At 70.3% G+C, this 57,671-nt stretch carries 51 protein-coding genes, 3 tRNA genes and 2 pseudogenes (1 of these 56 cut by a window edge); 31 read left to right on the forward strand and 25 right to left on the reverse strand.

Features of this window, described 5'->3' with window-relative positions; all coding sequences use genetic code 11:
- The 4 genes from sigM to trxA all read left to right on the forward strand — a co-directional run.
- Positions 1 to 717, forward strand: the 3' portion of a protein-coding gene (gene sigM / locus ACZ404_RS23855) for an RNA polymerase sigma factor SigM (protein ID WP_468443031.1). Its footprint begins 9 nt before the window's first position; only the last 717 of its 726 coding nucleotides appear in the window; its start codon lies off the left edge, out of view; its stop codon occupies positions 715 to 717.
- On the forward strand, positions 714 to 1,592 hold the full coding sequence (locus ACZ404_RS23860; protein ID WP_468443033.1) for an anti-sigma factor family protein: 879 nt from the start codon (positions 714 to 716) through the stop codon (positions 1,590 to 1,592). Before sigM ends, ACZ404_RS23860 begins: the two co-directional genes overlap by 4 nt.
- Positions 1,593 to 1,727: 135 nt before the next feature.
- A complete protein-coding gene (trxB, locus tag ACZ404_RS23865) occupies positions 1,728 to 2,699 on the forward strand; it encodes a thioredoxin-disulfide reductase (protein ID WP_468443035.1) in 972 nt (323 codons plus the stop codon).
- A gap of 47 nt (positions 2,700 to 2,746) precedes the next feature.
- The gene (trxA, locus tag ACZ404_RS23870) at positions 2,747 to 3,079 is read left to right on the forward strand and encodes a thioredoxin (RefSeq protein WP_468443037.1); all 333 of its coding nucleotides are present in this window, start codon (positions 2,747 to 2,749) and stop codon (positions 3,077 to 3,079) included.
- Between the two features lie 106 nt (positions 3,080 to 3,185).
- On the opposite strand, the gene ACZ404_RS23875 is transcribed toward trxA, so the two are convergent.
- The 9 genes and pseudogenes from ACZ404_RS23875 to rpmH form a co-directional block, all read right to left on the reverse strand.
- Positions 3,186 to 3,803 (reverse strand): GNAT family N-acetyltransferase, encoded by a 618-nt coding sequence (locus ACZ404_RS23875; RefSeq protein ID WP_468443039.1) that lies wholly within the window; start codon positions 3,801 to 3,803, stop codon positions 3,186 to 3,188.
- Between the two features lie 320 nt (positions 3,804 to 4,123).
- Positions 4,124 to 5,224, reverse strand: coding sequence for a ParB/RepB/Spo0J family partition protein (locus ACZ404_RS23880; protein ID WP_468443041.1), 1,101 nt, complete (start codon positions 5,222 to 5,224; stop codon positions 4,124 to 4,126).
- A pseudogene (locus ACZ404_RS23885) lies at positions 5,221 to 6,293 on the reverse strand (ParA family protein). The gene ACZ404_RS23880 and the pseudogene ACZ404_RS23885 overlap by 4 nt, the downstream one beginning before the upstream one ends.
- A 322-nt stretch (positions 6,294 to 6,615) precedes the next feature.
- On the reverse strand, positions 6,616 to 7,332 hold the full coding sequence (gene rsmG / locus ACZ404_RS23890; RefSeq protein WP_468443043.1) for a 16S rRNA (guanine(527)-N(7))-methyltransferase RsmG: 717 nt from the start codon (positions 7,330 to 7,332) through the stop codon (positions 6,616 to 6,618).
- 117 nt (positions 7,333 to 7,449) lie between these two features.
- Entirely contained in the window at positions 7,450 to 7,962 is a 513-nt protein-coding gene (locus ACZ404_RS23895; RefSeq protein WP_468443045.1) for a Jag family protein, read from the reverse strand.
- 15 nt (positions 7,963 to 7,977) lie between these two features.
- Positions 7,978 to 9,258 carry a membrane protein insertase YidC gene (yidC, locus tag ACZ404_RS23900; RefSeq protein ID WP_468443047.1) on the reverse strand — a complete coding sequence of 427 codons (1,281 nt, stop codon included), beginning with the start codon at positions 9,256 to 9,258 and terminating at the stop codon, positions 7,978 to 7,980.
- Between the two features lie 3 nt (positions 9,259 to 9,261).
- Positions 9,262 to 9,627 carry a membrane protein insertion efficiency factor YidD gene (yidD, locus tag ACZ404_RS23905; RefSeq protein WP_468443049.1) on the reverse strand — a complete coding sequence of 122 codons (366 nt, stop codon included), beginning with the start codon at positions 9,625 to 9,627 and terminating at the stop codon, positions 9,262 to 9,264.
- Entirely contained in the window at positions 9,624 to 9,995 is a 372-nt protein-coding gene (gene rnpA, locus ACZ404_RS23910) for a ribonuclease P protein component (protein WP_468443051.1), read from the reverse strand. Before rnpA ends, yidD begins: the two co-directional genes overlap by 4 nt.
- 21 nt (positions 9,996 to 10,016) lie before the next feature.
- On the reverse strand, positions 10,017 to 10,154 hold the full coding sequence (rpmH, locus tag ACZ404_RS23915) for a 50S ribosomal protein L34 (RefSeq protein ID WP_003956500.1): 138 nt from the start codon (positions 10,152 to 10,154) through the stop codon (positions 10,017 to 10,019).
- A 394-nt stretch (positions 10,155 to 10,548) separates the two neighbouring features.
- Here rpmH and dnaA point away from each other — a divergent pair, with 394 nt between their 5' ends.
- From dnaA to ACZ404_RS23975, 12 genes and pseudogenes are all read left to right on the forward strand, one after another.
- Entirely contained in the window at positions 10,549 to 12,561 is a 2,013-nt protein-coding gene (gene dnaA, locus ACZ404_RS23920) for a chromosomal replication initiator protein DnaA (RefSeq protein WP_468443053.1), read from the forward strand.
- An 892-nt stretch (positions 12,562 to 13,453) separates the two neighbouring features.
- The gene (dnaN, locus tag ACZ404_RS23925) at positions 13,454 to 14,584 is read left to right on the forward strand and encodes a DNA polymerase III subunit beta (protein WP_468443055.1); all 1,131 of its coding nucleotides are present in this window, start codon (positions 13,454 to 13,456) and stop codon (positions 14,582 to 14,584) included.
- Positions 14,585 to 14,785: 201 nt separating this feature from the next.
- Entirely contained in the window at positions 14,786 to 15,664 is an 879-nt protein-coding gene (gene gnd, locus ACZ404_RS23930) for a phosphogluconate dehydrogenase (NAD(+)-dependent, decarboxylating) (protein ID WP_468443057.1), read from the forward strand.
- A gap of 82 nt (positions 15,665 to 15,746) precedes the next feature.
- Positions 15,747 to 16,904, forward strand: a complete 1,158-nt coding sequence (gene recF / locus ACZ404_RS23935) for a DNA replication/repair protein RecF (protein ID WP_468443059.1) — start codon at positions 15,747 to 15,749, stop codon at positions 16,902 to 16,904.
- Positions 16,901 to 17,464 carry a DciA family protein gene (locus tag ACZ404_RS23940; RefSeq protein ID WP_468443061.1) on the forward strand — a complete coding sequence of 188 codons (564 nt, stop codon included), beginning with the start codon at positions 16,901 to 16,903 and terminating at the stop codon, positions 17,462 to 17,464. The genes recF and ACZ404_RS23940 overlap by 4 nt, the downstream gene beginning before the upstream one ends.
- A 385-nt stretch (positions 17,465 to 17,849) precedes the next feature.
- Positions 17,850 to 19,931 (forward strand): DNA topoisomerase (ATP-hydrolyzing) subunit B, encoded by a 2,082-nt coding sequence (gene gyrB / locus ACZ404_RS23945; RefSeq protein ID WP_468443063.1) that lies wholly within the window; start codon positions 17,850 to 17,852, stop codon positions 19,929 to 19,931.
- A 42-nt stretch (positions 19,932 to 19,973) separates the two neighbouring features.
- Positions 19,974 to 22,571: a DNA gyrase subunit A gene (gene gyrA / locus ACZ404_RS23950; RefSeq protein ID WP_468443065.1), complete on the forward strand. Its 2,598-nt coding sequence runs from the start codon at positions 19,974 to 19,976 to the stop codon at positions 22,569 to 22,571.
- An 18-nt stretch (positions 22,572 to 22,589) separates the two neighbouring features.
- Complete coding sequence (locus ACZ404_RS23955; protein WP_468443067.1) at positions 22,590 to 23,339, forward strand: DUF3566 domain-containing protein; 750 nt, start codon at positions 22,590 to 22,592, stop codon at positions 23,337 to 23,339.
- A gap of 109 nt (positions 23,340 to 23,448) precedes the next feature.
- Positions 23,449 to 23,525: transfer RNA gene (locus ACZ404_RS23960), tRNA-Ile, on the forward strand.
- A gap of 125 nt (positions 23,526 to 23,650) precedes the next feature.
- A pseudogene (locus tag ACZ404_RS23965) lies at positions 23,651 to 23,947 on the forward strand (UTRA domain-containing protein); the annotation flags it as partial.
- A 938-nt stretch (positions 23,948 to 24,885) separates the two neighbouring features.
- The gene (locus ACZ404_RS23970) at positions 24,886 to 25,170 is read left to right on the forward strand and encodes a hypothetical protein (RefSeq protein WP_468443069.1); all 285 of its coding nucleotides are present in this window, start codon (positions 24,886 to 24,888) and stop codon (positions 25,168 to 25,170) included.
- Between the two features lie 434 nt (positions 25,171 to 25,604).
- Entirely contained in the window at positions 25,605 to 26,246 is a 642-nt protein-coding gene (locus ACZ404_RS23975; RefSeq protein ID WP_468443071.1) for an SIMPL domain-containing protein, read from the forward strand.
- A gap of 300 nt (positions 26,247 to 26,546) precedes the next feature.
- Here the strand turns inward: ACZ404_RS23975 and ACZ404_RS23980 are convergent, their stop codons facing one another.
- The 3 genes from ACZ404_RS23980 to ACZ404_RS23990 form a co-directional block, all read right to left on the reverse strand.
- Complete coding sequence (locus tag ACZ404_RS23980; RefSeq protein WP_468443073.1) at positions 26,547 to 26,795, reverse strand: SCO4226 family nickel-binding protein; 249 nt, start codon at positions 26,793 to 26,795, stop codon at positions 26,547 to 26,549.
- Between the two features lie 296 nt (positions 26,796 to 27,091).
- The gene (locus tag ACZ404_RS23985; protein WP_468443075.1) at positions 27,092 to 31,213 is read right to left on the reverse strand and encodes an nSTAND1 domain-containing NTPase; all 4,122 of its coding nucleotides are present in this window, start codon (positions 31,211 to 31,213) and stop codon (positions 27,092 to 27,094) included.
- Positions 31,214 to 31,708: 495 nt separating this feature from the next.
- A complete protein-coding gene (locus ACZ404_RS23990) occupies positions 31,709 to 32,212 on the reverse strand; it encodes a hypothetical protein (RefSeq protein ID WP_468443077.1) in 504 nt (167 codons plus the stop codon).
- 174 nt (positions 32,213 to 32,386) lie between these two features.
- On the opposite strand from ACZ404_RS23990, the gene ACZ404_RS23995 reads away from it, so the two are divergent.
- On the forward strand, positions 32,387 to 32,863 hold the full coding sequence (locus tag ACZ404_RS23995; RefSeq protein ID WP_468443079.1) for a hypothetical protein: 477 nt from the start codon (positions 32,387 to 32,389) through the stop codon (positions 32,861 to 32,863).
- Between the two features lie 86 nt (positions 32,864 to 32,949).
- Positions 32,950 to 33,138, forward strand: a complete 189-nt coding sequence (locus tag ACZ404_RS24000) for a ferredoxin (RefSeq protein ID WP_468443081.1) — start codon at positions 32,950 to 32,952, stop codon at positions 33,136 to 33,138.
- A 19-nt stretch (positions 33,139 to 33,157) separates the two neighbouring features.
- On the opposite strand, the gene ACZ404_RS24005 is transcribed toward ACZ404_RS24000, so the two are convergent.
- Positions 33,158 to 33,916, reverse strand: coding sequence for a glycosyltransferase family 2 protein (locus tag ACZ404_RS24005; RefSeq protein ID WP_468443083.1), 759 nt, complete (start codon positions 33,914 to 33,916; stop codon positions 33,158 to 33,160).
- A gap of 177 nt (positions 33,917 to 34,093) precedes the next feature.
- Positions 34,094 to 34,462 (reverse strand): DUF6344 domain-containing protein, encoded by a 369-nt coding sequence (locus ACZ404_RS24010; protein ID WP_468443085.1) that lies wholly within the window; start codon positions 34,460 to 34,462, stop codon positions 34,094 to 34,096.
- Between the two features lie 348 nt (positions 34,463 to 34,810).
- Here ACZ404_RS24010 and ACZ404_RS24015 point away from each other — a divergent pair, with 348 nt between their 5' ends.
- Both ACZ404_RS24015 and ACZ404_RS24020 read left to right on the forward strand, forming a co-directional pair.
- Positions 34,811 to 34,939, forward strand: coding sequence for a DLW-39 family protein (locus tag ACZ404_RS24015; protein WP_003999697.1), 129 nt, complete (start codon positions 34,811 to 34,813; stop codon positions 34,937 to 34,939).
- 269 nt (positions 34,940 to 35,208) lie between these two features.
- Complete coding sequence (locus tag ACZ404_RS24020; RefSeq protein ID WP_468443087.1) at positions 35,209 to 36,615, forward strand: hypothetical protein; 1,407 nt, start codon at positions 35,209 to 35,211, stop codon at positions 36,613 to 36,615.
- Here the strand turns inward: ACZ404_RS24020 and ACZ404_RS24025 are convergent.
- Together ACZ404_RS24025 and ACZ404_RS24030 are read right to left on the reverse strand one after the other, a co-directional pair.
- A complete protein-coding gene (locus ACZ404_RS24025) occupies positions 36,579 to 38,051 on the reverse strand; it encodes a serine/threonine-protein kinase (protein WP_468443089.1) in 1,473 nt (490 codons plus the stop codon). The genes ACZ404_RS24020 and ACZ404_RS24025 overlap by 37 nt on opposite strands.
- Before the next feature lie 144 nt (positions 38,052 to 38,195).
- Positions 38,196 to 38,744 carry a helix-turn-helix domain-containing protein gene (locus tag ACZ404_RS24030; RefSeq protein ID WP_468443091.1) on the reverse strand — a complete coding sequence of 183 codons (549 nt, stop codon included), beginning with the start codon at positions 38,742 to 38,744 and terminating at the stop codon, positions 38,196 to 38,198.
- Between the two features lie 183 nt (positions 38,745 to 38,927).
- Here ACZ404_RS24030 and ACZ404_RS24035 point away from each other — a divergent pair.
- Positions 38,928 to 39,000, forward strand: a tRNA-Ala gene (locus tag ACZ404_RS24035).
- A 171-nt stretch (positions 39,001 to 39,171) separates the two neighbouring features.
- Here the strand turns inward: ACZ404_RS24035 and ACZ404_RS24040 are convergent.
- Positions 39,172 to 39,873 carry a DUF5324 family protein gene (locus ACZ404_RS24040; protein WP_468443093.1) on the reverse strand — a complete coding sequence of 234 codons (702 nt, stop codon included), beginning with the start codon at positions 39,871 to 39,873 and terminating at the stop codon, positions 39,172 to 39,174.
- 242 nt (positions 39,874 to 40,115) lie between these two features.
- Between ACZ404_RS24040 and ACZ404_RS24045 the strand changes: the two genes are divergently transcribed.
- Entirely contained in the window at positions 40,116 to 40,676 is a 561-nt protein-coding gene (locus tag ACZ404_RS24045; RefSeq protein WP_468443095.1) for a peptidylprolyl isomerase, read from the forward strand.
- 112 nt (positions 40,677 to 40,788) lie between these two features.
- Complete coding sequence (locus ACZ404_RS24050; protein WP_468443097.1) at positions 40,789 to 41,679, forward strand: rhomboid family intramembrane serine protease; 891 nt, start codon at positions 40,789 to 40,791, stop codon at positions 41,677 to 41,679.
- 248 nt (positions 41,680 to 41,927) lie between these two features.
- Here the strand turns inward: ACZ404_RS24050 and crgA are convergent, their stop codons facing one another.
- On the reverse strand, positions 41,928 to 42,182 hold the full coding sequence (gene crgA, locus ACZ404_RS24055) for a cell division protein CrgA (RefSeq protein WP_061922326.1): 255 nt from the start codon (positions 42,180 to 42,182) through the stop codon (positions 41,928 to 41,930).
- Positions 42,183 to 42,334: 152 nt separating this feature from the next.
- On the opposite strand from crgA, the gene ACZ404_RS24060 reads away from it, so the two are divergent.
- Genes ACZ404_RS24060 through ACZ404_RS24085 form a run of 6 tightly spaced genes read left to right on the forward strand, consistent with a single transcriptional unit; the run spans position 42,335 to position 46,531 of the window.
- Positions 42,335 to 43,123 carry a DUF881 domain-containing protein gene (locus ACZ404_RS24060; RefSeq protein WP_468443099.1) on the forward strand — a complete coding sequence of 263 codons (789 nt, stop codon included), beginning with the start codon at positions 42,335 to 42,337 and terminating at the stop codon, positions 43,121 to 43,123.
- Positions 43,124 to 43,144: 21 nt separating this feature from the next.
- A complete protein-coding gene (locus tag ACZ404_RS24065) occupies positions 43,145 to 43,834 on the forward strand; it encodes a class E sortase (RefSeq protein WP_468443101.1) in 690 nt (229 codons plus the stop codon).
- 54 nt (positions 43,835 to 43,888) lie between these two features.
- Positions 43,889 to 44,050, forward strand: a complete 162-nt coding sequence (locus tag ACZ404_RS24070; protein WP_468443103.1) for a hypothetical protein — start codon at positions 43,889 to 43,891, stop codon at positions 44,048 to 44,050.
- Complete coding sequence (locus tag ACZ404_RS24075; RefSeq protein ID WP_468443105.1) at positions 44,047 to 44,685, forward strand: aminodeoxychorismate/anthranilate synthase component II; 639 nt, start codon at positions 44,047 to 44,049, stop codon at positions 44,683 to 44,685. The genes ACZ404_RS24070 and ACZ404_RS24075 overlap by 4 nt, the downstream gene beginning before the upstream one ends.
- On the forward strand, positions 44,682 to 45,761 hold the full coding sequence (locus tag ACZ404_RS24080; protein WP_468443107.1) for a class E sortase: 1,080 nt from the start codon (positions 44,682 to 44,684) through the stop codon (positions 45,759 to 45,761). Before ACZ404_RS24075 ends, ACZ404_RS24080 begins: the two co-directional genes overlap by 4 nt.
- Positions 45,762 to 45,775: 14 nt before the next feature.
- Complete coding sequence (locus ACZ404_RS24085) at positions 45,776 to 46,531, forward strand: class E sortase (RefSeq protein WP_468443109.1); 756 nt, start codon at positions 45,776 to 45,778, stop codon at positions 46,529 to 46,531.
- 58 nt (positions 46,532 to 46,589) lie between these two features.
- On the opposite strand, the gene pknB is transcribed toward ACZ404_RS24085, so the two are convergent.
- The 6 genes from pknB to ACZ404_RS24115 form a co-directional block, all read right to left on the reverse strand.
- Entirely contained in the window at positions 46,590 to 48,587 is a 1,998-nt protein-coding gene (gene pknB / locus ACZ404_RS24090) for a Stk1 family PASTA domain-containing Ser/Thr kinase (RefSeq protein ID WP_468443111.1), read from the reverse strand.
- 174 nt (positions 48,588 to 48,761) lie between these two features.
- Entirely contained in the window at positions 48,762 to 50,234 is a 1,473-nt protein-coding gene (locus ACZ404_RS24095; protein ID WP_468443113.1) for a peptidoglycan D,D-transpeptidase FtsI family protein, read from the reverse strand.
- Positions 50,231 to 51,682 (reverse strand): FtsW/RodA/SpoVE family cell cycle protein, encoded by a 1,452-nt coding sequence (locus ACZ404_RS24100; RefSeq protein ID WP_468443115.1) that lies wholly within the window; start codon positions 51,680 to 51,682, stop codon positions 50,231 to 50,233. Before ACZ404_RS24100 ends, ACZ404_RS24095 begins: the two co-directional genes overlap by 4 nt.
- Positions 51,683 to 51,709: 27 nt before the next feature.
- Positions 51,710 to 53,263, reverse strand: coding sequence for a Stp1/IreP family PP2C-type Ser/Thr phosphatase (locus tag ACZ404_RS24105; protein WP_468443117.1), 1,554 nt, complete (start codon positions 53,261 to 53,263; stop codon positions 51,710 to 51,712).
- Between the two features lie 140 nt (positions 53,264 to 53,403).
- Complete coding sequence (locus ACZ404_RS24110; RefSeq protein ID WP_468443119.1) at positions 53,404 to 53,922, reverse strand: FHA domain-containing protein FhaB/FipA; 519 nt, start codon at positions 53,920 to 53,922, stop codon at positions 53,404 to 53,406.
- A gap of 10 nt (positions 53,923 to 53,932) precedes the next feature.
- Complete coding sequence (locus ACZ404_RS24115) at positions 53,933 to 54,793, reverse strand: FhaA domain-containing protein (RefSeq protein ID WP_468443120.1); 861 nt, start codon at positions 54,791 to 54,793, stop codon at positions 53,933 to 53,935.
- Between the two features lie 466 nt (positions 54,794 to 55,259).
- On the opposite strand from ACZ404_RS24115, the gene ACZ404_RS24120 reads away from it, so the two are divergent.
- Positions 55,260 to 55,343 (forward strand) — tRNA-Leu (locus tag ACZ404_RS24120).
- A gap of 238 nt (positions 55,344 to 55,581) precedes the next feature.
- Here the strand turns inward: ACZ404_RS24120 and ACZ404_RS24125 are convergent.
- The gene (locus ACZ404_RS24125) at positions 55,582 to 56,634 is read right to left on the reverse strand and encodes a serine hydrolase domain-containing protein (protein ID WP_468443121.1); all 1,053 of its coding nucleotides are present in this window, start codon (positions 56,632 to 56,634) and stop codon (positions 55,582 to 55,584) included.
- A 279-nt stretch (positions 56,635 to 56,913) separates the two neighbouring features.
- On the opposite strand from ACZ404_RS24125, the gene ACZ404_RS24130 reads away from it, so the two are divergent.
- Positions 56,914 to 57,582, forward strand: coding sequence for a response regulator (locus tag ACZ404_RS24130; protein WP_468443123.1), 669 nt, complete (start codon positions 56,914 to 56,916; stop codon positions 57,580 to 57,582).
- The last annotated feature ends 89 nt before the right edge of the window (positions 57,583 to 57,671 follow it).

A 57,671-nucleotide genomic window follows, 5' to 3' on the forward strand; every position in this document is an offset into this window, starting at 1 on the left:
GGTGCCGGATACGGCGGGGCAAGTGATCAGGAGTTGCTTGCCCGTCATGTGGAGGGCGATCCCGATGCCTTCGGTGAGATCGTGCGGCGGCATCGGGACCGGCTGTGGGCCGTGGCGCTGCGGACGCTGGGGGACCGGGAGGAGGCCGCTGACGCGGTGCAGGACGCCCTGGTGTCCGCCTACCGGGCCGCGCACACCTTCCGCGGGCAGTCGGCCGTCACCACCTGGCTGCACCGCATCACCGTGAACGCCTGCCTGGACCGCGCCCGCAAGGCGGCTTCCCGGAAGACGGCCCCGGTCGACGACACCGAGCGCCTGGAGCAGCTGCTGGAGCCGCACGAGTCGGCCTCCGCTCCCGCCGAGCGCAACGACGTGTACCGGCAGCTGCTGGAAGCCCTCGGCACCCTCCCCCAGGAGCAGCGCGCGGCCCTGGTCCTCGTGGACATGCAGGGATACCCGGTCGCGGAGGCTGCCCGGATCCTCGATGTACCCACGGGGACGGTGAAGAGTCGGTGCGCTCGGGGCAGAGCCAGGCTTCTCCCCCTGCTCACCCATCTCCGGCCGGGCAGCGGAGAGGACGAAAAAGAACCCGGGGCGGGACGGAACCGGGTGGAGGGGACATCCGTCCCACCGGCGAAGGGCGCTCGGGATGCAGCTCCCGGGGACACAGGGCCGAGCGATTCAGCCGTAGTGAAGGGCGGAGGTGGGCGAGCGTGACTTCCACGCCAGACACGGCCGGGCACCCGGACGTCGCGGAGATCTCCGACCTCACCGAAGGCCTGCTCCCGCCGGACCGCAGCATCGACGTGCGGCTTCATCTGGACGCATGCGAGCCGTGCGCGGGCGTCTACGCCTCGCTGGAGGAGATCCGTGGGCTGCTGGGCTCCGTACCGGCACCTGTGCACATGCCCGCCGATGTGGCCGGGCGGATCGACGCCGCCCTCGCTGCCGAAGCACTGCGCGCCGAGGACCATGAGGGTCATGTTTCACGTGAAACGTCGCTCCCTTCCGACCGGCCCGCGGGGCGCCCCCAGGCCGCGACCGGTCCGGGACGCAAGGGACGCGATCGCGGGCGGCGCCGGAGGCGTGTGGTCCTGGGAACAGTCCTCACGGCCGCCGTCCTGGGAGCAGGGACCCTGGTCCTGCAGTCGTTCAGCGGCAACACCTCCGACACCACGGCCCAGACCAAGCCGACGCTCGCCGTGAGCCCCTTCTCCGGCGCCAGCGTTCAGAGCCAGGTGAAGGATCTGCTCGCCACCAAGAAGGGCACGCAGCCCGGCTCCGACAGCCGGCGGCCGCGCTCTGGCGAGGATTCCCAGCAGAACAGCCCCGGATCGACCCAGAGCGCCAACACCCTCATCCAGACCCAGCCCCCGGTCCCCGACTGTATCCGCCAGGCGATCAACAGCACTGGGACTGTCCTCGGCTCCAAGCCGGGCAGCTATGCGGGCAAGAGCGCCTACCTCGTCGTGCTGCCCGACGCGCAGGACAGCACCCGGGTCACGGCATACGTCGTCGAGGCGGCCTGCATCGGTCAGCAGCCCCCCTCCACCGGCAAGGTACTGCTGAAGCAGTCCTACCCTCGTCCCTGAGCCCCTCCGTCTCGATCCGCGTGTGCCCGGACACAGCGGGAATGCGCGCCCCTTAGGATCCGTTGGGTGGGGTGAGAGTTCTGAAAGGGGCTCCCACCGGTCGACTGACGCAGACCAGAGACGAGGAAACAAGCCGTGAGCGACGTCCGTAACGTGATCATCATCGGCTCCGGGCCCGCAGGCTACACGGCGGCGCTCTACACCGCGCGCGCGTCGCTGAAGCCCCTGGTGTTCGAGGGGGCCGTCACCGCTGGTGGCGCGCTGATGAACACCACCGAGGTGGAGAACTTCCCGGGCTTCCGCGACGGCATCATGGGCCCCGAGCTGATGGACAACATGCGGGCGCAGGCCGAGCGCTTCGGCGCCGAGCTGATCCCGGACGACGTCGTCTCCGTCGACCTCACAGGTGAGATCAAGACCGTCACCGACACCGCGGGCACAGTCCACCAGGCGAAGGCCGTGATCGTGACCACCGGCTCCCAGCACCGCAAGCTGGGCCTGCCGAACGAGGACGCCCTCTCCGGCCGCGGTGTCTCCTGGTGCGCGACCTGTGACGGGTTCTTCTTCAAGGACCAGGACATCGCCGTGATCGGTGGCGGCGACACCGCGATGGAGGAGGCCACCTTCCTCTCCCGGTTCGCCAAGTCCGTGACGATCGTCCACCGCCGTGACACCCTGCGCGCCTCCAAGGCAATGCAGGAGCGCGCCTTCGGTGACCCGAAGATCAAGTTCGTCTGGGACAGCGAGGTCGCCGAGGTACAGGGCCAGCAGAAGCTCTCCGGTCTGAAGCTGCGCAATGTCAAGACCGGCGAACTGTCGGACCTGCCGGTGACGGGCCTGTTCATCGCGATCGGTCACGACCCGCGCACCGAGCTGTTCAAGGGCCAGCTGGACCTCGACGAGGAGGGCTACCTGAAGGTCGCCTCCCCGTCCACCCGCACCAACGTGACCGGTGTCTTCGCCGCCGGTGACGTGGTCGACCACACCTACCGTCAGGCGATCACCGCGGCCGGCACCGGCTGCTCCGCCGCCCTCGACGCCGAGCGCTTCCTCGCCGCGCTCGCGGACGAGGACAAGGCCGAGCCCGAGAAGACCGCGGCCGTCTGACCCCTCCCTTCCCCGCCCCACCGCACGATCAAGTTAAGGAGCCCGCCGTGGCCGGCACCCTGAAGAATGTGACCGACGACTCCTTCGAGCAGGACGTCCTCAAGAGCGAGAAGCCCGTCCTGGTGGACTTCTGGGCCGCTTGGTGCGGTCCGTGCCGTCAGATCGCCCCGTCGCTGGAGGCGATCGCGGCCGAGTACGGCGACAAGATCGAGGTCGTCAAGCTCAACATCGACGAGAACCCGGGTACGGCCGCCAAGTACGGCGTCATGTCCATCCCGACCCTGAACGTCTACCAGCGTGGCGAGGTCGCCAAGACCATCGTCGGCGCCAAGCCGAAGGCCGCCATCGTCCGGGACCTCGAGGACTTCATCGCCGAGTAGTCGGGCGGTGCCGTTGAGCGGACGGCACATGTTTCACGTGAAACACGAATGGGCCAACCCCCACGGGTTGGCCCATTTGCATGAGAGCCTCGGCCGAGCCCGCCCTCTACAGCGGCCGTAGCGCCGGCTCCTTCTGCACAGCGCCCAGAAGCCGGTCCAGCGCCAGCTCCACGTCTTCCTTCCAGGACAGTGTGGAGCGCAGCTCCAGCCGAAGCCGGGGATGCGTGGGATGCTGCCGTACCGTCTTGAAGCCCACGGCCAGCAGATGATCGGCGGGCAGCAGACAGGCGGGTTCTTTCCAGCGGGCGTCACCGAACGCCTCGATCGCCTTGAAGCCGCGCCGCAGCAGGTCCTTGGCGACTGACTGGACCAGCACCCGCCCCAGCCCCTGTCCCTGATAGCCGGGCAGGACGAACGCCGTCATGAGCTGGACGGCATCCGGCGACACCGGGCTCGTGGGGAACGCCGTGGAGCGCGGGACATAGGCCGGCGGCGCGTAGAGCACGAACCCCACGGGCACGTCGTCGATGTAGACCACCCGGCCGCACGAACCCCAGTCGAGCAGGACCGCGGAGATCCAGGACTCCTTCTCCAGCGCGGCCGTGCCGCCTCTTACCGCGGCCTCGCCGCTGACGGGGTCCAGTTCCCAGAAGACACACGAGCGACAGCGCTTGGGAAGGTCCTGAAGGTTGTCCAGCGTGAGCGGTACGAGCCGTCGCCCCATGAAGGCTGTTCCTCGCTTCCTTCGCCCGCTGCATCGCGAGCGGCTGTCAGAGCGCCCCGTTCCCTGAGCAGGCTGCCGACGAATCCGCCGACCACCCCGAGTCCCAGGCCTGCGCTCACCAGTCCGGTCCGGCTCATCGATCGCATGGCCCCTGTCTCCCCACTCAGAGATGCTGCCAGGTGGATGCGCCATACCCATCCGCATCGTATCCACGAAGCGATTGCCTCGATACTGCCTCAAAGCAAAGAGCGGACCGCGTTCCGGTACACACCGGACACGGCCCGCTCCCCTGGGACGACCGGGGCGTTACCGCCCGAGGCTCAGTCGTTCGACTCCTCGGCCTCGCTCTCCGGGTGGCCCTTCTGGAGCGCCAGCCGCTCACCGGGAGCGAGCGAGCTGAGGATCCGCTCGAGGTCCTCCGGCGAGGCGAACTCGACCGTGATCTTGCCCTTCTTCTGTCCCAGTTCGACCTTCACCCGCGTCTCGAACCGGTCCGAGAGCCGGGTCGCCAGCTCGCTGAGCGCCGGGGAGGGCACGGAACCGGCCCGCGGCCCCTTGGCTCGCGGAGCCCGCTGGGGCCGCGAACCCATCAGCGTCACGATCTCTTCCACGGCCCGCACCGACAGCCCTTCGGCCACGATGCGATGGGCCAGCCTGTCCTGCTCCTCCGAGTCCTCGACGGACAGCAGCGCACGGGCGTGCCCGGCCGAGAGCACCCCGGCGGCCACCCGCTTCTGCACGGTCGGCGAGAGCTTGAGCAGGCGCAGGGTGTTGGAGACCTGGGGGCGGGAGCGCCCGATCCGGTCGGCCAACTGGTCGTGCGTGCAGTTGAAGTCCTTCAGCAGCTGGTCGTAGGCGGCGGCCTCTTCCAGCGGGTTCAGCTGCGCACGGTGCAGGTTCTCCAGCAGGGCGTCCAGGAGGAGCTTCTCGTCGTCCGTGGCCCGGACGATCGCCGGGATGGCCTCGAGGCCGGCCTCCCGGCAGGCCCGCCAGCGACGCTCGCCCATGATCAGCTCGTAGCGGGCGGGACCCAGCTGCCGTACGACGACGGGCTGGAGCAGGCCGACCTCCTTGATGGAGGTGATCAGCTCGTGCAGCGCGTCCTCGTCGAAGACCTCACGCGGCTGGCGCGGGTTGGGTGTGATGGCGTCGAGGGGGATCTCGGCGAAGTGCGCGCCCACCGGAGACGCGGGCGCCTCCGTCAGCGGGCTCGCCGCGGGCTCCTCTGTTTCATGTGAAACAGGCGGCAGCGTAGCCACCTTCGCCGCGGCCACCCCGCGGTCGGCCATCAACGCCGGGACCGCGGCCGGAGACGTGGACGCTCCGCCACCCAACGCGGCCGGAGCCGGGTTCTTCTCGGTCGGTGCAGCAGGGATCAGTGCGCCGAGACCACGGCCCAGCCCCCTCCGTCGCTCACTCACTGGATCCCCTCCACCATGTCGGATCGTTCTGTGCGCCGATGTGGGCCTGGCTCGCGTCATAGCTGATGCCGATGCCCTTCAGCGCGATTTCTCGGGCGGCCTCAAGGTAGGAGAGGGCGCCGCTCGATCCAGGATCGTAAGTCAGCACCGTCTGCCCGTAGCTCGGCGCCTCGGAGATACGGACCGAGCGGGGAATGCTCGTCCGCAGCACCTCGTCACCGAAGTGGGTGCGCACCTCTTCCGCGACCTGCGAGGCAAGACGCGTCCGGCCGTCGTACATGGTGAGCAGGATGGTCGACACATGCAGGGTCGGGTTGAGGTGCCCCCGTACCAGGTCGACGTTGCGCAGCAACTGGCCCAGACCCTCCAGCGCGTAGTACTCGCACTGGATGGGGATGAGGACCTCTTGGCCGGCGACGAGCGCGTTGACCGTCAGCAGGCCCAGCGACGGCGGGCAGTCGATGAGGATGTAGTCCAGCGGCTGTTCGTAGGCCTGGATCGCCCGCTGGAGCCGGCTCTCCCGGGCCACCAGGGACACCAGCTCGATCTCCGCACCCGCGAGATCGATGGTGGCGGGGGCGCAGAAGAGGCCTTCGACGTCCGGGACGGGCTGGACGACCTCGGCCAGCGGCTTGCTCTCCACCAACACGTCGTAGATGGACGGCACTTCGGCGTGGTGGTCGATTCCCAGCGCCGTGGAGGCGTTGCCCTGCGGGTCGAGGTCGATCACCAGGACACGGCCACCGTGCAGAGCCAGCGAAGCGGCAAGGTTGACGGTCGTCGTCGTCTTGCCCACGCCGCCCTTCTGGTTGGCGACCACGATGACTCGGGTCTGCTCCGGTCGCGGCAGGCCTTCGCCGGCGCGCCCCAGAGCCTCCACCGCCAGTTGGGCAGCACGACCGATGGGAGTGTCGTCCATCGGGGGCGGTGTTTCACGTGAAACATCCGCTCCCATCGATTCGGTACGGGGACCGGGGACCGGATCGGTCATCGGTCCCGCGATGTTGGCGTCGGACCGCAAGGATTCACTCTCCTCGACTTCAGGCTCGCAATGAACAGAGCCTCCCATGTCTTCGGGGTCGTGAACCAGTGAGGCCTGGTGTTCTGTGGAGAAATCCACCTCTGTGGACAACTCCATGCCCCCTGAGGGGGGCGGGGTGCCAGGCGAGACGGGGTTCTCTGCGAGGGAACCAAGAGGCTTGCGGTCGCGAGGTTCGGCCGCAGCCCGGCCGCGACTGATGATGCCGTGCAGCAGTGAGCGACGTTTCACGTGAAACACGATGCACAGCGACAGCGACCGGACCTTTGCGACACTCCGGCTTGAACGGCTTTGGCAGCTTGTGTGGAGTACGTCTCCCCGTCAGGACGGCGCGGAGAGTCTGCCTCACGGGTCAGCGGCGCCGCCGTGCGCGCCCGGTCCGGGCCGCCTTGGCCCGCTTGGCCGCGAACCGCACGCCACCCGGACTCTCCCCCACCTCGACCCGTACGACCGTGGACGGCGGATCCACCACGCCCTCACCCACATGCAGGATGGACGTCGACACCGCACCCAGCTTGCTGAGGGCGGTGGCCGCCGACTTCAGCTCCTCCTCGGCGGTGTCCCCCTTGAGCGCGAGCATCTCCCCGTACGGGCGCAGCAGCGGAATGCCCCACGTGGCCAGACGGTCGAGCGGGGCCACGGCACGGGCGGTCACCACATGGACCGGGGGCAACTTGCCCATGACCTCCTCGGCCCGGCCCCGCACCACGGTGACGTGGTCCAGGCCCAGCAGCTCGACGACCTCGGTGAGGAAGGTGGTCCGCCGCAGCAGAGGCTCCAGCAGGGTGATGTTCAGGTCGTCCCGGACCAGGGCCAGCGGAATCCCCGGCAGGCCGGCGCCCGAGCCGACATCGCACACCGTCACCCCCTCAGGGACGGCCTCCGAGAGCACCGCACAGTTCAGCAGGTGCCGCTCCCACAGCCGGGGCACTTCGCGCGGCCCGATCAGCCCACGCTGGACGCCCGCCTCGGCGAGCAGCTCCGCATAGCGGACCGCATCGGCGAAGCGATCGCCAAACACTTCCCGCGCCTGCTCGGGCGCGGGGGGAAGCTCCGCTGCCTCCGTCACGGGGACCGTCCTTCCGTACAGCGCCGGCGCTGTACGCGCCGGCCACCAGAACTACCAGGCTGACAAAGTTCGGCCCCGCCTGCGGGCAGACGGGGCCGGTGGAACGTGGAGAGTCGATCAGGCGGGAAGCACGACGACGAACCGCTGCGGCTCCTCGCCCTCGGACTCGCTGCGCAGTCCGGCGGCCTTGACCGCGTCGTGCACGACCTTGCGCTCGAACGGGCTCATCGGCTTGAGCTGCACGGGCTCGCCGGTGCTCTTGACCTCGGCGGCGGCCTTGGCGCCCAGCTCGGAGAGCTCGGCGCGCTTCTTGGCCCGGTAGCCCGCGATGTCCAGCATGAGCCGGCTGCGGTCGCCGGTCTCCCGGTGCACGGCCAGACGCGTCAGCTCCTGGAGTGCCTCCAGCACCTCGCCGTCCCGGCCGACCAGCTTCTGCAGGTCACGGCTGCCGGTGTCGCTGATGATCGACACGGACGCGCGGTCGGCCTCGACGTCCATGTCGATGTCGCCGTCGAGATCGGCGATGTCCAGCAGACCCTCGAGGTAGTCCGCCGCGATCTCGCCCTCCTGCTCCAGGCGGGTGAGGGTGTCTGCACCCTCGGCAGCGGCGGAGGTGGTGCCTTCCGTCACGGGATGGGCTCCTTCTTACTTCTTGGACGGGGACTTGGGCCGCTGCGGTCCACCCTTGCGCTGGCCGGACTGGGCCTTGCTGCGGGTGCCGGAGCCGGGCTTCGTGGACTGCTGGGCAGCTGCGGGCTTGGCGTCCTGCGGCTCGTCCGACTTCGCCAGGGAGGTGGCCGGCGTGGCCTCGCCCGCCTGCTTGGGACCGGACTGACGCTGGGCCTTGCTCTGCCGCTTGGGCTGCTGGCGCCGTACGGCGGTGGCGGTCGCCGTGGTGGTGGCCGTACCGTCCTCGGACTGGACCACGGCCTGGCTCTCGCTCCTCACCACGGAGCCGTCGGCCTGGGCGGCGAGGCCGGCCTTGTTGAGGCCGTTGATGAACTTGCGCTCGAACTCGTTGCGGTCGCGGCCCTTGGCGACGATCGCCTTGACGATGGTCTTCTCGCTCCGCCGGCGGACCTTGCCGTGCTGCGTCACGTGCTTGGTCAGACGCTCCAGGTAGGCGGCCTGGGCCTTGGAACCCGGGGTCGGGTTGTTGTGGATGACGTACATCTGCTGGCCCATGGTCCACACGTTGGTGGTCAGCCAGTAGACGAGGACACCGACCGGGAAGTTGATGCCGAAGACGGCGAACATGACGGGGAAGACGTACATCAGCATCTTCTGCTGCTGCATGAACGGCGTCTTCACCGTGGTGTCGACGTTCTTCGTCATCAGCTGGCGCTGCGTGTAGAACTGCGACGCCGACATCAGCACGATCATGACGGCGGTGACGACCCGCACATCGGTGACCGTGGCGCCCAGGGCCTGGACGGTGGCGGAGCCGTCCTTGAACTTCGCGGCCAGCGGGGCCCCGAAGATGTGCGCCTTACGGGCACTGGCCAGCAGCGACTCGTTGATGACGCCGATGGTCGTGCCCGACGCGATGCCGTTGAGCACGTGGTACAGGGCGAAGAAGAACGGGGACTGCGCCAGGATGGGAAGGCACGAGGAGAGCGGGTTGGTGCCCGACTCCTTGTACAGCTTCATCATCTCTTCGGATTGACGCTGCTTGTCGTTCTTGTAGCGCTCCTGGATCTTCTTCATCTCGGGCTGGAGCGTCTGCATGGCCCGGGTCGCCTTGATCTGCTTCACGAAGAGCGGGATCAGGCAGATGCGGATCAGGATCACCAGAGACACGATGGACAGGCCCCAGGCCCATCCGGTGTCCGGGCCGAAGATCGCGCCGTACACCGTGTGGAACTGGACGATGACCCATGAAACGGGTGTCGTGATGAAGCTGAAGAGGCTGGCAATCGTGTCCACTAATCATGCTCCTTGGGCATGGGACGAAGTCTCTGCGGCCGGGCTCGGAGCAAGCCCGGGACGGGGCTTCTCTCCGGTGGCCGGTTCGGCGGCGGAGGTCCCGCCCTTGCGTGCGCGCCAAGCGTTGCGCAGCATTTCGTGCCATCGCGGGCGCTTGCGCGGCGGAACATGGTCCACACCGCCGAGCGACCACGGGTTGCACCGGAGGATGCGCCAGGCGGTGAGGGCCGTTCCCTTGATCGCACCGTGCCGGTCGATGGCCGTGTAGCCGTAGTGGGAGCACGACGGGTAGTACTTGCAGACCGGCCCCAGCAAGGGGCTGATCGTCCACTGGTACAGCTTGATCAGAGCCAGCAGCGGGTACTTCATCGCGCGCCCCCTCCCAGCAGCCGCTGAAGGGCGGCATCCAGGTCTCGGGCCAGCTGTGCGTGGTCTGCGTCGCCCGATCCGGGCAGCGCTCGTACGACTACCAGGCTACCGGGGGGAAAGAGGGCGACTCGGTCACGCATCAGATGGCGCAGTCTGCGCTTCACTTGGTTGCGCACGACCGCTCCACCCACGGCCTTGCTCACGACGAAACCCGCACGCGTCGGGGGAGCGCTCTCCCCAGGCGCGTGCGGGTCCGTGGCACCGCTACGAAGGTGGACGACGAGGGTCGGGCGGCCTGCCCGACGACCTCGTCGTACCGCGGTCGCGAAGTCCTCGCGCCGCCTCAGCCGGTTCTCGGTGGGCAGCACGACGTCATGACCTGATCGGGATCAGGCGGACAGGCGGGCGCGACCCTTGCTACGGCGGGACGCGAGAATCGCGCGGCCGGCACGGGTGCGCATACGCAGCCGGAAGCCGTGGGTCTTCGCGCGACGACGGTTGTTCGGCTGGAAGGTGCGCTTGCTCACTCGGGGGCTCCAGAAGAAATCGGTAGTGGCGGGGTGCCGTCCTGGCTGTCACCGTGCGCCCACGAGTAGCTCGCGTCACGCCCGAGTGCACCGCTTCCCGATCACCTGCAAGTGATCTGTGCCCATCGGAGGCAGGCGGCAGCAGCCATCGACAACTCGACCTGGTTACGGTACGCGGGGCTACGCCATTCGGTCAAACCGGGGGTCACGCAGAGACACTATCCACAGGCTGGGGACAACAACTTGAACCGCAGCCGCCGCCCTGACTACCGTGGCTGACTCCGATTCGTTCCCTTATCCCCGGCCACGCGGGTTTGCTCCCGAGGGCCGCCCGAGTTTCATCCCGACCGTCCTCGAATCACACGTTCGTGGGACCTGCGAGAGAGCGTGCCCTGTGGCTGACGTACCTGCCGATCTTGCCGCAGTGTGGCCACGAGTACTGGAGCAGCTCCTCGGTGAGGGCCGTGGGCAGGGGGTCGAGGCGAAGGACGAGCACTGGATCCGGCGCTGTCAGCCGCTGGCGCTGGTGGCGGACACCGCTCTGCTCGCCGTACCGAACGAATTTGCCAAGGGCGTACTGGAGGGCCGCCTCGCGCCGATCGTCAGCGAGACCCTGAGCCGCGAGTGCGGCCGCCCCATCCGCATCGCGATCACCGTGGACGACTCCGCGGGCGAGCCGCCGGCCCCGCAGGCACCCCCGTCCCCCAAGAATCCGGCCGAGCCGGGCCCCCCGCAGCCGCGCTACGAGGAGCAGGAGCTGCCCTCCGGCGGATACGAGGGCTACGGCCGCCACCGGGCCGCCGACCCGCTGCCCGGCAGCGAACCGGTCGCCCGCCAGGACCAGCTCCCGACCGCCCGGCCCGCCTACCCCTCCGAGTACCAGCGCCGCGAGCCCGGCGCCTGGCCGCGGCACGCGCAGGACGACTACGGCTGGCAGCAGCCCCGGCTCGGCTTCCCCGAGCGCGACCCCTATGCCTCGCCGCCGCAGGACGCCTACGGGGCGCCGTCCCCGGACTACCGCCCGCAGGCCATGGAGCGCCCGCCGTACGAGGCACCGCGCGGCGAGTACGAGACGCCGTCCCGCGAGTACGAGTCCCCGCGCGACTACGACCGCCCGGACTACGACCGCAAGGACTACGACCGCAAGGACTACGAGCGTCCGGACTACGACGCCCGCCCGGACTACGACACCCCCCGCGCCGAGTACGACCAGCGCGACCCCGTCCGCCGGGAGCTGCCCGACCAGCCGTCCGGCGGCGCCGGCGCCGTGCACCGCGGCGGCCCCGGCCGCCCCGACCTGCCGCCGTCCGGGGGCAGCGGCGCGCCCGGTCCGCTGGCCGCGCAGCCCGCGCCGGCGAGCGGACCCGGTGAACCGACCGCGCGCCTGAACCCGAAGTACCTCTTCGACACGTTCGTCATCGGCGCATCCAACCGCTTCGCACACGCGGCCGCGGTGGCCGTGGCCGAGGCGCCGGCGAAGGCGTACAACCCCCTCTTCATCTACGGCGAGTCGGGGCTCGGCAAGACGCATTTGCTGCACGCCATCGGGCACTACGCGCGCAGCCTCTACCCGGGCACGCGCGTGCGCTACGTCAGCTCCGAGGAGTTCACCAACGAGTTCATCAACTCCATCCGCGACGGCAAGGGCGACAGCTTCCGCAAGCGCTACCGCGAGATGGACATCCTGCTGGTCGACGACATCCAGTTCCTCGCGGACAAGGAGTCGACGCAGGAGGAGTTCTTCCACACCTTCAACACCCTGCACAACGCCAACAAGCAGATCGTGCTGTCCTCCGACCGGCCGCCCAAGCAGCTGGTCACGCTGGAGGACCGGCTGCGGAACCGTTTCGAGTGGGGCCTGATCACCGACGTCCAGCCGCCCGAGCTGGAGACGCGCATCGCGATCCTGCGCAAGAAGGCGGTGCAGGAACAGCTCAACGCCCCGCCGGAAGTGCTGGAGTTCATCGCCTCCCGCATCTCGCGGAACATCCGCGAACTGGAGGGCGCGCTGATCCGGGTGACGGCGTTCGCCTCGCTCAACCGGCAGCCGGTGGACCTGGGCCTGACCGAGATCGTGCTGAAGGACCTGATCCCGGGCGGCCAGGACGCGGCCCCCGAGATCACCGCGACCGCCATCATGGCCGAGACGGCGCAGTACTTCGGGCTCACGGTGGAAGACCTGTGCGGCACCTCGCGCGGCCGCGCGCTGGTCACCGCCCGCCAGATCGCCATGTACCTGTGCCGGGAGCTCACCGACCTCTCGCTGCCGAAGATCGGCGCGCAGTTCGGCAACCGCGACCACACGACCGTCATGCACGCCGACCGCAAGATCCGCGCGCTGATGGCCGAGCGCCGCTCCATCTACAACCAGGTGACCGAGCTGACCAACCGCATCAAGAACGGCTGACGCGGCCGGCCCTGCGACGACCGCGGCTCTCAGGCGCCCCCGGGAGGCTTCCCGGGGGCGCCTCGCTGTGTCCGCGCCCCTCTCCGGCTGGCCCTGCCCGTCCCCGGAGGCCTTCCTTCGCGGCAACCCGCTGTTCGATTACCTGCCTGGTTACGGCCACTCTCCACAGATTCGGTGACTTTCTTGCGTCCACACCCTGGGGACTGTGGAGTTGTCCCGAACTGCGTCCACAGGCAGCGGGGGGAAGCGGCGTCCGCCCAGCTCAGGTCCCTGTGGAATCGTGGACGAAGGATCTCCACAGACTGTGGACGACGAAAAGATCCACAGGCTGTGCACGGAGTTTTCCACGGGAAGCCCACAGGCTGGGCGCGGTTGTCCCCAGCGATCGCCGGCTTCTCCACATGGCTGTCCACTGTTCGGCAACGCGACGCCCCCTCTCACCGCGTCGAGTGAAAGCCGTCACACGAAGGTGCCGGATTGGGCTGTGGGAAACGTGGGTAAACCTGGGGACGCAGCTGGGGAGAACTGCCCGTCGTCTGTGGGCGAGGTGTGCAGAACTTTCTGTTCTCCACAGACCTGCCCAGTTGTCCACCGGCTCCACCCACAGGGGCAGTGGACAAAATTTGCGGTCTGAGCTGGGCAAACGAGGTTATCCACGGTATCCACAGGCCCTACTACTACTCCCGACTAGAGAGAGCTCGGGAATCGTTTGGAAGCGGGACCTGTGCACAACTCGCCCTCTCGAGCCCGGCCGCCCCTCGGAGCGACTTGACCCCGACAGGCACCTACTGTCAGTGGGGTGCGTCAGACTGGTCCCCGGTGTCCTTCCCTTCGCAGTGGGCGGTGACACCGAGTCGGAGGACTCAGTAGCAACAGCAGGAGGCGGCTTACGGTGAAGATCCGGGTGGAACGCGACGTACTCGCGGAGGCAGTGGCCTGGGCGGCACGCAGCCTCCCGGCCCGTCCGCCGGCGCCTGTCCTCGCCGGCCTGCTGCTGAAGGCCGAGGACGGCCAGCTGAGCCTGTCGAGCTTCGACTACGAGGTGTCTGCCCGCGTGAGCGTCGAGGCGGAGGTCGAGGAGGAGGGCACGGTCCTCGTCTCCGGCCGTCTGCTGGCCGACATCTCCCGGGCCCTGCCCAACCGCCCGGTGGAGATTTCCACAGACGGTGTACGGGCGACCGTGGTCTGCGGCTCCTCCCGCTTCACCCTCCACACCCTGCCGGTGGAGGAGTACCCGGCGCTGCCGCAGATGCCGAACGCGACCGGCACCGTGCCCGGCGAGGTCTTCGCGGCCGCCGTGTCCCAGGTGGCGATCGCCGCCGGCCGGGACGACACGCTGCCCGTCCTCACCGGTGTGCGCATCGAGATCGAGGGCGACACGGTCACCCTGGCCTCCACCGACCGCTACCGCTTCGCGGTCCGGGAGTTCCTGTGGAAGCCGGAGAACCCGGACGCCTCCGCGGTCGCCCTGGTCCCGGCCAAGACGCTGCTGGACACCGCCAAGTCGCTCGGCGCCGGGGACAGCGTGACGCTCGCCCTGTCCGGCTCGGGTGCCGGTGAGGGCCTGATCGGCTTCGAGGGGGCAGGGCGTCGTACGACCACGCGTCTGCTCGAGGGCGACCTGCCGAAGTACCGGACGCTGTTCCCGACCGAGTTCAACTCCGTCGCCGTGATCGAGACCGCGCCGTTCGTGGAGGCGGTCAAGCGCGTCGCGCTGGTGGCCGAGCGGAACACGCCGGTGCGGCTGAGCTTCGAGAAGGGTGTGCTCATCCTGGAGGCCGGGTCCAGCGACGATGCACAGGCTGTGGAGCGGGTGGACGCCCAGCTGGAGGGCGACGACATCTCGATCGCCTTCAACCCGACGTTCCTGCTGGACGGGTTGAGCGCGATCGACTCCCCGGTGGCGCAGCTGTCGTTCACGACGTCCACGAAGCCGGCGCTGCTGAGCGGCAAGCCGGCGGTGGACGCCGAGGCGGACGACGCCTACAAGTACCTGATCATGCCGGTGCGGCTGAGCGGCTGACGTTTTCCACAGCTGTGCATGGCGCCGGGAGCCCGCTGTGGGTGCCCGGCGCCATGGCTGGGCCCGGGGTGTGGTTGCTCTGCAGGTCACCGTGTGCGTATGAGCGCGTATGCCCACAGCTGTGCATGAGCGTCCGGGTTTAGGCTCGGCACGGCACGAAGGTGCCTGTCATGCCCCACAGCGACCTAAGGAACACAACTGATGGAGCTCGGTCTCGTCGGCCTCGGCAAGATGGGCGGCAACATGCGCGAGCGGATACGCCGCGCGGGCCACACCGTCATCGGATACGACCGCAACCCCGACCTCGCGGACGTCCACAGCCTGGAGGAGCTTGTGGGCAAACTGCAGGGTCCGCGCGTGGTCTGGGTGATGGTCCCGGCCGGCGAGCCCACCCAGACCACGATCGACGAGCTCGCCGAGCTGCTCGAGCCCGGTGACGTGGTGGTGGACGGCGGCAACTCCCGCTGGACGGACGACGAGAAGCACGCCGGGGAGCTCGCGGCCAAGGGCATCGGCTTCGTCGACTGCGGCGTCTCCGGCGGCGTCTGGGGCCTGGAGAACGGGTACGCGCTGATGTACGGCGGCGACGCCGAGAACGTCGCCAAGGTGCAGCCGGTCTTCGACGCGCTCAAGCCCGAGGGCGACCTCGGCGCGGTGCACGCCGGCAAGGTCGGTGCGGGCCACTTCGCGAAGATGGTCCACAACGGCATCGAGTACGCGATGATGCAGGCCTACGCCGAGGGCTGGGAGCTGCTGGAGAAGGTCGACTCCGTGGAGAACGTCCGCGAGGTCTTCCGCTCCTGGCAGGAGGGCACCGTCATCCGCTCCTGGCTGCTCGACCTCGCGGTCAACGCCCTCGACGAGGACGAGCACCTGGAAGGACTGCGCGGTTATGCACAGGACTCCGGTGAGGGACGCTGGACTGTGGAAGCCGCGATCGACCACGCGGTGCCGCTGCCGGCGATCACCGCGTCGCTGTTCGCGCGGTTCTCCTCCCGCCAGGAGGACTCGCCGCAGATGAAGATGATCGCCGCGCTGCGCAACCAGTTCGGCGGTCACGCCGTCGAGAAGAAGGCCTAGCCGACAGGCGGGGGCCGACGAAAAGTTGTCCACAGGGTCGCCGGCGCGATCCACAACCCTTGGGGGAGGTCGGCGAACGACCATGCACGTCACGCATCTCTCGCTGGCCGACTTCCGCTCGTACGCCCGGGCCGAGGTCCCGCTCGACCCGGGCGTCACCGCCTTCGTCGGCCCGAACGGCCAGGGCAAGACCAACCTGGTGGAGGCGATCGGCTATCTCGCCACCCTCGGCAGCCACCGGGTCGCCTCGGACGCCCCCCTGGTCCGCATGGGTGCCGAGCGGGCGATCATCCGGGCGCAGGTGCGACAGGGCGAGCGGCAGCAGCTGGTGGAGCTGGAGCTGAACCCGGGCCGGGCCAACCGCGCCCGCGTCAACCGCTCCTCGCCGGGGCGGCCCCGGGACGTGCTGGGGATCGTACGGACCGTGCTGTTCGCGCCGGAGGACCTGGCACTGGTCAAGGGCGATCCCGGGGAGCGGCGCCGGTTCCTGGACGAGCTGATCACCGCGCGCTCCCCGCGCATGGCGGGCGTGCGCGCGGACTACGAGCGGGTGCTCAAGCAGCGCAACACGCTCCTGAAGACCGCCGCGCTGGCCCGCCGGCACGCCGGGCGGAGGGGGGCACCTGCCGGGCGAGCGGATGCGAGCCCGGGGGCGGACCTGTCGACGCTCGACGTGTGGGACCAGCATCTCGCGCGCGTGGGCGCGGAGTTGCTCGCCCAGCGGCTCGAGCTGATCGCCGCGCTGCAGCCGCTGGCCGACAAGGCGTACGAGCAGCTGGCCCCCGGCGGCGGCCCGGTGGCGCTGGAGTACAAGCCGTCGGCGCCCGGTGACGCGCACACGCGCGAGGATCTCCACGCCCAGCTGATGGCGGCGCTCACCGAGGTGCGCAAGCAGGAGATCGAGCGCGGTGTGACGCTCGTGGGCCCTCACCGGGACGATCTGGTTCTCAAACTCGGTCAGCTGCCCGCCAAGGGGTACGCCTCCCACGGCGAGTCCTGGTCCTACGCCCTCGCCCTGCGCCTCGCCTCGTACGACCTGCTCCGCGCGGAGGGCAACGAGCCGGTGCTGATCCTGGACGACGTCTTCGCCGAGCTGGACGCGCGGCGCCGGGAGCGGCTGGCCGAGCTGGTGGCGCCCGGCGAGCAGGTGCTGGTCACCGCCGCCGTGGACGACGACGTACCGCACGTCCTGGCCGGCGCCCGGTACGCGGTGGCCGACGGGACGGTGGAGCGCGTATGAGCACCGAGGAGCCGGCCCCCCGGAAGCCGGACGGCGGCAGGAAGCCGGAGCAGGCGGCCGAGCCGTCCGGTGTGGACCTGGCCCGCGTCGCCCTGAGGGCGGCGAAGGAGGCCGCACGCGCGCGTGGGGATGCCGCGCGACAGAAGAAGCAGGCCCGGCGCGGGGGCGGGCTGCGCTCCGGCGCGCGCGCCGACGGCCGCGATCCGATGGCGCTCGGCGCCGCGATCAACCGGCTGATCACCGAGCGCGGCTGGGAGGCCCCGGCCGCGGTGGGCGGTGTGATGGGCCGCTGGCCGCAGATCGTCGGTGAGGACCTGGCCAAGCACTGTGTGCCGCAGCGCTACGACGAGGACGAGCGGGTGCTGTCGGTGGCCTGCGACTCGACGGCGTGGGCGACCCAGCTGCGGCTGCTGGCCCCGGCGCTGGTCGCCCGTCTCAACGAGGACCTCGGCCACGGCACGGTCCGGCTGATCAAGGTGAACGGCCCCGGCGGCCCCGCCCGGCGCTACGGCCCGCTGCGGGCTCCGGGGAGCTCGGGACCCGGCGACACCTACGGGTGACGTACCTCACGTCCGCGACCGTCGGGCGGCGCTTCCGCCTGCCCCGGAACGGGGGCTTGCACATGCCCCTGCACAGGCGCCGACCGGCGCCGGATCGCCATCTGACCGCCCAGTAGCCAAGGGTTGACGGCCGGAAGCGCTGAGTGCCGCTGTGAGCCCCTTGGAGCCCCCTTCCGTATATCGGGACCCGATCGAGGCCGGTTGAGGGCGGCACATGGGGACTCAGGTACCGGCAAACCCCCATCACTGTCGGCGCTACCGGTAGACTGGAAGCCAATCCCGCCCCAACGTGGGGACCGCCCGGGAAAAGCTGAGCAACGCTGATCAAGGCTGACCAACGCAACATGCCGCAGCCGCTCCGGCAAACCGCCGACGAGCTTGGCTCGTGCTGTGCCAGAAAGGGCGCTTCGTGGCCGATTCCGGCAACCCCAACGAGAACATCCCGTCCACCGACGCCGGCGTCACCGGCGAGGCCGCAGAAACCGCTGCGGCCTCCGCCTCGTACGACGCCAGCGCCATCACCGTGCTCGAAGGGCTGGACGCGGTCCGCAAGCGACCCGGTATGTACATCGGTTCCACCGGTGAGCGCGGTCTGCACCACCTCGTGTACGAGGTGGTGGACAACTCCGTCGACGAGGCCCTGGCCGGATACGCGGACACGATCGACGTGACGATCCTCGCCGACGGCGGGGTCCGTGTCGTCGACAACGGCCGTGGCATCCCGGTGGGCATCGTGCCCTCCGAGGGCAAGCCGGCCGTCGAGGTCGTGCTCACCGTCCTGCACGCGGGCGGCAAGTTCGGCGGCGGCGGTTACGCCGTCTCCGGCGGTCTGCACGGCGTGGGCGTGTCCGTCGTCAACGCGCTGTCCAGCAAGGTCGCCGTCGAGGTCAGGACCGACGGCCACCGGTGGACGCAGGACTACAAGATGGGCGTCCCGACGGCGCCGCTGGCCAAGCACGAGGCGACCGAGGAGACCGGCACGGCGGTCACCTTCTGGGCCGACCCGGAGATCTTCGAGACCACCGAGTACTCCTTCGAGACGCTGTCGCGGCGTTTCCAGGAAATGGCGTTCCTCAACAAGGGCCTGACGATCAAGCTCACCGACGAGCGCGAGTCGGCCAAGGCGGTCACCGGGGCGGACGAGGCCGGGGCCGACGAGAAGGCCGAGGTCAAGACCGTCACGTACCACTACGAGGGCGGCATCGTCGACTTCGTGAAGTACCTCAACTCCCGCAAGGGCGACGTGGTGCACCCCACGGTCATCGACCTGGAGGCCGAGGACAAGGACAAGAGCCTGTCCCTCGAGGTCGCGATGCAGTGGAACAGCGGGTACACCGAGGGCGTGTACTCCTTCGCGAACATCATCCACACGCACGAGGGCGGTACGCACGAGGAGGGCTTCCGCGCGGCCCTCACGAGCCTGATCAACAAGTACGCGCGCGACAAGAAGCTGCTGCGCGAGAAGGACGACAACCTCACCGGTGACGACATCCGCGAGGGCCTGACCGCGATCATCTCGGTCAAGCTGAGCGAGCCGCAGTTCGAGGGCCAGACGAAGACCAAGCTGGGCAACACGGAGGCCAAGACCTTCGTGCAGAAGGCGGTCTACGAGCACCTCAACGACTGGCTGGACCGCAACCCGGTGGAGGCCGCGGACATCATCCGCAAGGGCATCCAGGCGGCCACCGCGCGCGTGGCGGCCCGCAAGGCCCGTGACCTGACCCGCCGCAAGGGCCTGCTGGAGTCGGCGTCCCTGCCGGGCAAGCTGTCCGACTGCCAGTCGAACGACCCCACCAAGTGCGAGATCTTCATCGTCGAGGGTGACTCCGCCGGCGGCTCGGCCAAGTCCGGCCGCAACCCGCAGTACCAGGCGATCCTCCCGATCCGCGGCAAGATCCTCAACGTGGAGAAGGCCAGGATCGACAAGATCCTGCAGAACCAGGAGATCCAGGCGCTGATCTCGGCCTTCGGCACGGGTGTGCACGAGGACTTCGACATCGAGAAGCTGCGCTATCACAAGATCATCCTGATGGCGGACGCCGACGTCGACGGCCAGCACATCAGCACCCTGCTGCTGACCTTCCTGTTCCGCTTCATGCGGCCGCTGGTCGAGGCCGGGCACGTGTATCTGTCCCGTCCCCCGCTGTACAAGATCAAGTGGGGCCGTGACGACATCGAGTACGCCTACTCCGACCGCGAGCGCGACGCCCTGATCGAGATGGGCCGCCAGCGCGGCAAGCGCGTCCGCGAGGACTCCATCCAGCGCTTCAAGGGCCTCGGCGAGATGAACGCCGAGGAGCTGCGCGTGACCACGATGGACCAGGAGCACCGGGTCCTCGGCCAGGTCACCCTCGACGACGCCGCCCAGGCCGACGACCTGTTCTCGGTCCTGATGGGCGAGGACGTCGAGGCCAGGCGTCAGTTCATCCAGCGCAACGCCAAGGACGTCCGCTTCCTCGACATCTGAGTCGGTCTCAGCTGACCGCACCAGGAAGGATCTTCACCAGCAATGGCCGACGAGAACACTCCCGCGACACCTGAGAACGAGGGCGGCGACATCTCCCTGCGTGTCGAGCCCGTCGGGCTCGAGACGGAGATGCAGCGCTCGTACCTGGACTACGCGATGTCCGTCATCGTGTCCCGCGCGCTGCCCGACGTCCGTGACGGCCTCAAGCCCGTCCACCGCCGTGTGCTGTACGCGATGTACGACGGCGGCTACCGCCCCGAGCGCGGCTTCTACAAGTGCGCCCGTGTCGTCGGCGACGTCATGGGCAACTACCACCCGCACGGCGACTCCTCCATCTACGACGCGCTGGTGCGCCTCGCGCAGCCGTGGTCGATGCGGATGCCGCTGGTCGACTCCAACGGCAACTTCGGCTCCCCGGGCAACGACCCGGCGGCGGCGATGCGCTACACCGAGTGCAAGATGGCGCCGCTGTCGATGGAGATGGTCCGCGACATCGACGAGGAGACCGTCGACTTCACGGACAACTACGACGGCCGCTCCCAGGAACCGACCGTCCTGCCGGCCCGGTTCCCGAACCTGCTGATCAACGGCTCGGCCGGTATCGCGGTCGGTATGGCGACCAACATCCCGCCGCACAACCTGCGCGAGGTCGCGGCCGGTGCCCAGTGGTACCTGGAGAACCCCGAGGTCTCGCACGAGGAGCTGCTGGACGCGCTCATGGAGCGCATCAAGGGCCCCGACTTCCCGACCGGCGCCCTCGTGGTGGGCCGCAAGGGCATCGAGGAGGCCTACCGCACCGGGCGCGGCTCCATCACGATGCGCGCGGTGGTGGAGGTCGAGGAGATCCAGGGCCGCCAGTGCCTGGTCGTCACCGAGCTGCCGTACCAGGTGAACCCGGACAACCTGGCGCAGAAGATCGCCGACCTGGTGAAGGACGGCAAGATCGGCGGCATCGCGGACGTCCGCGACGAGACGTCGTCCCGCACCGGCCAGCGCCTGGTGATCGTGCTGAAGCGGGACGCGGTCGCCAAGGTCGTGCTGAACAACCTGTACAAGCACACCGACCTGCAGACGAACTTCGGCGCGAACATGCTGGCGCTGGTCGACGGCGTGCCCCGCACGCTGTCCCTGGACGCGTTCATCCGGCACTGGGTGACGCACCAGATCGAGGTCGTCGTGCGCCGGACCCGCTTCCGGCTGCGCAAGGCCGAGGAGCGCGCGCACATCCTGCGCGGTCTGCTGAAGGCGCTGGACGCGATCGACGAGGTCATCGCGCTGATCCGGCGCAGTGAGACCGTCGAGGTCGCGCGCGGCGGCCTGATGGAGCTGCTGGAGATCGACGAGATCCAGGCCAACGCGATCCTCGAGATGCAGCTGCGCCGCCTGGCCGCCCTGGAACGGCAGAAGATCGTCCAGGAGCACGACGAGCTGCAGGCGAAGATCAACGAGTACAACGAGATCCTCGCCTCGCCGGTCCGCCAGCGCGGGATCGTCAGCGAGGAGCTGGCCGCGATCGTCGAGAAGTACGGCGACGACCGCCAGACCAAGCTGATCCCGTACGAGGGCGACATGTCCATCGAGGACCTGATCGCCGAGGAGGACATCGTCGTCACCGTCACCCGCGGCGGCTACGTCAAGCGGACCAAGACGGACGACTACCGGGCGCAGAAGCGCGGCGGCAAGGGCGTGCGGGGCACGAAGCTGAAGGAAGACGACATCGTCGACCACTTCTTCGTCTCCACGACGCACCACTGGCTGCTGTTCTTCACGAACAAGGGCCGGGTGTACCGGGCGAAGGCGTACGAGCTGCCGGAGGCCGGCCGCGACGCGCGCGGGCAGCACGTGGCGAATCTCCTCGCCTTCCAGCCGGACGAGGCGATCGCCGAGATCCTCGCGATCCGTGACTACGAGGCGGCGCCGTACCTGGTGCTCGCCACCAAGTCGGGCCTGGTCAAGAAGACGCCACTGAAGGATTACGATTCGCCCCGCTCCGGCGGTGTGATCGCGATCAACCTGCGCGAGCGGGAGGACGGCTCCGACGACGAGCTGATCGGCGCCGAACTCGTCTCGGCCGAGGACGATCTGCTTCTGATCAGCAGGAAGGCGCAGTCGATCAGGTTCACCGCCTCGGACGACACCCTGCGCCCGATGGGCCGTGCCACCTCCGGTGTGAAGGGCATGAGTTTCCGCGAGGGCGACGAGCTTCTCTCGATGAATGTTGTTCGAACCGGTACGTTCGTGTTCACTGCGACGGACGGTGGGTACGCGAAGCGGACCGCCGTCGACGAGTACCGCGTCCAGGGTCGCGGCGGCCTCGGCATCAAGGCCGCCAAGATCGTGGAGGACCGCGGCTCGCTCGTCGGCGCGCTGGTGGTCGAGGAGACGGACGAGATCCTGGCCATCACCCTGTCCGGCGGTGTGATTCGCACGCGAGTCAACGAGGTCAGGGAGACGGGCCGTGACACCATGGGCGTCCAACTGATCAACCTGGGCAAGCGCGATGCCGTGGTCGGTATCGCACGTAACGCCGAGGCGGGACGCGAGGCGGAGGAGGTCGACGGCGAAGAGGCCGTGACCGAGACCGCCGAGGGTGTCGCGACCACCGGCACGGACGAGGGTGAGGCGCCCTCGGCCGAGTAGCACGAGGAGTGAGTCATCGTGAGCGGAGCCACGGGCGCCGGATCGGCCGGTCCCTCCACGGGTACGGAGACGGACGGCGGCGGCCGTGGCTCCGCCGCGCACGGATCCGGTGCGGCGGCGGATCCGCACACGACGCAGCTCAGGGCCGTGAAGGCGGCAAAGAAGGGCGCGCCCCCGGCCGGCGCCAAGGGATCCCAGGGGGGAACCGTGACGGACACCCGAGGCTCGCAGCCCCAGCGCACCACCGGGCCGGCCGAGGCGCAGTCGGCGTCCCCGCTGCCCGGGGAGCGGCGCACCGAGCAGCCCTCCGGGCCCTACCAACCGCCGCAGGCGTACCCGGCGCAGGCCCCGGCCGGCGCCGTACGCCGCCCGCGCACCGGCGCGCGCACGGCGCCGCGCATCCGCAAGGCGCGGCTGCGGGTCGCCAAGGCCGACCCGTGGTCGGTGATGAAGGTCAGCTTCCTGCTCTCCATCGCGCTCGGCATCTGCACGATCGTCGCCTCGGCGGTGCTGTGGATGGTCATGGACGCCATGGGCGTGTTCTCGACGGTGGGCGGCACGATCTCGGAGGCGACCGGCTCCAACGAGGCGAACGGCTTCGACCTGCAGGCCTTCCTGTCGCTGCCGCACGTCCTGACGTTCGCGACGATCATCGCCGTCATCGATGTTGTCCTGGCCACGGCCCTGGCGACTCTCGGCGCGTTCATCTACAACCTCTCCGCCGGCTTCGTGGGCGGCGTGGAGCTGACGCTGGCCGAGGACGAGTGATCCCACCTGCGGGCTCTGCTGACGGTGCCCCGACAACCGATTTTGGGACTCCTGCCTTCGTGCGCTAATCTTCAGGAGTCAGCGCGCGGGACACACCGCAGAGCGCGGCGGGGCTATAGCTCAGTTGGTTAGAGCGCATCCCTGATAAGGATGAGGCCACAGGTTCAAATCCTGTTAGCCCCACCAGCGAGAAGACCCCCAGTCGGCACCGGCTGGGGGTCTTTGACATCCATGGCTGACATCAGCCGATGAGTGGATCTTCCAGAAGCTCGGCGAGCAGGCCGACCGCCTCCCGCTCACTCTCGCCCACCACGAGCTATCTGCCCACGTCAGTGGTTGCGGGGTCCGCTATCACTCAGGAGGACACGAGGCCAGGCGGGACGTACGCCAGGCTTGCCGAGCTCGGCTACAAGCCTGTGCACTTCCGCGAGGAGATCCGCTCACGCATGCCGTCGAAGGATGAGGCGGCGCAGTTGAGCATGTCCTCGCGCACGCCGGTCATCCTCATCTGCCGCACCGCGTTTGCGGACGAAGGCCGCCCCGTCGAGATCAACGAGATGACGCTCGACGCCGCCTCGTACATCCTGGAGTACGACTTCGACGCGTGACCTGGGTTGTTACAGGTTTCTCTACCTCATCAAGCCCCGGCTGCGCTCCGCTCCGCCGGGCGCGCTTCCCGGCTCCGCTGCGGGCGACGCTCCTGCCTCCGGCCCGCTCCGCCCGCGCTGCGCCGACGCGCGCTCACTGGTGGAGAGGGCCGGTGGCCATGAGTCGACCACCGCATAGCGCGGCCACGGTCAGAACAGTGCCTCCGGCGGGGGATCGGCCGGCACCGGGATGGAGGGGGCGCCGTCGCCGACCGCGGATCCATCGTGGCGGATGCTGGGGGCTCCCATCCCGCACACCATCGGCCCAGGCAGAGCCGAGCAGACCGGCCCCTGGCGTTCAGGTCGTTCGTACAGTGGCGCGCTCCACCTGGACGCCAGGAACCACGCCTGCTCCACGGTGTGTGGGTCGACGGCGTACGGAAGCAGCTGACGTCAATTCTGCTATCCGAGCACTGGACATCTCAGTGGCACGATCACGACGGGCCTTCGACTCCGATCGGCCGTGGCGGGAGCTGAAGACATCGGCCGATGCCATGAAGATCCAAATACTGAACGAGGGCGCGCAAGCACTGGAGAGCGGTCAAGCCTGGGCTTCGACCATCGGCGGTGTTCAAGTGAGGCTCACCCCCCGGTAGCGACATCATCCAACCCCTCAAGGCGCAGAGGTGAAGGAGGATGCGCGTGTCCTCCGCGTGCCCGGTCAGATGGCGCGCAGCGGGGAGCAAGGGGGAACGTCGGCAAAGGCGCAGGAAATCCCCAGGTCACAGCTTTGCCAGGTCAGCGCCCATCCGCGTACGCGATCTTCCAAACTAGTGCTCCAGGATCCGAGCGCGGCGGCGCTTGACTAGGTCATTGAAACTCCCGGCAAAAGTCGCTACGCCGACCGCGAATGCATCTGCTGCGCCGCAATGGCGACCTCAGAGCGGCATGATGAGCCAGTGGAGATCATCGACACGTCACCCGAGCATCTAGCCGTACGGCTCACCCGCGATGAAGCCGTCATCATCAACAACGCACTGAACGAGCTGTGCAACGGCTACAACTTGTCCGACCGCGAGCTAGAGCTACGTAGCGGCTTCACGCGAGAAGAGATACGTGCTGTCTTGCGCACGATTCACGACGCCATCCCGCCGAACGACCGTAGTCGAGCGACTTTGCCCCAAGATGACCGGCCGAGCTGCCGAGCAGACCTCAGCGACCGCCCCACTCGTAGTTCGCATTGAGGGGCGCACCGCGACACCCCCGCCCGGGCCGTCTCTGGGCCGTGCGGGGGCGCTCAACGACGACCAACGCTGACAAACAGCGACGGCTATGTCGCAGGTCGCAGCGTTGATCGATTGCACGGCCGCAGGTCAGAGACCCGGCCCTTCACTTTTCGACTACTCGTCGCACCCGCGGCTTTTGACTCGCCCAGTGAGACTCGCCCGACCGGTGATCAAGGTCACGGACGTGCCACGAGCGTGCCAGAACGCGCGGGGAACCACGGGGAGTTAGGGGGCAGAGAAGTGAGCAGAAACGAGATCGGCCCCTGACCAAAGTCGCTGGTCAGGGGCGGAATCCCACTTGCGTGGCGGCGCCAGGATTCGAATCTGGGAAGGCTGAGCCGGCAGATTTCAAGCCTGTTGCGGCGGTAGGACGTTACTGATTCGATCCTCGAATGGCAGAGATCAAGGAGCCCTGGGGGCTCAGCGTGCTCGGGGCAGGGAACGTATCGGCGGAGCCCCGGCTCGCCCAGGCAAAGCTTGCGGTTGACCTCGTGGCACCGACACCCGAAGAAGCCTTTGAACAGGCTGGAGCAGCAGTTGTCAGGCTGCGGACTGTGCTGCGAGAGCATGGAATACCCGACTCCGACGTATCCGGATCACGCCTCGCCCTCCAGTCGGAATTCAAGGGCTACGGCGCGGACCGGACGTTCCTCGGCTATCGCTGCGAGGCGACGTACACCGTGCAGACCGAAGCCCTTGATCGGCTCGAACTTCTGATAGAGGACGCCGTCCGGGCCGGCGCCAACCGCGTCGACGAGGTGCACTTCGACGTGCTTGACAAGCCTGCGCTCCGGGACGAGGCCCGCCGCAGGGCAGTCGGGGCCGCACGACGCAAGGCTGAGGTCTACGCGGATGCCTGCGGTGTGCGGCTTGGTCCTGTAGTACATATTCAGGACGTTGACCCGGAATCGGTCGGGCTACGCAGTCATGGGAGTCGCATTGGAGGCGATCCCGAATCCGACGGCGTCTTCGCTCCTGGGGCGGTGCGCGTCGAGGCCGCTGTGTTGCTCGGCTTCAGTTTGCTACCCGACTAGGATCTTCCACACCGGTGCTCCGGGCCGACGAGAAGAGCCACGCCTGTCAAGACCGCGCGTGGCGGCTGACACCAGTGGCTGACACCAACAAGCGCGAACAGCAGCGGTCGGCGTCGGACCTCAGTGGACGATCGACCGAGACGCAGGCCCGGGTGGTCGGCGTCGACAGGCCCCCGTGATCGACCGATAAGGATGAGGCCACAGGTTCAAATCCTGTTAGCCCCACCAGCGAGAAGACCCCCGGTCCAGTTGGGCCGGGGGTTTTGGCATGCCTGTGGACACCACGTGGGGCCCTCGCCTTCACACGGTCAGGGGGACCGGGTGGATCTCGTCGGCGCGGTGGCCGGCACGTTCGTGAATGCGCTGGACCGCCTCGGCCGAGGGTGCCTCGGAGAGGCAGTAGACGGTTCCGGACTCCGGGTCCGCCCAGGCCCTCTCGAAGTGGACCCTTTCCTCTTTCTCGATGGCCAGGTCGGCCTGGTGGGCTTCCAGCAGCTGGTCGGCCGTGACGCCCTTCATGCCGTGGTGGACGTCCATGAACTGGGGCATGGGGTCGTGCCTCCTTCCGACTGCCGCGTCTCGGCGTGGTGCCGAGTCAGGTGCCGGCTTCGTCACGTCCATCCTCTGCCCGCGGGGCCGTGACGGCGACCGTGCGACCCCTGCCCCGATGTCCCCGGTCGGCCGGCGGCGGAGGCGGGCGCACGTCGCCGTGCGGCACGCGAAAACCCGACCGCTGGCGACGGGGGATGCACCAGCGATCGGGCTATGGCCAAGGGTAACAAGGTTGGAGTGGTTGTGGGAGGCAACCGGCTTGTTGGGTGGGGGAGTTGGCCGATCTTGTTCGGTCAGCGGGGGCACGGCGGGTCGTAGGACAGCCGGGGCAGGTATTCGTGCCACCGTTGGTGGGTCAGGACCCCCCGGGTGAGCGAACAGATGTGCTGGATCGCCGCGTTGGCGTCCAGACGCCACAGCCGCACCGTGTCCGCGCCGCTCGACACCCCGAGGACGTGGCTGTTGGGGCTGAACGACAGGAAGTTGCCGGTCCTGGCGTACGGGCTCATCGACTGGCCGATGGGGCCCGCCGCGGCCGGGTCGCTCACGTTCCACAGGCGCACCGTGTTGTCGTTGCCGCCGCTGGCCAGGACATGGCCGGACTCGCCGAACGTCAGCGAGGTGACGGCCTCGGTGTGCCCGGTGAGCGGGGAGCCCAGCGCTCTCGCGGCGCGCGGATCGGTGACGTTCCACAGCCGTACGGTGTCGTCGTCGCTGCCGCTGGCCAGGGTGCGGCCGTCGGGGCTGTAGGCGAGCGCGTTGACGGGGCCGGAGTGCGCCGTGAGCGGCCGTCCGAGCGGGCTGACGTGGGCGGGATCGGTGACGTCCCACAGCCGGATGGCCAGATCCGCGCTGCCGCTGGCCAGGGTGCGGCCGTCCGGGCTGAAGGCGAGGGCGTTGACATAGCCCCGATGGCCGGTGAGCGGCTTGCCGAGCGGGACGGCCCGGGCGGGGTCGGTGACGTTCCACAGCCGGATGGTGCGGTCGTCGTAGGCGGTGGCCAGGGTGCGGCCGTCCGGGCTGTACGCCACCGTGCGCGGGCCCGCGAAACGGGTGCGCAGGGCGTGCAGCGGCCCGCTGCGCACCGGGTGTGCCGGGTCGGTGACGTTCCACAGGTACAGCGTCCCCATCCCGTTCAGCACGGCGAGCGTGCGGCCGTCCGGCGAGAACATCATCGAGCGGTGGCCGCCGTCCGCGCGCATGAACGGCGCGCCGAGGGCCACCGGCCGGCCCGGGGCGGTCACGTTCCACAGCCGGATCCTGCCGTCGCGCGCGGCCGTCGCCAGCACCTTGCCGTCCGGGCGGAAGGCCCCGTCCCGGCCGGTCATGTCCGAGGTCGGTACGGACCACAGGCGGACCAGGCTGTCGCCGCTGCCGGTGGCGAGGGTGTGGCCGTCGGGGCTGAAGCCCAGGGCGTACATCTCGCCGCTGCTGCCCGCGAGCGGCTCGCCGACCTGCGACGGGGACGCCGGATCGGTCACGTTCCACAGACTCGCCGTGCTGTCCGCGCTGGCGGCCGCGAGCCGGCGCCCGTCGGGGCTGAACGCCACCGACCAGATGGGACCGGTGTGCCCGGTGAGCGGCGCACCGATCGGGGTGGCGTGGGCCGGGTCCGCGACGTTCCACAGCCGGATGGTGTCGTCCGCGCTGCCGCCGGCCAGCGTGCGGCCGTCGGGGGAGAACGCCACCGAGTGCACGATGTCCGTATGGCCGGTCAGCGCCCCGGGGATCCGTCGGGGGCGGCGGGGGTCGGACGTGTTCCACAGCAGGATCGTGTCGTCGTCGCCGCCCGCCGCGAGGGTGCGCCCGTCCGGGCTGAACGCGACGCTGCGCACCGCGGCGCTGTGTCCCTCCAGCGCGCCGAGCGGCCTCGGCCGGCGCGGGTCGGACACGTCCCACAGGCGTACGGTGCGGTCCTCGCCGGCGCTGGCGAGCGTGTGGCCATCGGGGCTGAAGGCGACCAGGTAGATCGTGCCCCTGTGACCGGTCAGGGGCTTGCCCAGCGCGGCGGGACGCGCCGGGTCGTGCACGTCCCAGAGCCGGACGGTGCCGTCGTCGCCGGCGCTGGCCAGAGTGCGCCCGTCGGGGCTGAAGACGGCGCTGCTCACCCAACTGGTGTGGCCGGTCAGGGGCTTGCCCAGCGGCCTGGGGCGGCTCCGGTCGGCCACGTTCCACAGCCGCACGGTCCGGTCGTAGCTCGCCGTGGCCAGCGTCCTGCCGTCGGGGCTGAAGGAGGTGAGGTAGACGGCGCCGGTGTGGCCGCTCAGCGGGGTGGCCAGCGGGGCGTTGACGATCGAGATCAGCCTGCTGTACGTCCCCTCGTCGGCCGGGCGCAGGTCGTGCGCGACCAGGTCGAGCTGGGCGGCCAGAGACGGGTCCGAGTGCTGCACCCGGTCCGCCTCGGCGAGCACCTGTTCGAACACGGCGTCGTCCCGCTGCTGCCACGCCACCACCGCCGAACCGGCCGCGAGGACGGCGAGCGCCACCAGCGCCGCCACGGCGGCGCGGCTGATCAGCACCGTACGCCGGCGCAGCCGCACCGAGGCGGCCAGGAACTGCACCGCGCTGCGGGTGAGGGAGGTGTCCCCGGCGGACTTCGCCCAGTTGCGGGCCTGCTCCAGGCGGGAGCCGCGGTAGAGCAGCGAGCTGTCCCGGCCCGTCGCCTCCCAGGCCCGGCCGTCCTCCTCCAGCCGCTGGCGCAGCAGATGGTCGCCGCGGTCCGCGTCGATCCAGTGGCGCAGCCGCGGCCCGGCGTGCAGCAGCGCCTCGTGGGTGATCTCCACGGTCTCCGCGTCGAGCGTCACCAGGCGGGCCCGCACCAGCGCCTCCAGGGACTCCTCCGTCTTGCCGGGGTCCGCCGACTCCTGCGCCAGCTGGCGGCGCGTGCCGCGGCGGCGCGTGGCCTGGGTGTCCTCGCCCAGCCGGACCAACCGCAGCAGGAGCAGCCGGGCGGCCGCCCGTGCGGCCGGGTCGAGGCTGGACCAGGCGCGCTCGGCGGTCGCCGCCACCGCCCCCTGGATGCCGCCCGCCGCGCGGTAGCCGGCCAGGGTCAGCCGGCCCGCCTTGCGGCGCTGCCAGGTCGCGAGCAGGGCGTGCGAGAGCAGCGGGAGGACGCCGGCGTCGTGCGCCCCGCGCGGGCCGTCTGCGCTCACCTCCCGCACGATCAGCTCCGCCAGCCCGGGCTCCAGCTCCAGCCCGACCGCCTTGGCCGGTCCGGTCACCGCCTCGCGCAGCTCCGCCGTGGTCAGCGGCCCGAGCACCATGTGCCGGTGCTGCAGCGCGTCGGCCAGCTCCGGGTAGCCGAGGCACTGCTCGTAGAAGTCGGCGCGTATGCCGAGGACCACCAGGACGGGAGCGGGCCCCGAGGCGTCCTCGGGCGGGGTGCAGGCCGCGTGCAGGAACTGGACGAAGGTACGGCGGCCGGCCTCGTCGGGGCAGAGGGTGAAGGTCTCCTCGAACTGGTCGACGATGAGGACGGGGCGGGGGGTCTCTTCGGGGGAGGGGGCGTCGGCCGCGGGGACCGCGGAGCTGTGCGGCCGGTCCGTCGCCTTGGCGGGACGGCGGTCCGGCCTCTCGGCGGCACGGACCGTGGAGGCCCAGGCGGCAACCGCTTCCCGTACCGCCCGGGCGAAGTGCGGGGCGTCGGAACCCGGTGCCATGGGGTTCTCCGCCGCCTGCGCCTCGGCCCTGCGCGCGTCGGCGGCGAGCGGGGCGAGTTCGGGGACACGGCGGGTCAGCTCGCCGAGCGGATCGGCGCCCGGCACCAGGTGCAGCACGGGGCTCGGCTCCGCGTCGCCCTCCACGAGCGCGCCGTCCCGCAGCGCGGGCACCAGACCGGCGTTCAGCAGAGACGATTTTCCGGCTCCGGAGGCACCGACCAGCATGATCAGGCCGCCCGTCTTCTCGGCCGCGCGCAACTGGTCCACGAGAACCTCGGTACTGCGCTCCCGCCCGAAGAACCAGCGGGCGTCCTCCTGGCGGTACGGGGCCAGCCCCCGGTAGGGGCAGACCCCGCCGGCGACGGGCGGGGCCTGGGCCGGTGGCCGCCGGTTCTCCTGCGCGGGCAGCGCCGCTCGGTCACCGGCCGGGTCCGCCAGCGCCCGCTCCCACAGCCGCTGCCACTGGGCGAGGTCGTACAGGCCGCCGGACACCGGCACGGGCCGCGCGCGCCGCGCCTCCGGGATCAGGATCTGCAGGACGGCCGCGAGGGCGGCGAACTGAGCCGGCACGTTCTTGGCCCGCCGCCAGTCGCTGATCCGCTGGGCGGACACCCGAACGGGCCGCCCGCGCTCGTCCACCCGCTGCAGCCGTACGACCGCCTCGGACACGCTCTTCAGGGGAGGATTGCCGGCCTCCTTGTACAGCAGTGCGAGGCGTTCGGCGAAAGCTGTGCGTGCCCCTGAGTCGGAACCCAAGGTTCCACCCCTTACTCCCCCCGAGTCTGGACGTCCGGACCGGAAAACTCACCCTATACGCCTGACCTGCGGTAAAGCCGTGGACCGGAGACCGGAACCTCCTCACCGCAGGCCCCGCGTGGCAGGATCGCGACGCGGTGGCGGACCCCTGATGCACCGTCCGGACTGGCCACCGGCCCGGCACCCGCACCCACGAGCCGGGACGGCGAACGTTCTCGGTCAACTTCCGCCGAAGGCGCCGGAGACACAAGGCGCCGCAGACATCCACGAATCTTCCCCAGCGACCCACGGACCCCCAGCCATCCCACGGACATCCGCGCCACGCACGGACCCCCGTGGACCCACGGAACCACGGACGCACGCCGATGCTTCGGCCCCCGCCCGCACGCCGACGGGGCGAGGGCCGACACCACCCGCTCCGTCCGGCACCGGTCCCCACGAGGGGAGGGACCGGGGCCGGACGGAGCGGTCCGTGCCACCGGCGAGGGACACCCGCTAGGCGATCCACCCCGCCGTACGAGCCGTGGCGACGGCGTGCCGTTCCGCCTCGCCGGCCGTGGCGTTCAGCGACGCGTCCCGGCCCTGTGCCGTCCCGCCCGCGGCGGACGCGGCGGCCCGGGAGGCGGCCAGCGCAGCGCGGAGGGCCGTCGCGGAAGGCTCCGGAGCGCCGTCGGGGGTGGTGGCGCCGTCCCGGGCCGCGGCCAGTTGGGCCGCCAGGGCCGCGGCCGCGGCGGCGTTGCGGGCACAGCGGGCGTCGGCCGCGGGGTCGGGCGCACGGGTGGTCAGGGCCTCGATCGACGCGGCCGACAGCCGTAGCGCGCCCGCGGCCCTGCCGGCGGGGCCGGTCGGCACGACCTGGGCGGCGTCCTGGCCGACCCCGGCGTGCCGACAGGCGGCGACGGCACGGTCGTACGCACTGCGCGCGCGGTCGGCGTGGAGCGTGCGCAGGGCCGCGGCCCGCGCGGCGGTCCCCGCCGTTGCCTCGTCGAGTCCGGTCATCCTCGGTCTCCTTCCGCCACGACGGCATCGCAGGGTGCCACGCCGGCCCCGAAGAGGCCAGAACCATGCGGGGACTCGGGGCTCGGGGCCTTGGGGAGACTCGGGCGCTGGAAACCTGACGATCCGTCAGTTATGGTCGCGCCGTCGGCCGTCCCGAAGGGGTGAGTGAGTGCCATGGTGAGCCGTTCCGACTGCCCGCGACCCCCCGGCACCCCGCGCTGGGTCGCGATGTTCCACCAGCCGTCCGGCGACTCCTGGCGGGTGGGCGCGGAGTCCCCCGACCGGACCGCCGTGCTGTACGCCGTGGGGGACATGGCCCAGACGGTACGCGCGCGCGGAGGCGACGTGACGGTCGCCCTGTGGGGCCCCAAGGACGGCGCCTGGCACCGCTTCGACACCACGGCCACGCAACCGTCCGCCCCCTCCTCCGCCGAACCGCTCCCTCAGCCGCAGACGCCCACCAAGCTCGCCGAACGCATGTCCGACCGCCGGCACCAGGTGCTCATGGCCGGCCTGAGCAAGGCGGGTCTCTACGACCTCTCCGCGCAGGACACGGAGGCGGTACGGGCCCTGGTCGACCGGCTCGACGAGCCGACGGTCCGCCGGGTGGCCCACTGGCTCTCCACCGCCGGCCCAGGTCACGGCGGCTAGGGGCCGGGCGGGCGGCCGAGGTTGGGTTCGGCGGGCGGTTCACGGGGCAGGCACGTCCTGGAGGTCACCCACGGCTGGAGGGACGTATGAAGGTCGGTGTCGACCGCTCTCTGTGCTACGGCTCGGCCGAGTGCGCGCACCGGGCGCCGTCCGTGTTCGTGTTCGAGGACGGTTACGGCGTCGTACTCACCGGCCGGGAAGAGGCCGGGGACGAACCGGAGGTGCGGGAAGCGGCCGAGAAGTGCCCCTCACAGGCGATCACTCTCACCGGCTGACAGCGACCCGGAGGGCGGCTCACTCCCCGGCCGGGTAGGCCCACCCGAACTCCGCCAGCGCCCGCGCCCGGGCCTCCGCCACCGCCATGCGCGCGTTCCGCTCCGCCGGATCGACGTGCGAGGCCTGCCCGGTCACCTGCCCCTCCCACTTGCGGTACAGCAGCCCGGCCTCCGCCGTGAACCAGCCGCGGCTGACGGCGTTCAGCGCCAGCAGCAGCCCCGTGTCCTCGGAGGCGGGCAGGGCCATCCAGCCGCCGAGGGCCGTGAGCAGTTCCCGGCGGACGACGAGCGTCGCCGGATGGACCTGGGCCCGGTACCCGTTCTCCTTCCAGAAGCGCAGCACGGCCCCGCGCTCGACCGGGCCGTCGGCGGGATCGCCGGGGAAGCCGGCCGTGGAGCCGTCGGGCAACAGGTCCAGGGCGCGGGACGTCGCCCAGCCGATCGCCGGGTCGGCCTCCAGAGCGGCCAGGTCACGCGCGAGGGCGCCCGGCGTGAGCCGGTCGTCGGCGTCCAGCACCTTCACGTACGCGCCGTCGGCGCGCGCCAGCGCGATGGTGCGGGCCACGCCGGGCCCGCCCGGCCGGCCCTGGCGGAAGCTGATCCGTTCGTCGTCGGGCACCCAGGGGCGCACGTCGTCCGTCGTGCCGTCCTCCTGGATCACCCAGTTCCACTCCCAGCCGTCCGGGAGCCGCTGCCCGGACAGGGACGCGTAGGCGTCCGGCAGGAAGCGGGCGGAGGGGGCGTGAACAGCGGTGACTACGGTGATGCGCCGGGTCACGGCGGCATTCACCACCTTCCCGACGAATGGCGAGGGTGCGGACGAAGGAAGAGAGTAGTAGCCCTGAGCAGCGCAAAACCCCCGGCCGAGCCCGGCCGGGGGTCTGTGTCCGTGTCGACTGAAGGGTACGCAAGTCGCCGTCGTGTCGAAACGTCTGCGTTCGGTGTGCTGCCGGTATCAGCAGTCCAGCGGTGCCGTGCTCTGGCTCGCCGGGTGCGTTTCCGCCTGCTCCGTCTGCTTCATCGTGTTCAGCGCGTCCGCTTCGTTCGTCTCGGCGAGGGGCCGGTGCCGGCACCGGGGGGCCTTTCCGTGGGCCTCGGCCCGGATCCGCTGCTTCATCGTGGGGGGCAGGGCCCTGCTGTAGGACCAGGACCAGTGGTTCAGCGCCGGGGTCGTCGGAACGGTCTGCGCCGTGCTGCCCTGCGGGCTCTCGCTGCGGGTCTCGGCAGTCGCGGTGGTGGCGGTGACGAGTCCGAGCGCCGTGCACAGCGCGAGGAAGGCGGTGACGATGGCGGTCCACAGCTTCACGACCTTGTTCGCGGTCATGGCCCCTCACTTTCGGGTTGGGCGATTTGCGTACTTTGTTCATGATGTGTATGGGGGTCGCGAAGTGGTGGACCTACGCCCGTGGCGCGTCGATGTTCCGATGAACACCACCCGGATGGCCGCAAGAGGGTCAGAATTCCCGGAAAACCGGCTGAGCGCGGGCGAAAGGGGAGCAAAGTAACGCGCCGTTAAGGTGTGATCACCCTCCGATCGCAGCGGCCGGGACCCGGCCTACTGCGCTGACGGAGGCGGGAGTTGGGGCCCGACGCAGGTCACCGATCGATATCGGTCGGTGTGTATAGTCGGGCGCCAGAGGTCCCCTACGTCAAGGAAAGACGAGGTCGCGCGGTGAAGAAGCTTCTCCTGGTCGCACTGGCCGCCATCGGCGGGCTCCTCGTGTACCGCCAGATCCAGGCGGATCGCGCCGAGCAGGATCTGTGGACGGAGGCGACTGACTCCGTGCCCACGGGTTCGTGAGTACCGATCCAGAATCTGACAAGCCCCGGCCGCCCGCGCGGTCGGGGCTTTGTGTTGCCCGGTGGGCCTGCCCGTACGGTTCCTTGCGCGCGGCCCGTGTTGCCGGTTGCCGGCGGCTGAGGTACACGTCGCTGCAGCAGGGTCTCCTTCGCAGCCCCGGCGTTTCGGACGGCCGTACGGATTCCACGGACGGCGCAGCGCCGGGCGGGGCAGGATGAGCCACGTCCGGATGCGCGGGTGCTCAGCGGAGCGGCAGGGGGTGGTGGCTCGTGCGGGGGCGGGTCCGTACGGCGGGGACCTGGTGGCGACGGGACGGCCGGCCGCCCGGCACCGGAGCGCGGCGGGTCCTGGCCGTCGCCGCCGTGCTCTGTGCCGTGGCCGCGCTGCCGGGCGGGAACGCTGCGGGCGCCGAGCCGGGGACGTACGACTTCGCGCCGGACGCCCGAACGGTCACCGGCGCGACCGGCGTCACCGGCGCGCCCCGGCTGGAACCGGGCCGGACCTACCGCAGCGCACTCCCCCGCAACGGCAAGCTCTACTACCGCCTCGACCTGGGCACCACGACGACGGCCTACGTCCCCGTCACCGCCGTACCCCCCGCCGACGCCACCGTCACCGCCACCGACGGCATCAAGGTCTCCGTCCGGGACGCCCACGGCAGCCCGTGCTCCTTCGCCTCCGCCCGCTTCGGCGCCGGACTGAGCCCACGCCCGGTCACGGCCCTGGGGGAGCGCGAGGCAGGCGGGACCCAGTGCCCGGGGTCCGGGACGTACTACGTCCTGGTCGAACGCGTGGAGTCCGGAGCGCCGGGAGGCTCCGGTACGCCGGGCTCGGGGCAGTCCTGGAGCCTGGAGATCAAGCCCGTCGCGGAACCCCGCCTGGCCAAGGCCGGGCCCACCACCGCGCCCCGCACCCGGGACTCCGCCTCCCCCGAGCCGCTCGCCGGTGATCCCCACGCCCGGCCCGGCGGAGCCGGCTTCACCACGGCCCGCACGCTGGGCCAGGGCGTCTGGCGGACCGGGCTGCGGCCCGGCCGCACCGTCTTCTACAAGGTGCCGCTCGACTGGGGCCGCAGGCTGCAGGCCGTCGCCGAACTGGGCGGCTCCACCAGCGGCCACGGCTACGTCGGCGGCGCACTGAACCTGGCCCTCTACAACCCCGTCCGCGGCTACGTCGACGACGCCGGACTCGGCTACACCGGCACGCGGAAGTCCACCGCCCTCGCCCCGCTGCCGCCCGTGGAGTACGCCAACCGGTACGCCGTTCTCAGCGGGGAGAGCGCGATGCGCTTCGCCGGGGACTACTACCTCGTCGTGCACCTCAGCGAGCGGGTGTCCGGCACCTTCGGCCAGGGGCCGTTCGACGTGACGCTCCGGCTGCGCGTCGACGGGCAGGCGCACGGCGGCCCCGGCTACGCCGGGCAGCCCGTGCCGGCGGACGCCTTCACGCTCAGCGCGCAGGACCGGCTGCCCGCGGCGACCGGCGGCACCGCGGGCGCGAGCACCGGCGGTACCGGGAGCACCGGTGGCGGAGGCACCGCGATGAAGGCGCTCGCGGCCGGCGGGATCGGCACCGGGACCGCGTTGCTGCTGGTGCTGGGGGTGTGGACGGTGGCGGCCCGGCGGGCACCGCGGCGCGCTCAGACGCGCGCCAGCGCCCAGAAGCCCACGGCGTAACAGGCCAGCGCCAGGAGCAGGATCGGGATCGCCGCCTTCGCCGGGGGGCCGGGCCGGCGCGGCGCGCGCCGCGCCCGGCGCCCGCGTACGGGCGCCGGTACGGCCGGCTGCGCGGCGGCAGGCGAAAGGTGCGGGTCCCGGGCGGTGTACGCGGCGGTGGAGGTGTCCTCGCGCGGCGGCGTCTGCGGAGCCGGCGGGGGCGTCGGCGGCGGATACCAGGCACCGTACGGCTCGGCGGAGGACTGCGCGGGCGGGTACGGGGGCGCCGTGCTGGGAGTGGGCGGCTGTCCGGCGGACCGCGGGGACCGGGGGAGCCGCTCGGCGTGGGGCCGGGGGGCCGGCTGCGGGGGCGGGAGGTGGAAGCTTCCCGTGTCCGACATCGAGACCGAGGACGGGGTGGGGGACTGCGTCCCCGTGCCGCCCACGCGGGGGTCGGTCGGCAGGGCGGCCGAGCCGCTCTCCTCCGACGCGGGCAGCGCGGAACTGCCCGTACCGCCGATGCCGGCGTCGGCGCCCTCCCCGTCCGACTGCGTCACCCGCACCCCCGAAGCCCGCTTGAGCGGGCCTGCGGGTCCGAACCCGGGGGGCAGCGGCCCGAGTTGGTCGAAGATCTCGATCAGTTCGTCGTCCGGACCGGGCTCCGGCAGCAGCTCCGCGGCGGCGGCGAGCGCCTTGCGCGCACCGGTGGCCGTGCGGAAGCGGGCGTCCGGATCGGGCTGGAGCAGGGTGGCGACGACCTGCCAGAGGGGGTCGGGAATTCCTTTGGGTGGACCGGGAGTTCCGTGCTCCGCGAAGTACTGCACCAGGGCCTTGGCGTCGGGCTTGGCGCCCTCCAGCAGATACAGGGCGACCAGGCCCACCGCGAACAGGTCGGCGGGGTAGTCGGGTTCGGCCCCCAGCATCTGTTCCGGCGCCAGATAACCGGGCGTGCCGACCACGAGGTTGGTCTCCGTCAGACGGGGCTCGCCGAACCGCATGGCGATGCCGAAGTCGGACAGCCTCAGCCGCGGCCGGCCGGTGCCGGTGGCTTCCAGCAGCACGTTCGCGGGCTTGATGTCCCGGTGGACGACGCCCTCCGCGTGCACGGCGGCGACGCCGGACAGGAGCTGGTCGAGCAGGGTGCACACGAACGCCGGCGGGAGCGGGCCGTAGTCCCCGACGAGATGGACCAGGGAGCCGCCCGCCACCAGGTCCATGGTGAACAGGACCTTGTCGTCGTCGGCGGCCCAGCTGGCCGGGGCCAGGACATGGGGATGGTCGATGCGCAGCGCCTGCTCCCGCACGAAACGCAGCAGCGAGTGGGCGTCGCGCTGCTGGAGCACCTTGGCCGCCACATAGCGCCGGCGCCGGTGGTCCCAGGCACGCCAGACGGCTCCCGCGCCGCCCCGCCCGATCGGGTCGGCCAGCTCGTACCGACCGGCGAAGACCTCACCCATGACAGTCCGCAGCTCCCTCCCCCAGCCCCTCGTTCCCCCGCAGCCCCCCGGCTACCCCCCGGTACCCCGCCTTTCACGCCCCCCGGGCCCCCCGAACCTGCCCGGGCCCGGCCCCGGACCCCCCGCGGGAACCGGGCCACGCGGTCAGTTCTGGTGGGACTGGTAGTGCGCGACCGCGTCCGAGGTGCGCCCGGCGCCGTAGACCCGGAGGAACTCTGCCAGCTCCGGGTGGCTCGGGGCGAGACTGTCGGCCGCCTCGATGATGTCGCCGGCGGCGGCCACCGAGCGCAGCAGCGACTGGATCTCGCGCACGACGCGCTTGACCGTAGGAGCCCCCGAACCGCTCGTCGTCTGCGTGGTGTTGCTGAGCACGGATCCCCCCTGTGACTTCTTGATCTCGTCCATGCGCTCGGTCGCCTCGGCCGCGCTGACGCTGCCGTCCGCGACCTGCGCCGCCAGCTCCTGCAGCAGCTGGACCCGCTGGACCACCGCAGGATTGCCGATCTTGGCACGCTGGCCGCTCATCAGCTGCGACAACATCGGGGCGGACAGCCCCAGCACCGCCGCGAGACGGGCCTGATTGAGCCCGAGATCGTCGATGAGCTTACGGAAGAGCGCCCCCAACGGCTCCCCGTACCAGTTCCGCTGCAGCTCCCGCGCTCTCGCGGTGGCTTCCTGCTGTGCGGCGTCCATTGCGTCTCCCCATCGCTTCCCCAGAAAACCGCGGTTCGCTGTAGCGAACCACGCCGAGCATCTTACGGAGAGTGGTCATCCACGGGGACCCCCAATCTTTTTGCGGGATACGGGGGGTGACCCGGTACTCTGGTCTCCGGCGCCCGCTGGACCGTGGTTCCTCCGGCCGGACGCTTCCCTTCCGGGGCCTTAGCTCAGTTGGTAGAGCGCCGTCTTTGCATGGCGGATGTCAGGGGTTCGACTCCCCTAGGCTCCACAGCGAAACCCCTCCCACCTGCGGAAACGCTGGTGGGAGGGGTTCTTTTGCGTGGGGTGCCGGGGCGTTCGCGGCAGGTCCTCCGCGGGGTTTCACGTGAAACATGCTGGGGAGCGGGCGACCCTCAAGTCGCCCGCTCAACGGGGGTTTTCAGAGGTGGGTGCCGTGCGCTCACTCCTGTTCGTCGCGGCGCGAGGCCTCCTCCTCGGCTTCCTTCGCCTGGACCTCCGGGTCCAGTGGGGAGGTGCCGCTGCCGTCGACCGAGCTCAGTCGGCCGTTCTCCGGCACCTCCGTCGCGGCGGGCGGTTCGACCAGCCAGTCCGGGTTGGCCTGCTTGTCCCACCATTTCCAGGCCGCGAACGCGCCGCCCGCGGCCAGGCCCAGCAGCGCCAGTACCTTCGCGGCACGGCCCGCCCGAGACCGGCGGGCGTTGCGGCGGGCCAACTTCTGGATCTGCTGCGCGGTGACCTGGCCACGCAGCGCGGCCAGCGCGGCGGCACCGCGAGCCGCGGCCTCGTCGCGCACCGGCGCGGCCGCGGCCATTGCCTGCTCGATCTTCGGACGTGAGTACTCGGCGGCCTGCCGGGCAGCCTTGCGGGTACGGGCGGCGGCCTCCTGTGCGGCCATGTCCACCTTCGGTGGCACATGCGCGCGCGCCTGGTCCAGGCGCGGGGCGAGCCGGGCGTCGTACTGCTCGCGAGCCTGTTCAGCGGCCTGCGACACCACGGGCGCCAGCCGTACGCGTGCCTCCTGCGCGTAATGCGCGGCACGCTCCTTGGCCGTGTCGGCGTAGGGCGCCACCACTTCCGCGGCGTGCAGCACGCTGTCCTTCGCCGAGCCGGTCGCGGCGCGCACGCTGTCAATGCGGGTCACGGGTTCCTCCTCCTCGGTGGCGTACGGTAATTCGACTTTCCACCCTTTTACGGATCATGCCTGCCAACGACCTGTGCGGCATGCGAGGGCGGGCATATGGGTGCAACCGGAGCTTCCCGACGACACTGTCACGAATCGCCGCCGCGCGCCCCCGCACCGCGGGAACTCGTCGCAGCCGGACGCCGGCGGCCCCGACGCGTGCGAGGATCGAGGAGTCACACGAGAAAAACGGAAGGCACACCGTGGCCGAGCAGCTCTACGCCACCCTGAAGACCAACTACGGCGACATCGAGGTCCGGCTCTTCCCGAACCACGCGCCGAAGACGGTCCGCAACTTCGTGGAACTCGCCCAGGGTGAGCGTGAGTGGATCCACCCCGGCACCGGGGCCAGCACCACGGACCGCCTCTACGACGGCACGATCTTCCACCGGGTCATCAGCGGCTTCATGATCCAGGGCGGCGACCCGCTCGGCACCGGCATCGGCGGTCCCGGCTACCAGTTCGAGGACGAGTTCCACCCGGACCTCTCCTTCAACCGGCCCTACCTGCTGGCCATGGCCAACGCCGGCCCCGGCACCAACGGCTCCCAGTTCTTCATCACCGTCTCCCCGACGACCTGGCTGAACCGCAAGCACACCATCTTCGGCGAGGTCACCGACCCCGCCGGCCAGAAGGTCGTCGACGCCATCGCGGCCGTGCCCACCACCCCGCCGAACAAGCGGCCGGTCAACGACGTCGTCCTCGAGACGGTCGTCGTGGAGCGGCGCGGCCGGGAGGTCACCATGGACAAGCGCGAGGACTGAGCCCCACCGCGCCCCGGACGCACGCGGGGAACCAATCGCCCCGCTCGTCCGTAAGGAAGGGCGGGGCGGGGTATTGCCGGGGGAAGAGCCCACCGACCAGCAAGGGGACGCCATGGACCAGGCCGCAGGCAGCGCGCAGCACGCCCGGAGCCTGCCCGTGTGCTACCGGCACCCGGACCGCGAGACCGGCGTGCACTGCACCCGCTGCGAGCGCCCCATCTGCCCCGAGTGCATGGTCAGCGCCTCGGTCGGCTTCCAGTGCCCCGACTGCGTGCGCGCCGGCTCCGGCACGGGCCACGCGCCGGCCGCCTCCCGCCCGCGAACGATGGCGGGCGGCACGGTCACCGCGGACCCACGGCTGGTCACCAAGATCCTGATCGGCATCAACCTCGCCGTGTTCCTGGTCCAGCTGTCCCTCGGTGATCGTTTCACCACCCGGTTCGAGCTCGTCGGCCAGGCCTACACCCCCCTGCTCAGCGGGGTGCAGGGCATTGCCGAGGGCCAGTACTACCGCCTGCTGACGGCGATGTTCCTGCACGGCGGCTACGCCCACATCCTGTTCAACATGCTCAGCCTGTGGTGGATCGGCGGCCCTCTGGAAGCCGCCCTCGGCCGCGCCCGCTACCTCACCATCTACTTCGTCTCGGGCCTGGCCGGCAGCGCACTCACCTACCTGCTCGCGGCACCGAACCAGCCCTCGCTCGGCGCCTCCGGCGCGATCTTCGGGCTCTTCGGCGCCACCGGCGTGCTCATGCGGCGGCTCAACTACGACCTCCGGCCGCTCGTCGCCCTGCTGGTGATCAACCTCGTCATCACCTTCACCCCGGCCATGCACATCGCCTGGCAGGCCCACATCGGCGGCCTGGTCGCCGGCGTCGTCACCGGGTACGCCATGCTGCACGCCCCGCGCCGGAACCGGGGGCTGGTGCAGTACGGCACCTGTGCCCTGGTGCTGGCCGTGGCGGTGGTGCTGACGCTGGTCAGAACGGCTCAGCTGAGCTGATACCGAACCGTTGTCCACAGTCCGTGGCGGATCTTGTGCATTCCGTGCGAGCACAGCTGCGCCCCCTGCCGCTCGGATGTGTTTCCGCAGGTCAGGCAGGGGGCGAACGGGTGTACGCAGGCCGGGGACGCAGTCACACCGGCGTCAACGTCCCGGGGGTTATCCACAGATCGTAGTCTTTTCCCCAGGGCCCTGTGGACAGCGCTACAGCCTGTGGATAACTCAGAGCGACCGCGGCCGCCGCCGCGCTACTTCCACTGCGTGGAGACACCGAAGCCGGCGGCGATGAAGCCGAAGCCCACCACGATGTTCCAGTTGTCCAGGCTGTCGATCGGCAGCGAACCGTCCGTCACGTAGAACACGACGATCCAGGCCAGACCGATGAGGAACATGGCCAGCATGACGGGCGCGACCCAGGCGCTGTTGGTCAGCTTGATGGCCTGCGCCTGCTTCGCGGGCGGCGGCGTGTAGTCGGCCTTCTTGCGGATACGTGACTTCGGCACGAGGGTCTCTCCTGTCGATGCGCTGCGTGGCCGCGCAGATAACTGGGTCGGGCTCGGGGCAGCGTACAAGGGGACAGTAAGGGCACGCTGAGTGCTCCCCCGGACGTCCGTTAGCGTAGTGCTTCCGCGGCGCCGAAGGAGATAAGGGTACGTTGAGCAATTCTGCCGACTCCCCCGGGACGGGATCAACGGGTTCCGGCCCCCTGCGTGCGTCCCGTGTGCGGCCGGTGCGGATTCTGACGGTGGCGGTGTTCGCGCTGGCCGGCCTCCTCTTCATCACCAGCTTCAACACGGCCAAGGGCACCGACATCCGCCAGGACGCCTCCCTGCTGAAGCTGTCCGACCTGATCCAGGAGCGCAGCCGCAAGAACCAGGGCCTGGACGCGTCCAACGCCACGCTGCGCGACCGCGTGGAGTCGCTCGCCGAGAGCGACGACGGCAGCACCAAGGCGCAGGACGAGAAGCTCAGCGGCCTGGAGAAGAGCGCGGGCACGCAGAAGGTCACCGGCAGGGCGATCACCGTCACCCTCAACGACGCCCCGCCGAACGCCACCGCCAAGCTCCCCGGCTACCCCGAGCCGCAGCCCGACTACCTGGTCATCCACCAGCAGGACCTGCAGGCCGTGGTGAACGCCCTGTGGCAGGGCGGCGCGAAGGGCATCAAGGTCATGGACCAGCGGCTGATCTCCACCAGTGCCGTGCGCTGCGTGGGCAACACCCTGATCCTCCAGGGCCGCGTCTACTCACCGCCGTACAAGATCACGGCGGTCGGGGACCCCGGCAAGCTGCAGCAGGCGCTCGCCGCGAGCAAGGCGATCCAGACGTACATGGTGTACGTCAACGTCTACGGGCTGGGCTGGAAAGTCACCGAGGACGGGACGGTGACTCTGCCGGGCTACTCGGGCACAGTGGACCTGCACTACGCGAAGCCCGTGCAGTAGCCGTCCGCTCAGGAGCCGCCGGTGCGCGTGATCGTCAGGACCGTCAGCGAACTGTGCATCACCGTCGGCAGCCTGATCGTGCTCTTCGTGGTCTACGTGCTGTTCTGGACCGGCGTCCGGGCCGACGGCGTGATGAACGACCAGATCGACCAGCTGCACCAGCAGTGGTCCCACGGCGCCGTGCGGCCCACGGCGGGTGTCGAGGGTTCCGGGGCGGGCGCGCCGAAGCCGGCGGCGTACCACTACGGCCGCCCCTTCGCGATCATGTACATCCCGCGGCTCGGTTTCACGTGGAACAAGCCGGTGCTCGAGGGCACCGGCACGGACGTGCTGAAGAAGGGCCTCGCCCACTACGCCGGCACCGCCCGGCTCGGCCAGGAGGGCAACTTCGCGGTCGCCGGGCACCGGCGCACCTACGGCGACCCGTTCCTGGACTTCCCGCGGCTGCGGCCGGGGGACGCGGTCGTACTCACGGACGGAACGACCTGGTTCACGTATCGGATCGACAAAGGGCCCTACAAAACCGTGCCCACCGACGTTGAGGTGATCGACCCTGTGCCACGTAACTCCGGGTACAGGCGTCCGGGCCGGTACCTGACGCTGACCACGTGCGATCCGGAATGGGGGCACAGCCACCGGCTGATCGTCTGGGCGCACCTGGACTCCACACAGCCTGTGGACGCAGGCCAACCGAAGGCTCTGCGCCGTTAGTCTGGTGTGGTACGGCGTGGGTTACCGGTGCCGTGGTGAAACGGAAGGGACGGCATGTACGGCTGGATCTGGCGGCATCTGCCGGGCAATGTGTGGGTGAAGGCATTCATCTCGCTCGTACTGGTCCTGGCCGTGGTCTACATCCTCTTCCAGTACGTCTTCCCGTGGGCCGAGCCGCTGCTGCCCTTCAACGATGTGACGGTGGACAACCAGTGAGTGCGCGGATTCTCGTCGTCGACAACTACGACAGCTTCGTCTTCAACCTCGTCCAGTACCTGTACCAGCTGGGTGCCGAGTGCGAGGTGCTGCGCAACGACGAGGTGTCGACCTCGCACGCCCAGGACGGCTTCGACGGCGTGCTGCTCTCCCCGGGCCCGGGGACGCCGGAGCAGGCCGGGGTGTGCGTCGACATGGTGCGGCACTGCGCCACCACGGGCGTACCGGTCTTCGGCGTGTGCCTCGGCATGCAGTCGATGCAGGTGGCGTACGGCGGTGTGGTGGACCGGGCGCCCGAACTGCTGCACGGCAAGACCTCGCTGGTGGAGCACGAGGGCAGGGGCGTCTTCGCCGGGCTGCCGTCCCCCTTCACGGCGACGCGCTACCACTCGCTGGCCGCCGAGCCGGCGACGGTCCCGGCCGAGCTGGAGGTGACCGCCCGCACGCACGACGGCATCATCATGGGCCTGCGCCACCGGGAACTGCCCGTCGAGGGTGTGCAGTTCCACCCCGAGTCGGTGCTGACCGAGCACGGGCACCGGATGCTGGCCAACTGGCTGGTGGAGTGCGGCGACGAGGGTGCGGTGGCGAGGTCGGCGGGGCTCGCCCCGGTGGTGGGCAGGGCCACGGCGTGACCGCGCTGCGCCCGGAGCGCGAGACCGATACCTCGTACGGGGATCAGTCGTACGGGGCTTCCGGTGCGCTGGGTGACTGGAACGCGGCGGGCGCGGCATACGAGGAGCAGCCGTACCGGCCTCCTGCGGACGACGAGACGATGGCGCTGCGGATCCCCATCCCGCCGCCCGCCCGGGAGAGCGCGCCCCTGAGCGCCTCTGAGGGTTCATCGGCCCCTCCTGCCACGGGAACCACACCAGGAGGCCGGGCGGCCCGCAGAAAGGCCGCCAAGCGGCGTGGCGGCCGCCATGGCGGCACGGCCCGGGAGGCCGCGGCTGCGCAGGCGTCCGCGACCGGGGGCGCCGCCGGGCCCGAGCGGCCGCTCTCGCGGGTCGAGGCGCGGCGGCAGGCGCGGTTGCGCAAGGCGAGTCCGGCCGTCATCGCGAGCCGGGCGATCGGCGAGGTGTTCATCACCACCGGTGTGCTGCTGCTGCTGTTCGTCACCTACCAGCTGTGGTGGACGAACGTGCGCGCGCACGCCCAGGCGGGCAACGAGACGCACCAGCTGCAGGACGACTGGGCGAGTGGCAAGCGGGCCCCGGGCGTGTTCGAGCCCGGGCAGGGCTTCGCGATCCTGCACATCCCCAAACTGGACGTCGTGGCGCCGATCGCGGAGGGCGTCAGCAACAAGAAGGTGCTCGACAAGGGGATGGTCGGGCACTACGGCGAGGCCCCGCTGAAGACGGCGATGCCGTCCGACAAGACCGGCAACTTCGGCCTGGCGGCCCACCGCAACACGCACGGCGAGCCGTTCCGGTACATCAACCGGCTCAAGCCCGGCGACGCCGTCGTGGTCGAGACGCAGGACTCGTACTTCGTGTACAAGGTGACGTCGATGCTGCCGGTGACGCCGCCGTCCAACACCAGTGTGCTGAACCCGATACCGAAGGGCTCCGGGTTCACCAAGCCGGGCCGGTACATCACGCTCACCACGTGCACGCCGGAGTTCACCAGCAAGTACCGGCTGATCGTCTGGGGCAAGATGGTCCAGGAACGCCCGCGCAGCAAGGGCAAGCCGGACGCGCTCATCGAGTAGGGGCTAAGGGAACAGTGGCAGGGACCGCCGACGACACCGAAGAGCACACGGACGCGTCCGGCGCGCCGCCCGCCCCGCGCCGCAGGCGCGGTGGCCGGATCGCGGCGGCCGTCAGCGTCTTCGGTGAACTCCTCATCACGGCGGGCCTGGTGCTCGCCCTCTTCGTCCTGTACTCGCTGTGGTGGACGAACGTGATAGCGGACCGCAAGGCGGACAAGGAGGCCGGCAAGGTCCGCCAGCACTGGGCCCACTCCACCGACGCCGGCCCCGGGGCGCTGGACACCAAGGACGGCATCGGCTTCCTGCACGTACCGGCCATGAGGAACGGCGAGGTCCTGGTCGAGAAGGGCACGGGCACGGACGTCCTCAACAACGGCGTGGCCGGCTACTACACGGACCCCGTCAAGGCGGCCCTGCCCATGACCGGCAAGACGGGCAACTTCGCCCTGGCCGCCCACCGCGACGGCCACGGCGCGAAGTTCCACAACATCGACAAGCTGCGCAAGGGCGACCCGATCGTCTTCGAGACGCGGGACGACTGGTACGTCTACAAGGTCTACTCGATCCTCCCGGAGACCTCGAAGTACAACGTCAAGGTCCTCTCGGCGGTCCCGAAGGAGTCCGGCAGGAAGAAGGCCGGCCACTACATCACCCTGACGACCTGCACCCCCGTCTACACCTCGCGCTACCGCTACGTGGTCTGGGGCGAACTGGTCCGCGTGGACAAGGTCGACAGCAAGCGCACACCACCGAAGGAACTGCGGGGCTGACGAGAGGCCCCTGCCGGGAAGTCCTGGCAGGGGCCCACGTGTCGGTGCCGGTGCTGGGTCAGCCGTTGGTGCCGCCGAAGAAGGTGGTGCCTCCGTCGTCGCCGCCGTTGTTGCCGTTCTGGCCGCCGATGGTGACCAGGTTGACCGCCGTTCCCTGCTGGACCGTGTTGCCCTGGCCGGGGTCCGACGAGAAGACGATCGCGTTGTCGTCCTGCGAGCCCTGGATGTTGCCGACCTGCAGGCCCGCCTGCTTCAGCAGGTCCTTGGCCTCCTTCAGCTTCCGGCCCTGGATCTGGGGGACCTGGACCTGGTTGTTCTGAAGCTTGCCGACGTTGATCGTGACGGGGGTGTTCTTGCCGACCTGCTGGCCCACCGCCGGGCTGGTCGAGATGACCTTGCCGTCCTGGTTGGGGTCGTTGGTCGGGGTGTCGGCGCAGGTCGGCGCCAGGCCCAGCTGGGTCAGCTCCGCCTTGGCGTCGTCGCAGGACTTGCCGACCACGTCCTCGGGGACGGTGATCTTGGCCTCGGCCTTGGCGACGGTCAGGGTGATCGTGGCGCCCTTCTCGACCTCCTTGCCGAGGCTCGGGTTCTGCTCGAGGACGGTGCCCGGCTGCTCCGTGGAGACCTTCGTCTTCTTCACGACGTTGAACTGGTACTTGTCGCTCTCGAGCGTCGCCTTGGCGTCGTCGAAGCTCTGGCCGAGGACGCTGGGCACCGCGACCTTGGGCGCGCCGGTGGACACCGTGAGGGTGACCGTCTCGCCCTTCTTCACGCTCGTCTTGGCGGCCGGGTCCTGGTCGCAGACGTTGTTCTTGGGCTGGTTGGCGCACCGCTTCTTGGTGATCGACACCTTCAGGCCGACGTTGTCGGCCATGTTCCGCGCGGTGTCCACCGGCTGGCCGACGAAGTTCGGCACCGGCACGTTGCCGTTGCCGGTGTTCCCGCCGCTGGTCACCCACTTGCCGATCAGGATGGCGCCCACCAGGACCAGGATGCCCGCGATCACCAGCAGGACGGTCGAGGTGTTGCTCTTCTTCTGCTGGCGGCGGCGGTCCGGTCGGTCGTCGTAGCCGTAGCCGCCGTCGTCCGGGTTCATCGGCGGCAGCATGGTCGTCGCCGCCGCGCCGCCCGCGTCCTGGCGCAGCGCCGTCGTCGGCTGGTCGTCGGGGTAGCCGCCGTAGCCCACCGCGCCCATCGCGGCGGTGGCCGCGACCGGCTGGCCGTCCAGGCAGGCCTCGATGTCGGCGCGCATCTCGTCGGCCGACTGGTACCGGTAGTTCGGGTCCTTGACCAGCGCCTTCAGGACGATCGCGTCCATCTCCGGCGTGATCTCCGGGTCGAAGACCGACGGGGGTTGCGGTTCCTCGCGGACGTGCTGGTAGGCGACGGCGACCGGGGAGTCGCCGACGAAGGGCGGCCGTACCGTCAGCAGCTCGTAGAGCAGACATCCGGTCGAGTACAGGTCCGAGCGCGCGTCGACCTGTTCGCCCTTGGCCTGCTCCGGGGAGAGGTACTGGGCCGTGCCGATGACCGCCGCGGTCTGGGTCATGGTCATGCCGGCGTCGCCCATCGCGCGGGCGATGCCGAAGTCCATCACCTTGACCTGGCCGTTGCGGGTCAGCATGACGTTGGCCGGCTTGATGTCGCGGTGCACGATGCCGTTGCGGTGGGCGTACTCCAGGCCCTGGAGGATGCCGATGGTCATCTCCATCGCACGCTCGGGCAGCAGCTTGCGGCCGGAGTGCAGCAGCTCACGGAGCGTGGAGCCGTCCACGTACTCCATGACGATGTACGGGATCGAGACCCCGTCGATGTAGTCCTCGCCCGTGTCGTAGACCGCGACGATCGCGGGATGGTTGAGCGAGGCGGCCGACTGGGCCTCCCGGCGGAAGCGGGCCTGGAAGGACGGGTCGCGCGCGAGGTCCGCGCGGAGCGTCTTCACCGCCACGGTGCGGCCGAGGCGGGTGTCATGCGCGAGGTAGACCTCGGCCATGCCACCACGGCCGAGCACCTGGCCCAGCTCGTACCGGCCGCCGAGGCGACGCGGCTCTTCCATAGCTACCTACCAGCCCTCTCCGTCGGTCTCGGCCGCACGTGTCGTGTGCGGCCCGAGGCTGCCGTCCGGGCCTACCGTACCCGGCTCGCTCTGTGTGACCTGGCCAAGCCCGTAACCCGATACAGGACCGGTATCCCAACGTGCAACGATGTGAAGGGGACGTGAGCGGGGTCACTACTTGGACTTGATGACCGCCTCCATGACGTTCTTCGCGATCGGGGCGGCCAGGCCGCCACCGGAGATGTCATCGCGGTTGGCGCCCTCGTCCTCGATCACCACGGCCACGGCGACCGGCGAGCTGCCGTCGGACAGCTTGGCGAAGGAGATGAACCACGCGTAGGGGTTCGCGCTGTTGGCCACACCGTGCTGCGCGGTACCGGTCTTGCCGCCGACGGTGACGCCGGGGATCCGCGCGTTCGTGCCGGTGCCCTTCTCGACCACCGTCTTCATCATGTCCTGCAGGATCTGCGCGTTCTGCGCCGACAGCGGCCGGCTCAGCTCCTCCGGCTCGGTCTTGGCGACCGGGTCGAGGTTGGAGGACTGCAGCTCGTCGACCATGTACGGCTTCATCAGCTTGCCGTCGTTGGCGACCGCCGAGGCGACCATGGCCATCTGCAGCGGGGTGGCCGCGGTGTTGTACTGGCCGATGGAGGACAGCGCGGTCTGCGACTGGTTCATGCCGCTGGAGAACACCGAGGCGTTGGACCGGACCGGCGTGAACTGCTCGGAGTCGAAGCCGAACTTCTTCGCCTCGGCGAGCATCTTGTCGTTGCCGAGGTCGGAGCCGACCTTGCCGAAGACGCTGTTGCAGGACAGCCGCAACGCCTCACGCAGGGACACGTTCTTGCACTGGATGTTGCCTTCGTTCTTCAGTGGCGTCGTCGTGCCCGGCATGATCCACGGCAGTGGCGACTTCGTCGGCTCGTCGGCCGACTTGTACAGCCCGTTCTCCAGCGCGGCCGCCGCCGTGACCACCTTGAACGTCGAACCCGGCGGGTAGGTCTCGCGCAGCGCCCGGTTCAGCATCGGATCGGCGGGGTTGTTCTTCTTCTGCAGCTTGTTCCAGGCCTTGGCGTCGGCGTCGGAGTAGCCCGCGAAGGACGAGGGGTCGTACGAGGGGTAGGAGGCCAGCGCGAGGATCTTGCCGGTGGACGGCTCCAGGGCGACGACCGCGCCCTTGCCGCCCTGAGCCTTCAGGCCGTTGTACGCGGCCTTCTGGGCGGCCGAGTTCAGCGTGGTGACGACGTTGCCGCCCTGCTGCTCCTTGCCGGTGATCATGTCGAGGGTCTTGCGGAAGAAGAGCCGGTCGTCGTTGCCGGTGAGGATGCCGTCGTTGATCTTCTCCAGCTGGCTGCCGTCGAAGGCCTGGGAGGAGTACCCGGTGACCGGGGCCCACATGGGCCCGTCCTTGTAGGTGCGCTTGTACTTGAAGTCGCCGTGCTTGGACTCGACCGACCCGGTTATGGGGTCGCCGTCGACGACGATGTCGCCGCGCGGGTGGGCGTAGCGCTCGATGGGGACCCGCCGGTTGTCCTTGTCGCTCGCCAGCTTGTCGGCCTGGACGTACTGGAGGTAGTTGTCCCGGATCAGCAGGGCCAGGATGAGCAGGCCACAGAAGATCGCGATGCGGCGCAGGGGCTTGTTCATGACGGGCGGACCACCTGGGTCATCTCGGCGTCGGGGTTGGCGGCGGGAGTGGGCGCCGGGCGGCGGGCGGTGTCGCTGATGCGGATGAGGATGCCGATCAGTGCCCAGTTGGCGACCACGGAGGAACCGCCGGAGGCCAGGAACGGCATGGTCATACCGGTCAGCGGGATGAGGCCCATCACACCGCCGGCCACGACGAAGACCTGGAGGGCGAAGGCGCCGGACAGACCGACGGCGAGCAGCTTGCCGAACGGGTCGCGGGCGGCCAGGGCGGTGCGCACACCGCGCTCCACGATCAGGCCGTAGATCAGCAGGATCGCCATGATGCCCGCCAGGCCCAGCTCCTCGCCGAAGGTCGCGAGGATGAAGTCGGAGTTGGCGGCGAAGCCGATCAGCGCGGAGTGGCCCTGGCCCCAGCCGGTGCCGAGGGTGCCGCCGGAGCCGAACGCCCACAGGGACTGCTGCAGCTGGTCGGAGTGGAAGACGCCGTCGTGGGTGACCTGGCGGCTGAGCCGGTACTCGCGCATCGGGTTGAGCCAGGCGTTGACACGCGTCTGGATGTGCGGCTCGAAGCTCGCCACGCCGACCGCGCCTGCCGCGGACATCAGCAGACCGAAGACGATCCAGCTGGTCCGCTCGGTGGCGACGTACAGCATGATCACGAACATGCCGAAGAACAGCAGCGACGTACCGAGGTCGGTCTCGAAGACGAGGATGAGGATCGAGATCGCCCAGACGACCAGGATGGGTCCGAGGTCGCGGCCACGCGGCAGATACAGTCCCATGAAGCGCCGGCTGGCGAGGGCCAGGGCATCACGCTTGACCATGAGGTACCCGGCGAAGAAGACCGCAAGGACGATCTTCGCGAACTCTCCGGGCTGGAGGGAGCCGAGGCCGGGGACCCTGATCCAGATCTTGGCGCCGTAGATGTCGGCCCCGAGGCCCGGCACCAGCGGCAGGATCAGCAGGACCAGGGCGCAGACCATGGAGATGTAGGTGTAGCGCTGCAGGACGCGGTGGTCCTTCAGGAAGAACAGCACCGCGGTGAACAAGGCGATGGCCAGCGCGGTGTACAACAGCTGGCGAGGCGCGGCCGGCGAGAAGTGGGGCAGCGACTGCAACGTCTTCGACTGGTCCAGCCGCCAGATCACCACCAGCCCCAGGCCGTTGAGCAGCGTGGCCAGCGGCAGCAGCAGGGGGTCGGCGTACGGGGCGAACTTGCGGACGGCGAGGTGGGCGACGCCGGCCAGCAGGCCGAGGCCGAGGCCGTAGGACAGCAGGCCGGCGGGCACCGAGTCGTTGATCGCGAGGCCCACGTTCGCGTAGGCGAACACCGGGATGACCACGGCGAAGACCAGCAGCGCCAGCTCGGTGTTGCGGCGGCTCGGCGCGCCGATGGCGCCGATCGTGGACGTGTGGTGCGACGGCGAATTCGTAGTACTGCTCATCGTGTGACGGGGCCTCTCACGGCGTGCCTACTGCTTGCCGCACTGATCGACGACCTTCTGCTCATCCTCGGAGAGGCTCGGGCCGGGCTGCGGAGTGGAGGTCGCGGACGGGTTCGGAGACTTCGAGGGCGAGGACGGGGACGTCTTGGACGCCGACGGGTTCGGCGTCGGTGATGCCTTGGACGTGAGAGAGGTACGGGTGGTTCCCGTGGTGCCTCCGGCCTCGCCCTGGCCCGTCTTGGCGTTCTTGTCGGTCTCGGCGGCCGCGCGCTCCGCCTGCTTCCGGCACGCGGAGGCCTGCACGGACAGGGCCTGGATCTTGGCCTGCGCCTGCTGCAGACCGCCCGCGGCGATGGTGTTCTTGACCTGCTTCTGCTGGTAGGGCGGCAGGTACTTGAGTTCGATCTCGGGGTGGTCCTTCTCGACCTTCGACAGCGACACCCACGCCAGGTCCTGGCTGATGCCGCGGTAGAGCGCCACGTGCTCGCCGTTGGTGCCGACGTAGTACTGCGTCTGCGTCCAGCGGTAGCCGCCGTACAGGCCGCCGCCGATCACCGCGAGGGTGAGCGCGCCGTACAGCGATCTCTTCAGCCACTTGCGGCCCTTGCGCGGCTTGACGAAGTCGTCGTCGGTGTAGTCGCCGAAGCTGCCGGCGGGGATGAAGCCGGTGGTGTCGCCCGAGCCGGGCGGGCCGAACTCGCCTCCGCCGCCCTGGCCGCGGCCCTGCCGGCCCAGGTTGGAGGCACGGCCGGCCGGGGTCTGCATGATGCCGTTGTCGTGCAGGTGGTGCTGGTTCTCGGCGACGGCGCCGACCACGACCGGGGTGTCGGACAGTTGCGCGGCGAGGGTGTCCCCGGTGTCCAGGTCGAGGACGTCGGCGACGATGACGGTGATGTTGTCGGGGCCGCCGCCGCGCAGCGCGAGCTGGATCAGTTCCTGGACGGTCTCCTGCGGGCCCTGGTAGCTGGCGAGGGTCTCCTCCATCGTCTGGTGGGAGACGACACCGGACAGGCCGTCGGAGCAGATCAGATAGCGGTCGCCGGCCCGGACCTCGCGGATGGACAGGTCGGGCTCGACGTGGTCGCCGCTGCCGAGGGCGCGCATCAGCAGGGAGCGCTGCGGGTGGGTGGTGGCCTCTTCCTCGGTGATCCGGCCCTCGTCGACGAGCCGCTGCACCCAGGTGTGGTCCTGCGTGATCTGGGTGAGGACGCCGTCGCGCAGCAGGTACGCGCGCGAGTCGCCGACGTGCACGAGGCCGAGCCGCTGCCCGGTCCACAGCAGGGCCGTCAGCGTCGTCCCCATGCCCTCGAGCTGGGGGTCCTCCTCGACCATGGAGCGCAGCTGGTCGTTGGCGCGCTGCACGGCGACGCCGAGCGAGGTCAGGATGTCGGAGCCGGGCACGTCGTCGTCGAGCGTGACCAGGGTGGAGATGACCTCGGAGGAGGCGACCTCACCGGCGGCCTGGCCGCCCATGCCGTCGGCGATCGCGAGCAGGCGCGGACCGGCGTAACCGGAGTCCTCGTTGCCCTCCCGGATCATGCCCTTGTGCGATCCGGCGGCAAAGCGCAGTGACAGACTCATGCGCACCTCGCCCGTCGGCTCCGAATGCAGCCGGTCGTGTCGAGCCACACTGCCCACCCTCCGGTCGGGAGCGCGCCGGCGGCCGGGTGGCGGCCTGCCGCTGCGTGCTCGCTCCACTCGCGCTCATTCATGATGTAGCACTACTTCCGCAGCTCGATGACGGTCTTGCCGATGCGGATCGGCGCGCCCAGCGGGATCGGCGTGGGAGTCGTCAGCCGGGAGCGGTCCAGGTAGGTGCCGTTGGTGGAGCCCAGGTCCTCGACGATCCACTGGCCGTCGCGGTCCGGGTAGATCCTGGCATGGCGGCTGGAGGCGTAGTCGTCGTCCAGCACGATGGTGGAGTCGTGCGCCCGGCCCAGGGTGATCGTCTGGCCCTGGAGCGCGACGGTGGTGCCGGTCAGGGTGCCCTCGGTCACGACCAGCTTGCTGGGTGCGTTGCGGCGCTGGCGGCCGCCGCCGCCCTGCTGGGCGCGCTGCTGCGGCGGAGCGGCGGCCTGCTGCCGGGCCGCCTGCGGGCGGGCGGCCTCCCTGCGGGCTGAGCGCTGGGTGACGCGCGTGCCGAACAGGTCGCTCCGGATGACCTGCACGGCCACGATCACGAACAGCCACAGTACGGCCAGGAAACCCAGCCGCATGACCGTGAGGGTCAGCTCTGACATTGCCCCCGCTTCACCCTTCGGCTTGCCGGTAAATGATGGTGGTGCTGCCCACGACGATCCGCGAGCCGTCGCGGAGCGTAGCGCGGGTGGTGTGCTGCCCGTCCACCACGATGCCGTTGGTGGAGCCGAGATCCTGGATCGTCGAGGGCGTTCCGGTCCGGATCTCGCAGTGCCGGCGGGAGACGCCGGGGTCGTCGATCCGCACGTCGGCCTCGGTGCTGCGGCCCAGCACGAGCGTCGGGCGGGAGATCTGGTGGCGCGTGCCGTTGATCTCGATCCAGTAGCGGGTGCGTCCGCCGCTCATCGGGGCGGCCGCGGGCCGCTGGGTGGCGGGCTGCGGGTAGCCGTAACCGCCGGGGCGGGCGCCGGGCGGCGGCGCGGACGGCATGGGGGGCGCTCCGGCGGGCGCGGCGGGCGGGTAGCCGTACCCGCCCGGGGCGCCGGGGCCGGGGCGGCCGGGGGCCGGGGCCGCGGGTGCGGCGCCCTGCTGGTTGCTGGAGGAGGCGAGGGTGCGGCTGCGCACCCGGTACAGGCCGGTGTCGAGGTCGTCGGCCTTCTCCAGGTTGACCTTGATCGGGCCCATGAAGGTGTAGCGCTGCTGCTTGGCGTAGTCGCGCACCATGCCGGCCAGCTCGTCGCCGAGCTGCCCGGAGTAGGGGCTGAGCCGCTCGTGGTCCGGCGCGCTCAGCTCCACGATGAAGTCGTTGGGTACGACCGTCCGGTCGCGGTTCCAGATGGTGGCGTTGTTGTCGCACTCGCGCTGGAGCGCGCCGGCGATCTCCACGGGCTGGACCTCGGACTTGAAGACCTTGGCGAAGGTGCCGTTGACCAGACCTTCGAGACGTTGCTCGAACTTCTTCAGGACTCCCATGGGGCACCTCCTCCGTCGTTCCCGCTCTGCCTTGCCCTGCTCTGTGCCGCTGTGCTGCCCGTACCGCCGCTCGCCGTACCGCCTGCTCGCCGTACCGCTTGCTGCCGTACCGCTCACTGATCGTATCTACGCGCCCGGCAATCAGCCGGTTCCCCCAGCGGCTCCCCTTCGAACTCCTTCTGTCATGGATCGTAGAGGGGGGCGAAGACCAGTGTCCCGCACCCGGCTGTGGACCCGGCCCGCCTCCTGGGGAGACGGCCGGGACCGGTACGAGGTTGATACGTGAACAGGCACTGGCTGAGACGTCCGGGGCGGGAGCGGGTGCTTTTCCGGCGGTCGGCCGGGGTTCGTACGGTGGCGGCCCCGGGTGACCAAGGGATGTGAACCCACCCCGTACGACGTGCTAATGTTCTGGGTGTCGGAAGGGGCGGGCCCACAAGGGCCGGAGCCGGAAGACACACCCAATGCGCGGGTGGCGGAATAGGCAGACGCGCTGGATTCAGGTTCCAGTGCCCGCAAGGGCGTGGGGGTTCAACTCCCCCCTCGCGCACAGAGAAGCCGATGAGACGGGTCTCTGCCGGTGACGGAAGTCACGGCAGGGGCCCGTTTCTCGTGCTGTCCGGGCTTGTGAGAGTTGCCACAGGCCGAGGGCGGGGCGGACGCGACCCCGTCCCGTCGGTGAGCTATCTCACGGGCGGGTCGACGACCGCGCCGCGCTCCGGCGCCGGTGCGGTACGCCGTCGTCGTCGGACCGGACGCGGCGCTCCTGCGGAGTCCGACGGGAGGGCTCAGGCGAACGCCAGGGAGCGGAAGGCGTCGCGCAGGGCGGTGAGGGGCTCGGGGTCCGCGGAGTAGTAGAGCCGGTTGGTCAGCAGCACCGCCCAGCGGCCCTGCCGGGGGGAGAGCCACACCGCTGTGCCGGTGCGGCCGTAGTGCGCCCAGATGTCGTCGGTCGCGGGGGCGGTGCCCGGCGCGGGGTGCCAGAGCAGTCCGCCGGCGGGTGTGCGGTCTTCGGTCCGGATCCGGAGCGACTCCTGGATCCAGGCGGAGCCGAAGCCCGGTTGCTTGCCGCCCTGGGCCGGCTGCAGCAGGTGGCGCAGGAAGGCCGCGAGGTCGGGGAGCACGGAGAACACTCCGGCGCTGCCGCACACGCCGCCGAGCAGACGGGCCGAGGAGTCCTGGGCGGTTCCCCGCAGCCGGGCCCCGGCGACGTCGTCGAGTTCGGTCGGTGCGCAGCGCGCGGCCGCCTCGGCGGGAAGGGGGCCGTAGGAGGTGCGCGTCATGCCCAGGGGCTGCCACACCTCGGTCGCCGCGAGGACGTCAAGGCCCTGACCGGAGAGATGTTCGGCGAGGTAGCCGAGGACCAGGGCGGCACGGTCGTCGTCCGTCACGGCATCGCCGGGCGGACGGAGCGCGGCTTCGCGCAGTACACCGTCGCGGATGTCCTGCGGGTCGGTGCCGTAGCGGCTGCCGAGGTCGCTCGGGAAGGGCACGGCGACGGTGCGGGTGAGCAGGTGGCGCGTGGTCACCCCACCGAGTGGACGGCCGTCCACCTCCGGCCAGAAGTCGCCCAGCGGCTCGTCGAGGTGCAGCGTGCCGTCGTCCACGAGTGATCCGACGGCCGGCCACACCGCGAGGATCTCCGTGAGGCCCGCGACGTCGAAGACCGTGTCGTGCCGCATCGGTTCGTCGGGCCGGTCGGGGTCCAGCACGCCGGGGGCGCCGATGACCATGTTTCCGCCGCGGTCGCCGATGGCCCAGGCGGCGCCGGGGTAGGTCTTGGCACGGACACCTTCGTCGACGAGGTGGCGGAGGCGGTCGATGTCGAGGTCGAGGGCCATGATCTCCCGATTTTCCGATCAGTCCTGAGCCGTAGGGTCTCTCGTCGCTCAGCGTAGTCAGCAGAGTGCGAAGGGTACGGCTGCGCCACGGGTGCATCGGGGAACGAGCCGCAGCGCACCACCGGCTGGGGCGGACGGCGCTCGAGGCGGATCACCTGCCGCGGCGGCCGACCGGCTGGGGCCAGGCCGCCAACCGGCGGGTATTGCGGCCCGGGCGCCGGAAGACGGCTGCCGCGAGGGTACGCATCCAGCGGCGGGCAGGCGACGAGCGGAGCGCACGTGATCCGGGTACTGGTGGTCGACGACGAAGCCCTGATCCGTACGGGCTTCACCCACATTCTCGACGAGGCGCACGACATCGAGGTCGTCGCGGCGGTACCCGGCGGCCAGGCCGTGCGCACCGTACAAGAGCTGCAGCCGGACGTCGTGCTGCTCGACATCCGGATGCCGGACGTGGACGGGCTCACCATCCTGGCCGAGCTGCGCCGCATGCCGCAGGCACCCGTGGTCGCCATGCTCACCACCTTCGACACCGACGAATACGTGACCACCGCTCTGCGGTCGGGCGCCGCCGGATTCCTGCTCAAGGACACCGATCCCGAGCAGCTTCCGCACCTGGTGCGCACCCTGGCCGAGGGCGGGGCCGTCCTGTCCTCCGAGGTCACCCGCCGGGTCGTGGACGGCTACCTCGACAACGGCGTGCGCGAGCCCACCGCTGTCCGCCTCGCGGCCCGGCTGACCGAGCGCGAGCGTGCCGTGCTCGTCCTCATGGCCGAGGGGCTCGCCAACCCCGACATCGGCGAACGGCTGCACCTGAGCACCGGCACGGTCAAGGGCCATGTCACCAGCGTGCTCGCGAAACTGCAGGTCAGCAGCCGCGTCCAGGCGGTCCTGATCGCCGAACGCGCGGGCCTGCTCACCTCGGAGCAGGGCGAGGGCGCCCGATGAGCCCGCTGCGGCCACCGGCCGTGCTCGGCGGGGAGCACGGCGAGGGTGCCCGATGAGCCGGCTGCGGCCACGGGCCGTGCTGCTCGGTG

The organism is Streptomyces sp. NPDC030798, from assembly GCF_055572275.1.

Coding starts and splice junctions, on each gene's coding strand:
- ACZ404_RS23875 (WP_468443039.1), bottom strand. CDS start 3,803: ATGGGGCGACGGCTCGTACCGCTCACGCTGGACAACCTTCAGGACCTT.
- yidD (WP_468443049.1), bottom strand. CDS start 9,627: ATGAAGTACCCGCTGCTGGCTCTGATCAAGCTGTACCAGTGGACGATC.
- gnd (WP_468443057.1), top strand. CDS start 14,786: ATGGAGCTCGGTCTCGTCGGCCTCGGCAAGATGGGCGGCAACATGCGC.
- recF (WP_468443059.1), top strand. CDS start 15,747: ATGCACGTCACGCATCTCTCGCTGGCCGACTTCCGCTCGTACGCCCGG.
- ACZ404_RS23940 (WP_468443061.1), top strand. CDS start 16,901: ATGAGCACCGAGGAGCCGGCCCCCCGGAAGCCGGACGGCGGCAGGAAG.
- gyrA (WP_468443065.1), top strand. CDS start 19,974: ATGGCCGACGAGAACACTCCCGCGACACCTGAGAACGAGGGCGGCGAC.
- ACZ404_RS23975 (WP_468443071.1), top strand. CDS start 25,605: ATGGCAGAGATCAAGGAGCCCTGGGGGCTCAGCGTGCTCGGGGCAGGG.
- ACZ404_RS23980 (WP_468443073.1), bottom strand. CDS start 26,795: ATGCCCCAGTTCATGGACGTCCACCACGGCATGAAGGGCGTCACGGCC.
- ACZ404_RS23990 (WP_468443077.1), bottom strand. CDS start 32,212: ATGACCGGACTCGACGAGGCAACGGCGGGGACCGCCGCGCGGGCCGCG.
- ACZ404_RS23995 (WP_468443079.1), top strand. CDS start 32,387: ATGGTGAGCCGTTCCGACTGCCCGCGACCCCCCGGCACCCCGCGCTGG.
- ACZ404_RS24000 (WP_468443081.1), top strand. CDS start 32,950: ATGAAGGTCGGTGTCGACCGCTCTCTGTGCTACGGCTCGGCCGAGTGC.
- ACZ404_RS24010 (WP_468443085.1), bottom strand. CDS start 34,462: ATGACCGCGAACAAGGTCGTGAAGCTGTGGACCGCCATCGTCACCGCC.
- ACZ404_RS24025 (WP_468443089.1), bottom strand. CDS start 38,051: ATGGGTGAGGTCTTCGCCGGTCGGTACGAGCTGGCCGACCCGATCGGG.
- ACZ404_RS24030 (WP_468443091.1), bottom strand. CDS start 38,744: ATGGACGCCGCACAGCAGGAAGCCACCGCGAGAGCGCGGGAGCTGCAG.
- ACZ404_RS24050 (WP_468443097.1), top strand. CDS start 40,789: ATGGACCAGGCCGCAGGCAGCGCGCAGCACGCCCGGAGCCTGCCCGTG.
- ACZ404_RS24070 (WP_468443103.1), top strand. CDS start 43,889: ATGTACGGCTGGATCTGGCGGCATCTGCCGGGCAATGTGTGGGTGAAG.
- pknB (WP_468443111.1), bottom strand. CDS start 48,587: ATGGAAGAGCCGCGTCGCCTCGGCGGCCGGTACGAGCTGGGCCAGGTG.
- ACZ404_RS24095 (WP_468443113.1), bottom strand. CDS start 50,234: ATGAACAAGCCCCTGCGCCGCATCGCGATCTTCTGTGGCCTGCTCATC.
- ACZ404_RS24100 (WP_468443115.1), bottom strand. CDS start 51,682: ATGAGCAGTACTACGAATTCGCCGTCGCACCACACGTCCACGATCGGC.
- ACZ404_RS24105 (WP_468443117.1), bottom strand. CDS start 53,263: ATGAGTCTGTCACTGCGCTTTGCCGCCGGATCGCACAAGGGCATGATC.
- ACZ404_RS24110 (WP_468443119.1), bottom strand. CDS start 53,922: ATGTCAGAGCTGACCCTCACGGTCATGCGGCTGGGTTTCCTGGCCGTA.
- ACZ404_RS24115 (WP_468443120.1), bottom strand. CDS start 54,793: ATGGGAGTCCTGAAGAAGTTCGAGCAACGTCTCGAAGGTCTGGTCAAC.
- ACZ404_RS24125 (WP_468443121.1), bottom strand. CDS start 56,634: ATGGCCCTCGACCTCGACATCGACCGCCTCCGCCACCTCGTCGACGAA.